The sequence below is a fragment of the Stenotrophomonas sp. TWI1151 genome (assembly GCF_039673135.1).
Taxonomy (GTDB): domain Bacteria; phylum Pseudomonadota; class Gammaproteobacteria; order Xanthomonadales; family Xanthomonadaceae; genus Stenotrophomonas.
Genome location: NZ_JBDJLA010000005.1, coordinates 173,015 through 230,171 on the forward strand (window position 1 = coordinate 173,015; position 57,157 = coordinate 230,171).

Sequence of the window (57,157 nt, forward strand, 5' to 3'; positions counted from 1 at the left end):
TGGCGCGCTGCGTGTCCAGCGTGGAGCTGGCCACCAGCTGCTGGGCAGCGAGTTCGCGCTGGCGCTTGTACAGCTGGTCGGCTTCCAGGAACGTGGCCTGGGCCTGCAGCAGCGCAGCTTCCTGGGCTTGCCCGCGCAGGGTCACCAGCGGCGTGCCGGCACTGACCTGCTGGCCACTTTCGAAGTGCACCGTCTCGATGATTTCGCTGACCTTGGCGGTGACCGTCACCGACTCGCGCGCCTTGGCCGTGCCCAGGGCCTGCAGCGTGTCGCTCCATGCCGAAGCCTTCACCACCTGGGTGGTGACCGGTACGGCGTCTGCCTGCCGGCGAGCGGCCTCGTCTTTGCTGCCACACCCAGCCAAAGCGACCAAGGCGATGCCAGCGGCGAAGCGCGCTGCGATGCGTCCCAACATGTAATGCAATCCCGGTTGTTTCTCGACCGCCGAGTGTATAGAGGGGTCGAGCCGGGGCATATGTGCCAAGCGTTTACTGGCCTCTTCACATCTGCCGGTGACGGGCGAAGGCCTTTCCGTGCTGGGGCCTGCGCAGGATGTATCGCCATGTATCGACGCATGTCGAAGTGCGCGGCACGCGCCGGGGTGTCGGCCCCGGCGGCAGCGGGCGCCGGGCGGGCGAGATGTCCCCCGCCCGGCCAACGTGCTCAGTACCGATAATTCACTTTCAGCCAGGCGGTGCGGCCGGGTTCGTTGATACGCACCGGATCGGCCGGGAAGCCGAAATCGGCGCTGCCGGCCAGGTTCAGATGCTCGCTGTAGGCGCGGTCGAACAGGTTGTCCACGCCTGCACTGACCAGGAGCGCCTCGTTGACCCGGTAGCTGGCATTCACGGCCAGGGTGGCGAAGCCGGCGCTGGGGCCGAGATCGCGGGCGACCACGTTGCCCTGCCCCGCCGCGACCCGGCCCTGACGCGAGACCGCGCGTGCCAGCGCCCCCACGGTCCAGCGCTCGCGTTCCCATACGGTGCTGAGCCGGGCTTCCAGCGGCGGCATCTGCGGCAGCGCGCGGCCATCACTGCGGTTCTCGCCCCAGGCATAGGCCAGCGTGCCGCCGAGTTTCCACTGCTGCGCCAGCTGCCACTCCACGCCCGCCTCGGCGCCGGCAATGCGCGCATCGACATTGCTGGCCTGGCTGGTGCTGCCCATCATGCCGCCGTCGCGGTAGGTGAACAGGATGTAGTCCTGGATGCGCCCGGCATACGCCGAGACCCAGGCGTTGAGGCGATCAGTGCGGTACTGCAGACCCAGATCGAGCTGGGTGGTTTTTTCCGGCTGCACACCGGTGAAGGCGTTGACCGCGCCGGCCGGGCCGAGCGTCGGCGAGAACAGTTCCCAGTAGTCGGGCATGCGCTCGCTATGACCGATACCGGCGTACCAGGTCAGTGCGGGGGCGATATCGCGCTCGAACCGGACAAAACCGCTGCCGAGATTCTCGCGCCGGGTCTGCCCGGCAGTCGGATTCGGCATCGCCATCATGCCGCTGGTGGCGCGCTCGTCCTTCACCTCGGCACGGTCCATGCGCAGGCCACCCACCCAGCGCTGGGCAGTGCCCTCGCCCAGGGTGATCTCCGTGAACGCCCCCAGATTCCCGAAGCGCGCATCGGTGCGCCACGGCTGCTCCCGGTACGTGTTGCGCCCCATGGCATTGCGGCTGCGGTGACGGCTGTCCTGCGCGTCCACGCCGGCCACGATGGCGATGTCCTGCCAGCGCCATTCCGATGCGATGCGGCCCCCGGTGGTGCGACGGTCGACATTGGAGCCCATCGGCATCGGCATGCTGCTGGCCGGGTTCGGCGTGCGCAGCGTGTAGTTGTCCATCACGTGGTCGGCGTCGTTGTAGTACAGGTTCGCCTGCAGCCGGTCCCATGCACCCGGCAGATTGTCCTTTTCGAAGCGCGCAGCGTAGCTGGTGCGCCTGAACGAGGCGCCATCCATGCCGCGACCGGCGTAGCGCGCGATCGCATCGCCGGTGCCGGCCGACAGCTCCAGCACGGTATCGGCATCGGGCGTCCAGCCGACGGCGACATCGCTGTTCCACTTGCGCCACCTGGAGGGCACTACATCCCCGTTGCCGTCCTTGTAGTCCTCCGATTCGGAGCGGTTGCCGTTGACCCGCACATAGCCCGGCGAAGCGCCGGCGGTGAGATCCAGCACCTGGTCGTTGCGGTTGCGCGAGCCGACCAGCGCGCTGGCGTTGATATCCACGCCCGGCTGATCGAAACGCGGGGTATCGCGCTCGAAGCGCACCGTGCCGGCCGAGGCACCGGCACCCCAGCGCACGCTCTGCGGCCCCTTGATGATGGTCAGCCGATCGAAGGTTTCCGGGGCGATGTAGGACAGCGGGTTGTCCATGCGCGAGGGGCAGGCACCGATCAGATTGCCTTCGTTGCTGACGATGTTCAGGCGCGAACCGAACATGCCACGCAGCACCGGATCGCCGTTGGTGCCGCCGTTGCGGATCGCCGAGAAGCCGGGAACCGTCTTCAGATAGTCAGCGCCATCGCTGGCCGGCACCGGCTGCCGCGGCAGGCGCGGATCGGTGACCCAGTGCAGCGGCGAGGAGGGCGCGGTGGCGGTGACCACCAGCGTATCGAGCGTACGGGCGTCGTCGTTGGCGGCATGCAGCGGCAGCGCGACCAGGGCCAGCGACAGGGAAACAGACAGGCGCGTCAGTGCGCCCGCGCTGCGGGAAGAAACAGTCATGGTGGAACTCCAGAAAAGCACGCAGGCACGCGCCGCCATCACGGCGACACGGGCAGAAAGGGCGGTGGTCTCAGGAGAGCGCGGGGGGGCCGCGTGCGGCGTGGGCCGGCCAGCGCAGGCTGCGGGGCGTGGGCACCGCGCGCAGCACCCGCGGGGCAATGACCGGCATCGCCGGCAGCAGCAGGATCAGTACCGCCAGCCACGGCATCAGCCGCGAGGCCATCATGCAGTACTCGCAGGCATCGCCATGCCCGGCATGCTCGCTCATCGGTGGCGACGATGCGGGGGTGTCGTGGGCGCTTGGCAGGGCGTGCATCGGCATGGGCTGCATCGCCATGTCATGGTGCGCCATGTCGTGCTGCTGCATGCCGTGGTGGTGCACGTCGCGCTGCGCGATGTCGTGCTGCATGTCGTGCCCGGCGTGGGCATCGGGCGGCACGGGCATCGCGTGGGTCATGCCGGTCGGCATCAGCATCACCGGCGCCTCGGCATGCGCCTGTTGCCAGCGGCTGACCAGCGGCGCCAGCGCCATCAGCAACGTCGCCACGAAGGCAAGCTGCAGAAAGACGGCATACGGGCGACGGCGGACGTTCACCCTGTCATGGTAGCGCCCGAGCGTTGGCCGGCCGACCCGAAGCCCTGCGACCAACCGTCGCAGCGGCCCTTTCGAAGCGCCCACCGACCCCCTCAACCGCTCTGGAGAAAAGCCCCCTTCTGTTGAAGGGGGCGCGCCAACGGCGCGGGGTAGAGGGGGAATGCGCGGGCAGCCATCACCGTCGCTAGACGGTGATGGTCTGCGTCAGCGATTCCCACGTCGGCGGCAGCGGCCAGTTGGCTTCCTGGTTGCCGTCGATCACCCGGCGCAGGTCGCGGGTATCGATCTGCGGGGCGAGCACGTGCACCAGCTCCAGCGCGTAATCGCGCAGCACGCGGTCACGCGGCAGCACCGCCCAGGCGATGCACTCGTCGATCGGCGTCGGGGCCGGCCAGGACCGCAGGTCTTCATCGCTGGCGTTGACCGCCATTTCGGCCAGCAGGCCCACGCCCAGGCCGGTGCGCACATACGTCTTGATCAGGTCCGCATCGAGGGCGGTCAAGGCGATGTCCGGGGTCAGCCCGGCGCTGGCGAAGGCGCGCTGCAGCGAGGAGCTGCCGCGGGTGGAGGATTCGTAGCTGATCAGCGGGTGGCTGGCGAGCGCCTGCAGGTCCGGCGCGGCGCCCGGGCGGTCCAGCGCGTGCCCGCGCGGCACCAGCACCAGCCGACGCCAGCGGTACAGCGGAATGGCCAGGCCGGCAGTGGGTTCACCGCCGGCGGTGCTGATGATGGCGATGTCCGCGTCGCCCTGGCTGAGCAGGTCCAGCGCGTCGCTTTCAGCAGCCTGCTGCAGATGCACGCTGACCTGCGGGTAGGCCTGCTTGATCCGCGCCACCGCCGGCGGCAGCACGAAGCGCGCCTGGGTATGGGTGGTGGTGAGCACCAGCTGGCCCTGGCTTTCACGGCGCTGGTTGGCGGCATACGTGCGGATGTTGTTGGCCTCGCCAAGCACGGCGCGGGCGCGGCCGATCACTTCCACGCCGGCCGGGGTCACCGCTTCCAGGCTGCGACCCTTACGCACGAACAGGAGAAAGCCGAGTTCATCCTCCAGCTGCTTGAGCTGCTTGGACAGGCCGGGCTGGGTGGCGTGCACACGGGACGCCGCCAGCGTGATGTTCAGCTCGGCGTCGGCGATGGCGACCAGGTAGCGAAGTTGGGTCAGCGTCATGGGCGGGCGATACGGCGCATGGAGAGGGGGCCATCCGACTGTAGGGCAAATGCCGTCACCAGCTTATAACCAAACGTTGTTTAAGAAGGTAATCAGGTCATTTCGCGCGGTCATATGCCAGCGGTACGGTCTGACCGACCCCGGCCCGGCCGCGCGCGGGCGCCTTGCGCCGCCACCGGCCCGACCCTTTCCCCCTGCCGCACGGCCCCCGGGCGGCAACGACTTCTCCGGAGCATCCCCATGGCCCTGTACGACTCCATCCTGGACACCATCGGCAACACCCCGGTGGTGCGCCTGCACCGTCTCGCCCCCGAGCACGTCACCCTGTATGCCAAGGTCGAGTCGTTCAACCCCGGCGGCTCGGTCAAGGACCGACTGGCGCTGGCGATCATTCTCGACGCCGAAGCCAAGGGCCTGCTCAAGCCCGGCGATACCATCGTGGAAGCGACCTCGGGCAACACCGGCGTGGCGCTGGCGATGGTGGCCGCCGCGCGCGGCTACAAGTTCGTGGCCACGATGGTGGAGACCTTCTCGATCGAGCGCCGCAAGCTCATGCGCGCCTATGGCGCCAAGGTGATCCTGACCCCGGCCGCCGAGCGCGGCTCGGGCATGGTGCGCCGGGCGAAGGAACTGGCCGAGGAACATGGCTGGTTCCTGGCCAGCCAGTTCGCGAACCCGGCCAATCCTGCGTATCACCGCAACACCACCGCACCGGAAATCCTGCGCGACTTCGCCGGCAAGCGGCTGGACTACTTCGTCACGGGCTGGGGCACCGGCGGCACCCTGACCGGCGTCGGCGAGGTGCTCAAGGTGGCCCGCCCGGAGACGCGCATCGTTGCCACCGAGCCGGAAGGCGCCGCCCTGCTCAAAGGCGATGAGTGGAAGCCGCACAAGATCCAGGGCTGGACCCCGGACTTCGTGCCGGAGGTCCTCAACCGCGGTGTCTACGATGAACTGCTGACCATCGACGACGCCCGCGCGATCGAGACCTCGCGCCGGCTGGCGGCCGAGGAAGGCATCTTCGTCGGCATCTCGGCCGGTGCCACGGTCGCCAGCGCGCTGGACATCGCCGCCAAGGCCGCACCCGGCGCGGTGATCCTGGCGATGCTGCCCGACACCGGCGAGCGCTACTTCTCCACCCCGCTGTTTGCCGATATCAACGAAGGCTCCGACGACGACTGGCTGGCCGGTCTGCCCTGATCTGCCCGTTGGTCCGTAGGAACGAAGCGCCCGCCCACATCGGCGGGCGTTTTGCATGGGGCGCTTCATCTGCGGTGAAGCGATCCGGCGGCATCGTGTGAAGGTCAGCCAGCGCTCGGGCGGGTCGCACTGCCTGAGACGACGATGACGCAGCCTAGATGTCCTGCCGGGTAACGTGCAGGTCAGGCACGTCATTCCGTTGTATGGACCCGGTAACAGTCAGTAAGGAGCGGTACGCATGAAGATCGAAGTGTGGCAGGGCGACATCACGACCCTGGCGGTGGATGCGATCGTCAATGCGGCCAACGAATCCCTGCTCGGCGGTGGTGGCGTGGACGGCGCGATCCATCGTGCGGCCGGCCCTCAGCTGCTGGAGGCCTGTAGCGCCCTGCCGGAGATCCGCCCGGGCATGCGCTGCCCGACCGGCGAAGTGCGCGAGACGCCAGCGTTCGAGCTGCCGGCGAAGCATGTGTTCCACACCGTCGGCCCGGTCTGGCAGGACGGTCTGCGCGACGAGCCGGCGCTGCTGGCCAACTGCTACTGGAAATCGCTGCAACTGGCCGAAAAACTGGATCTGGAATCGATCGCCTTCCCGGCGATCAGCTGCGGCGTGTTCGGCTATCCGCTGCACCAGGCCGCGCACATCGCCGCCACCGAGACCCTGACGTGGCAGCGCTCGCATCGCCAGCCGCGCCGGATCATCCTGGTGGCGTACAACGCGGCGACGTACAAGGCCTACCAGTCGGCGCTGGCCGCGCTGGGGCAGCCGGTCGAGCCGTCAACCTCGGCGATCTTCGCGCCGCTGGCGCTCGGGTTGCCGCCGGCGGCGGCGCACTGAGCAAACCACCGCGCAAACAAAAACGCCGGCACAAGGCCGGCGTTTTCGTTGAGGCTGGTCAGGCGTGAATCAGCCGTTCCACTTGCCCAGGGCAGCCTGGCCGTTTTCCTTGGCGCGATCGAAGATCGTCTGCTGCGCCTTGGCAACGTTCGCCTTGGTGTCCTTGGCCCACAGCTTCAACGCAGCCTGCTGCATGGCGCGGCCGTAGGAGAAGCTCAGCGGCCACGGCAGGTTGCCCATCTGGTTCATGGCATTCAGATGCGCGGTGGACTGCTCATCGCTCTGGCCACCGGACAGGAACACCACGCCCGGCAGGATCGCCGGCACGGTGCTCTTGAGGCACATCACGGTCGACTCGGCCACTTCCTCGACGTCGGCCTGCTCTTCGCAGCCCTTGCCGGAGATGACCATCGAGGCCTTCAGGATGGTGCCTTCCAGCAGCACGTTCTGCTGGTACAGCGCGTCGAACAGCGAACGCAGGGTGGCTTCGGTGACTTCGTAGCAGGTCTCGATGTCGTGGTCGCCGTCCATGATCACTTCCGGCTCGACCATCGGCACCAGGCCGCATTCCTGGCACAGCGCCGCATAACGGGCCAGCGCGTGGGCGTTGGACTCGATGCAGGTGCCCGACGGGATGCTTTCACCGATGTTGATGACTGCACGCCACTTGGCGAAGCGCGCACCCAGCTTGTAGTACTCCTGCAGGCGCTCGCGCAGGCCATCCAGGCCTTCGGTGACCAGCTCGCCCGGGCAGCCGGCCAGGGCATGGGCGCCCTTGTCGACCTTGATGCCCGGGATGATGCCCTGGGCCGCCATGTACTTGGCGAACGGGACGCCATCCTTGGTGGACTGACGGATGGTCTCGTCGTACAGGATCGCGCCGGAGATGTGCTCGTTCAGCTTGGGCGTGGTGAGCAGCAGTTCGCGGTAGGCGCGACGGTTCTCCTCGGTGTTCTCCAGGCCCACGCTGGCGAAGCGCTTGCCGATGGTGCCGGTGGATTCGTCGATCGCGATGATGCCCTTGCCCGGGGCGACCATGGCCTGTGCGGTTTCAGCCAGCTGTTCGATGCTCATGTACTTCCTGTGGCGGGTGCGGGAAAACCCCAATTATAGACCCCGCCTCCCGTGAACTGACCGTCCACGGAATCTGGAAACGATTCCATCTGAAACGACGAACCCGCGCGGCCGTGAGGCCACGCGGGTCCGGGTCTTGCGGGGTGGGTCGGTTAGAGTTCGCCCAGGCCGCTCGCACGGCCGTCTTCGCCCACTTCCAGCAGGCGCAGCGTGTTGGTGGCGCCATGGGTTTCCATGTGCTCACCGCTGGTGAAGACGACGCGGTCGCCGCTCTGCAGCTGGTTCGCTTCGAACAGCAGGCGGATGCTGCCGCGCGCGGCTTCGCGTGGGGTCAGGCCGCGGCTGTCGAAGTTGATCGGGAACACATCGCGCATCAGCGCCATCTGGCGGCGGGCGCCGTCATGGCGGGTCACCGCGAACACCGGTGCCGAGGCACGGAAGCGCGACAGGTAACGCGCGGTGCCACCGGATTCGGTCATCGCCACGATCGCGCGCACGCCCACGTGCTGGGACAGGAACATGGTGGCCATGGCGATCGCCTGGTCGGCACGTTCCAGGTTGCGCGGCGAGGCGCCGAAGTCGGTCTCGGTCTGGAACTGGCGTTCGGCACCGAGGCAGATACGCGCCATCGCTTCGACCGCCTTGACCGGGTACATGCCAGCGGCGGTTTCGGCCGAGAGCATCACCGCATCGGTACCGTCGATGACCGAGTTGGCCACGTCCAGCACTTCGGCGCGGGTCGGGATCGGGCTTTCGACCATCGACTGCAGCATCTGGGTGGCGGTGATCACCACCTTGTTCTGCGCCAGCGAGGCCTTGATGATCTTCTTCTGCAGGCCCGGCAGTTCGGCATCGCCGATTTCCACGCCCAGATCGCCACGCGCGACCATGACCACGTCACTGGCGTCGACGATCTCTTCGAGGTTCTCGATCGCTTCGGTGCGCTCGATCTTGGAGACCAGCGCGGCGTAGCAGCCGTGCGACTCGGCGATCTCGCGCGCGTCGTTCATGTCCTGCGCGTTGCGGCAGAAGGAGACGGCGATGAAATCCACGCCGATCTTGGCCACGATGCCGATCAGTTCTTTGTCGCGCTCGGTCAGCGCGCCCAGCGACAGGCCACCGCCCTGCTTGTTCAGGCCCTTGCGGTCGGACAGCACGCCATCGTTGAGCACCGTGTTGATGATGCGCTCGCCCTGCACTTCGATCACCTGCAGCTGCATCAGGCCATCGTCGAGCAGCAGCACGTCACCGGCCACCACGTCCTGCGGCAGACCGAGGTAGCTCACGCCGACCTGGGTGGTGTCCCCCGGCGGCGGGGTGGCCGAGGCGACCAGGTCGAAGCGGTCGCCCGCCTTGAGCTTGATCTTGCCTTCGGCGAAACGCTCGATACGGATCTTCGGGCCCGGCAGATCGGCCAGGATGCCCACTTCCACGCCCACGCGGGCGGCGGCGGCGCGCACATCGGCAGCGCGCTTGGCCTGGCCAGAGGGGTCACCGTGACTGAAGTTGAGGCGAACCACGTTCACGCCGGCGCGGAAGAGATCCTCCAGCACGCCCGGCGGGTCGGTCGCCGGTCCGAGGGTGGCAAGGATCTTGGTGCGACGCTGACGCTCAATCATGGTTAATGGGCTCCCGTTAAAGGAGTGAAATTAGCACACCCATCACGTCCCATGAATACGATTACACCGCTGGCACGCTTGGGTTTCGCCGTTGTCCTGCAGACAGCCCGAGACGACCGCGCGGACAGTCGTTTGACCGCCCGGCGGCCAGCGCCAATCGCGGCGGGGCTTTGCGCAGGACATGCGGCGGCGTACGGATCGCCGCCGCGCCCCTCAATCGATCAGGGTGAGCAGGTCGTCCGGTGCCTGCGCGAGGTGCGCCGCCCCGGCCGCCGTGAGCTCTTCGGCACCGCCGAAGCCCCACAACACGCCGATATTGCGCAGTCCGTGATGACGCGCCCCTTCGATATCCATGCGCCGGTCGCCGATCATCCAGCACTGCGCCGGGGTCAGCGACAGCCGGCGCAGGGCCTCGGCCACCAGCTGCGGCTTCTCGCTGCGGCTGCCATCCGGGGTGGCCCCGATCACGTCCTCGAAGCAGTCGCCGAACGGCAGGTGCTCGACGATGCGACGCGCGTGCGGCTCGTTCTTGGCGGTGACGATCGCCAGCCGATGGCCGCGATCCTTCAAGGTCTGCACGACCTGGCCGATCCGCGGGTAGACCTCATGCTCGCGCCAGCCGATCACGTCGAAGCGCTCGCGGTAATACGTCACCGCCTGTTCGACGTCGGCTGGATCGTTGAACAACGGCGCGAAACTGGTGCGCAGCGACGGCCCGATCCAGCGCCGCAGCTCGGCCTGCGGCGGGACCGGTTGGCCCATCTGCGTGAGCGCATGCGCCACGCACCCGGTGATCCCGACGGCCGAATCGATCAGCGTGCCGTCGAGATCGAAGAACAGCACATCGCGGCTCACGAGCCGCGGGCCTCCAGCGCGGCGACGGCCGGCAGGGTCTTGCCTTCCAGGAACTCCAGGAACGCGCCGCCACCGGTGGAGATGTAGCTCACCTGGCCCGCGATGTCGTACTTGTCGACCGCGGCCAGGGTGTCGCCGCCCCCGGCGATCGAGAACGCCGGCGAGGCCGCGATGGCACGGGCCAGCGCTTCGGTGCCATGGCTGAAGGCTTCGAATTCGAACACGCCGACCGGGCCGTTCCAGACCACGGTGCCGGCCTTGGCGATCAGGCCAGCGTAGTGCTGGGCCGTCTCCGGGCCGATATCCAGGATCAGGTCATCCTCGGCCACGTCGGCGACAGCCTTCACCGTGGCTTCGGCGTCCGGCAGGAACTGCTTGGCCACGACCACGTCGGTCGGCAGCGGGATGTCCGCGCCACGCGCCTTGGCATCGGCCACGATCTTCTTCGCGGTGTCCAGCAGGTCCGGCTCATACAGCGACTTGCCGACCGAGTAACCGGCCGCCGCGATGAAGGTGTTGGCGATGCCACCGCCGACGATCAGCTGGTCGACCTTGCCGACCAGGCTGGAGAGCAGTTCGAGCTTGGTGCTGACCTTGCTGCCGGCCACGATCGCCAGCAGCGGCTGGGCGGGCGCGAGCAGCGCCTTGGCCAGCGCGTCCAGTTCGGCCATCAGCAGCGGACCGCCAGCGGCGACCGGAGCGAAGCGGATCACGCCGTGGGTGGAGGCCTGCGCGCGGTGCGCGGTGCCGAAGGCATCCATGACGAACACATCGCACAGCGCGGCGTACTTCTTCGCCAGCGCTTCATCGTCCTTGCCTTCGCCGACATTCATGCGGCAGTTTTCCAGCAGCACGATGGAACCGGGCGCGACGTCCACGCCATCGACCCAATCACGCACCAGCGGCACCTCGACCCCCAGCAGCTGCGACAGGCGCAGCGCCACCGGGGCCAGCGAGTCGGCTTCACTCCACACGCCTTCCTTCGGACGTCCCAGGTGCGAGGTCACCATCACGGCGGCGCCCTTCTCCAGCGCCAGCTTCAGCGTCGGCAGCGAGGCGGTGATGCGCTGCTCGGAGGTGATCTGGCCGTTGTCGATCGGCACGTTCAGATCCTGGCGGATCAGCACGCGCTTGCCGGAGAGATCGAGGTCGGTCATGCGAACGATGGACATAAGCAACTCTTTGGCTCTGAAGAAGGAAGGGCGCCGTGCGGCGCAGACGATCATTGTCCCGGCTGCGCGGGTGCATCGCAAATCCATGACCGGGACGGAGGTAGGCGGCGACCGTTGGTCGTCGCACGCGGACATGCCGTACCGACCAACGGTCGGTACCTACCCGTTCCGGTTTGGCTGACGCAGCAGGCTGACCGCGAACCCGCCGACGATCAGCACGCCGATCACCAGCAGCGCCCACAGCAGCCACTGTTTCCAGTCGCGCTGCGGGGCCACTGCGGCATCGCCGGCGAGCACTTCCGGTGCACCCTGCACGGTGGCCTGTGCCGGCTGCCACTGCGCGCCATGCTGTTCGCGCAGTTGGGCGATCACGGTGGCGACCGGCGCGTCCTGGCGCTCGGCGCGCACGCTGCCGGCGGCCACCGCATACGGCGGCTCGCCCTGGCTGAGGAACACCAGCGTTTCGGGCTGGTAACCGAGCTTGAGCGTTGGCGCCGGCATCGACTGCGGCTGGCCCGCGATCAGTTTCCAGTAACGGTCGCGCGTGCTGCGCGTCAGCGGCTGGGTCTGCGATTGGCGACGGTCGGCGGCGTCCTGCAGCTGGTAGGCCACCCACGGGCCGGCGCGCACCTGCCACGGCTGATCGGCATCGTCGCGGCTCAACAGCGTCCACTGCACCACGCTGTTGTCGGCGGTGGCGATATCGGCCTGCGCGATCGGGAAGCGCCCGTCCAGCTGATACTCGAATTCACCGGGCTTGCCAGCGGTACCGGTCAGCGACTGCCAGCGCCACGCGATCGCCTGCGCGGTCGGCGCCAGCTCGGCCTGCACCGTGGACAGCGCCGGCAAGGCATCGGCGCCGATCGGCAGAATGCGGAAGTACTTGGCCTGGCGCGCGATCTCGATGCGGCGCTGCTGCAGCCGGCGACCTTCGTGCTGCAGATCCACCAGCGGCACGTCGTCGGCGATGCGCAGCCAATCGCGCAGATCGTTGCTCATCTCCACGCGCACGCGCGCCTGCAGTGGCGACTGTGTCTGCCAGTCCAGGCGCAGCGCCTGCACGCCGGTGTTCAGCGCGCTGGCGTCGATCAGCCAGCCGGCCGGTTGCCCGGCCGCGCCACCGCGCCCCAGCCGCGCTTCCACCCGGCGCACGCTGCCGTCGGTATTGCGCTCGGTCAGCAGCTGCAGATCGTCGCCAGAGGTGCCGGCCATCGGCGGCAATGGGAACCATGACAGCGTCTGCCATTGCGGGGCCTGCGCCAGTGGCTGGTCGGCCGCCAGCAGGGCCGAGGGCAGTGCCTGACCTTGTGCATTGAACACCTGCACATCGCCCAGGCGTGGCGACACCGCGGTGCGGTAGACGCCATCGTCGAGCGTCAGCCGGTAGGCACCGGCCTGTGGCTGCGCGAGCTGCAGCGGCCACTGCTGGCGATAGGCCTGGCGGTCATCGGCGGCCTGGGCCTGGGCCAGCGCTGGAAGCGCCAGCGCGGTGAGGAGGATCAGCGGGCGAAAGGTCGTCAAGACTGCGGCTCCACGGCGGGGTCCGGCGCGCGCGGCGGCGCCGGTGCCAGATAGCCCACGACCGTGCACAGCAGGCCGTAAGCAATGAAAGAAGAAATGCCCAGCAGGTTGCCCAGGTGCTGGCGGTCGATCAGCACCAGCTTGGCCAGCACCACGCCCATCAACACCGCACCGACCAGCCACAGCACGCGTTGCCCGCGGCGCGAGCCCCACACCCAGCTGATCACGCCGAGCACGCTCCACACCACGGTCAGGCTGGTCTGGGCCAAGGTCGAGGACCACAAGTGTTCGTTCCACGGCACCCCGCCCCAGTGATGCACGGCGTGCAGGGTGATGCTGGTCAGGGCGACAAAGCCGGCAATCGCCAGCACCGGTATGCGCATCGCACGCAGGCCCTCCGGCGCCTGCGTGGACCACAGCCAGCGCGCGGCGAGTACCAGAACAGCGAGCTGCGCCAGTTCCACGGGGTTGAGCAGCGGCAGCCACGGCAGCGGTGCAGCGCCGGCCGGGGCCAGCAACAGGCCCGCCCAGCTCACGCCAAGCACCGCGAACAACGTGCCCTGCAGCGGCGTACGCATCGGATCGAAACGTTCGCCGAGCGGCACCGTCAGCCAGCGCCAGCGCAACAGCGCCACCGCGGTGACGAGCAGCCACGGCAGCAGCATCAGGGCCAGGCCCCACCCCTGTGCCAGCGCGAAACGGTCGGCCAGCCACAGGCAGGCCAGCGACACCACGCACGGCCACAGCAACCACCACAGGAACTGCGCCGCCAGCGACGTGCGGTCGTCGCCCGCGCGCAGACACCACAGGCTGCGCACGCCCAGCAGCGCGAACACCGCCCAGGCCAGCGCGCCATACCCGGCGAACGGTTGGTCGTGCACGTCCGCCTGCCACAGCGCCAACGGGAACGCGGCCAGCACCATCGCCAGCGTGGTGAGCACCAGGGCGCGTGCCGGCCAGCGTCGATGCATCTCGGCGGCCAGCCAACCGGTGACGGCCGCGGCGATCAGCAGTGCATCCGGTTCGCTGCGGTGCGCGACGAAGCGCAGGATCTCGTGGGTGCCACTGCCCAGCCACCACAGCAGGCCCCACAGGTAGTAGACGATGGCCGGTGCGTCGCGCTGCGCACGGCGATAGCTGAAGGCCGCGGCGAAACCGGCCAGCGCCAGCAGCAGGCCGCTCATGAAGGTCGGGTTGGCGATGGCCGTGGCATCGAGATGCCAGTAGTCCGCGCCGACCACGAAGCCGAACGCGGCGCCCAGGGTCAGCAGCGCACCGGCGATCTGCGGCAGCCAGCGCTGCTGGCGCAGGCCCAGCCAGGCCAAGGCGGCCCCTTCCAGCGCGAACACGCTGGCGGTGGCCCGTGCGGACAGCGCCAGCGGCACCGCCAACGTGGCAAAGCCCACTGCGAGCACCGCATGCGACTGGCCCAGCGCGGCATAGCGCTCGCGCTTGATCAGCACCCACGCCAGCCCCGCATACAACGCGGCCAGTGCCAGCGAGCACAACGCCAGCAGCAGGCGGTCGTCCTGCAGCAGGCCGGCCTGCAGTGAGAACGCGATCAGCGGCGTGCCGAACACCAGGCTGCCATCGATCAGGTCCCGCTTGCCCGCGCTCTGCCGACGCGCATAGAGGATCGGAATCAGCAGGTAGAAGGCGAAGAACAGCAGCAGGAACGGCTCGGTGCTGGCGAACTTGTCCGCGCTGTACTGGAGCACGCCCCAGGCCGTACCGATGCCGAAGGTGAAGGCAAAGCCGAGCAGGTTCAGCGCGCGCCACGGTCGCCACCAGGCAATCGCCAGGATCGCCGCATTGAGCACCGCGTAATACGAGAACAGCGCGACATGGTTGCCGCTGCCGGTGGACAGCCATATCGGCGCCATGAAGCCGGCCAGGATGCCGAGCACGGCCAACGTGCGCGAGTTCTGCACCACCGCCAGCACGCCCATGCCGGCGATCAGCAGCACGCTGAGCGCGAACGCCGGCACGGCGGGAATCAGGTCGTAGCGCTTGAACGCGGCGAAGATGGTCAGCAGCAGGACGCCGATCGCCCCGCCCTGCAGCGCCAGCGCGAACAGGCGCCGGGTATCGCGCTGCACCCAGCCGAACACCAGCCCGGCCAGCGCCGCCAGCGCGATGGCGGCCAGGCGCAGCTCGATCGGGGCGTTCAACCAGCCCTGGTCGCTGGCGTACTTGAGCAGCGCGGCCACACCGGCCAGCAGCACCAGCATGCCGATCTTGACGGGCACGTTGCCTTCGGTGAACCACTGTTTGAGGGTGCCGACGATGCGCTCGCCGATACCCGGGCCCTGCGGTTCAACCGGCACCACCGGCGGCGCGGGCCTGGGGGGAATCGACGCCGAGGACGGCAGCGGGGGCGGCATGGCGGCCGCCGCTGCGGGTGCAGCCGTGGTATCCGCGGTCTCGACCGGCGGTTTAACCCCGGACTGCATGCCGACGTCCAGCGGCGCGGCCACGGTGTCGACGGATTGGATATCCGTCCAGCGCAGCGGCCGTTCGGGTTCGGCTGGCACCGGCGTGGCGTCCCAGGCCGAACCTGCCGCGCGTTGCTCCAGCGCGGCCACGCGGCGGCGCAGGCCGGCGATCATCACCAGCGCCACGATCAGCAGCAGCGGGATCGCCAGCAGTACCAGCACCAGCAGGACAATCAGAGCTTCCATTCCAGGCCATCCTCAAGAGGTCGCCCCGGCTGCACCCGGCAGGCGCAGTGCCGGGGCACGCGGGCCATGCTAAAGGATCGGCGGCACACGCGGGATCAAGGCCTGGCGGGCGCCCCTGAAACGACAGACCCCGGCACGGGGCCGGGGTCTGTGGAATGACGCAGGGGCAGCGCTGGCTTACGCCGCGACGACCTTGACCATTTCCAGGCACTTGTTGGAGTAGCCCCATTCGTTGTCGTACCACGACACCAGCTTGACGAAGGTGCTGTCCAGCGCGATGCCGGCATCGGCGTCGAACACCGAGGTGTGGGTTTCACCGCGGAAATCGGTCGCCACGACCTTGTCTTCGGTGTAGCCCAGGATGCCCTTAAGCGCGCCTTCGCTCTGCGCCTTCACTTCAGCGCAGATCTCGGCGTAGGTGGCTTCCTTTTCCAGCTCGACGGTCAGATCGACCACCGACACGTCCGAGGTCGGCACGCGGAAGCTCATGCCGGTCAGCTTCTTGTTCAATTCCGGGATCACCACGCCGACGGCCTTGGCCGCACCGGTGGAGGACGGAATGATGTTTTCCAGGATGCCACGGCCACCGCGCCAATCCTTGTTGGACGGGCCATCGACGGTCTTCTGGGTGGCGGTCGCGGCGTGCACGGTGGTCATCAGGCCACGCTTGATGCCCCACTTGTCGTTGATGACCTTGGCCAGCGGGGCCAGGCAATTGGTGGTGCACGACGCGTTGGAGACGATCGCCTGGCCGGCGTAGGTCTTGTCGTTCACGCCGAACACGAACATCGGGGTGTCGTCCTTCGACGGTGCCGACAGGATCACCTTCTTGGCGCCCGCGTCGATGTGCTTCTGCGCGGTTTCCTTGGTCAGGAACAGGCCGGTGGATTCGATGACGACGTCCACGCCGACCTCGTCCCACTTCAGGTTGGCCGGATCGCGTTCCTGGGTCAGGCGGATCTTCTTGCCGTTGACCAGCAGGTCGTTGCCGGAGACTTCCACGTCGGCCTTGAAGCGGCCATGCACGGAGTCGTACTTCAGCATGTACGCCAGGTAGTCCGGCTCCAGCAGATCGTTGATGGCGACGATTTCGATGTCATTGCCGAAGTTCAGCACGGCCGAGCGCAGCACGTTGCGCCCGATGCGACCGAAACCGTTGATGCCAACCTTGATTGCCATGTTCACAAGCTCCTGCAGCCGCGACGGTGCGGCGCCGATGGAAAGGGGTGTTCATTCTAGCAGGGCCGGAACCGGCCCGGCCCGGGGAAGACGAATGGGAACCGGTTACAACGGTAAATACCCGGATTGATCCGGATCAAGGCGCACAGCGGCGCAGGCGGGAAAACTGGCGCCATTCCCACCCGCCACGAGACCGTCTCATGCGCAAGACCTCCCCCCTCCTGCTCTCCAGCCTGGCCGCCGCCCTGGCGCTGGCCGCCGCCCCCGCCATGGCCCAGTCCAAGGGTGACTGGACGATCGGTGCCGGCGTGCACCAGGTCGCCCCGAAGTCCAACAACGGCTCGCTGGCCGGCGGCACGCTGAAGGTCGATGTCGACAACGACATCAAGCCGACCATCACCGGGGAGTACTTCATCGCCGACAACCTGGGCATCGAGCTGCTGGCCGCGCTGCCGTTCAAGCACGACATCAACATCGCCGGCCTGGGCAACGTGGGCAGCACCAAGCACCTGCCGCCGGTGGTGTCGCTGCAGTATCACTTCAACAGCAAGGGCAAGGTGTCCCCGTTCCTGGGCGCCGGCATCAACTACACCACCTTCTTCAGCGAGAAGACCGGCGGCGCGCTGGCCGGCAGCAAGCTGAAGATGGAAGACTCCTGGGGCCTGGCCGCCCATGCGGGCCTGGATTTCGCGATCAACGACAAGGGCTCGCTGCGCGTTGATGTGCGCTGGATGGACATCGACAGCAAGGTCAAGCTCGATGGCGAAAAGATCGGCACCGTCAATATCGACCCGCTCGCCTACGGCGTGTCCTACGTGTTCAAGTTCTGATCGGCGGATCAGGACTGACAAGCGCAACACCCCTCGCAGCAAGACAGTTTCCCCGGCTTCGGCCGGGGTTTTTTTTGGGGCTCATTCGGCCAACAGATGCCGCCCCGCTGCCTGCGCATGCAGCGTCGTCGTATCGAACACCGGCACCGTTGCATCCTGCGCGCCGACCAGCAGCATGATCTCCGTACAGCCCAGGATGATGCCCTGTGCACCGCGGTCCACCAGTCGCTGCATCGCCGCCCGGTAGGTCTCGCGCGACGCCGGCAGCACCTGCCCCTGCACCAGCTCGTCATAGATGATCCGATGCACCGCCGCGCGGTCATCGGCCTCGGGAATCAGCACCTGCAGGCCATGCGCCTGGGTGAGCCGGCCCGTGTAGAAATCCTGCTCCATGGTGAACGCGGTGCCCAGCAACCCCACCCGTTGCAGCCCGGCGGCCTTGATCGCCGCTGCCGTGGGATCGGCAATGTGCAGCAGCGGAATCGCGATCGCCGCCTGCACCGCGTCGGCCAGGCGGTGCATCGTGTTGGTGCAGATCACGATGGCCGTCGCACCCGCACCCTGCAGGCGCTGGGCCGCATCGATCATCCGCTCGGTGGCGGTGTCCCAGTCGCCGGCATGCTGCAGCGCCTCGATCTCAGCGAAATCGAACGACCACAGCAGGATCCGGCCCGAGTGCAGGCCGCCCAAGGTGTCGCGCACCTGCGCGTTGATCAGCCGGTAGTAGTGGGCCGAGCTTTCCCAGCTCATGCCGCCGATCAGGCCAACGATGTGGGCCATGGGAACCTCCGGATTCCGCCCGATGCGGGCACCCGGCGAGACTAGCCCACGCCGCCGGATGCTGCAGCCGGCCAGATCCCGGCAAGCCCGCGCGCGGCCAGCCCGCTAGAATGCCGCGGATGAAAATGCCTTCCCTGCTCCCGGCCACCGCCCTCGCGCTGGCCCTCACCTTCGTTTCCACCGATGCCCTGGCCTGGGGCGCACAGGGCCACCGCCTGGTGGCGCGGATCGCCGAGACCCGGCTGACCCCGCAGACCCAGGCCGAGGTTGACCGTCTGCTCGCCGCCGAGCCGGACCCGACACTGCACGCCATCGCCCCTTGGGCCGATCAGCTGCGCGCCAAGGATCCGGACCTGGGCAAGCGCTCGGCCGGCTGGCACTACGTCAACATCGGCGAAGACGATTGCCACTATGAAGTCCAGAAGCACTGCAAGAACGGCAACTGCGTGGTCGAGGCGCTGAAGGCGCAGACCGCGATCCTTGGCGACCGCAGCAAGTCCGATGCAGAGCGCGCGCAGGCGCTGAAGTTCGTGGTGCATTTCGCCGGCGACATCCACCAGCCGATGCATGCCGGCTACGGCCACGACAAGGGTGGCAACGATTTCCAGGTGCAGTTCAACAACCGCGGTACCAACCTGCACTCGCTGTGGGACAGCGGCATGCTGAATGAGCAGACGCTGGATGACGACCAGTACCTCAAGCGCCTCCTCGCCCTGCCCAAGCCCGCATTCGGCAAGCGCTCCAACATCACTGTCGACGCCGCGCAGTGGGCCGAAGCCAGCTGCCGGATCGCCATTGCACCTGGCGTTTACCCGGACAAGCGTACGCTGGGCCCCAGCTATGCGGCGACCTACCGCCCGGTCGCCGAGCGCGAGCTGCGCCTGGCCGGCGAACGCCTGGCGGTGCTGCTCAACGACACCCTGGGCAAGCGCTGAGGTCAGTACCATGTCATTGCACGTCGCCAGTTTCTTCCACCCGGACAGCCACACCTTCAGCTACGTGGTGCATGACCCGGCGACGTTGCAGGCGGCGGTGATCGATCCCGTGCTGGATTACGACCCGGACACCGATGCCCTCGGCGCCGGGCCGCTGCAGCCGTTGCTTGCGCATGTGCGCGGGCACGGCCTGCAGGTGCGTTGGCTGCTGGACACCCATGCCCACGCCGACCATGTCAGTGCCGGGCGCTGGCTGAAATCCCAGTGGCCGGACGCGACGCTGGCGATGGGCCAGGGCATCGTGCAGGTGCAGCGCACCTTCGCACCGCGTTACGCGCTGGATGTGCCGACCGACGGGTCGCAGTTCGATCATCTGTTCGCCGATGGCGAGCGCTTCACGCTCGGTGATATCGACGCCGAAGTGATCGCAGTGCCGGGCCACACCAGCGACAGCGTCGCCTATCGGATCGGCGATGCGCTGTTCACCGGCGACTCGCTGTTCATGCCCGACGGCGGCACCGCACGCTGCGACTTCCCGGGCGGTGACGCGGCGCAGCTGTACCGTTCGATCCAGCGGCTGCTTTCGTTGCCCGATGCAACCCGTGTGTTCATCTGTCACGACTACGGCCCCGGTGGCCGCAAGATCGCCAACCAGACCACGATCGGCGAGCAGCGCGCGCACAACATCCACCTGCATGACGGCATCAGCGAAGCCGAGTTCGTCGCCACGCGCCAAGCGCGCGATGCCACGCTGGCCGAACCGACGCTGATGGAGCCTTCGGTGAAGGCGAACATACAGGGCGGCCCCGCTCGCGGCGGATAGGCATCGCGCCGCGTGGTGAGGCGCACTGCTTCCCTACCTCGCCCGCGTCCCGCTGTGCACGGTCGCCTTGCCTTTCACGATTTCGAAGGTGAAGGCATACAGCAGGCTGACCGGGACAGGCTCGATGCGCGTGGCATCCTTGCAATCGCCCCGATTGGCTGGAATCTTCTCCTCCGCGAAGTGACACACGGCTGCGGGTACGTACTGCCAGACCGCCACCGCATCCTGCGCGGACTGCAACAACGGCGCATTCTCAGGGGCATTGCCAGCGGCGCATTCGTCACGGTCCTGCACCGGCAGACTTCGCTCCACGCGGCCCTGCGCATCGATGACCAACTGCAGACAGACCGTCGTGGGCGCAAGCTCACTGCGCGGATCGCGATCGCCCAGCACGGGGTCCGGGCCGGCATTGAGTTGCGGCATCCGGTAGCCTTCGGCAGCCTTCAGCTGGTAGCTCGCCACCTGCGCAGTCCCCGTGCCGTTGGCCGGATCCAAGCGCTGATGGCCCACATTCTCCGCCCGCGTGTCCACTGACGTAAGCGTCTCATGGGTGGCACAGCCGGCCATCAACAGCGCCGCCAGTGCGGGGACGTAAGGCTGCCTCATGGTGTTGGCACCTCGTCATCCATGGCGTAGGTGACCGGAATCTTCAGCGCCGAGGCCACGGCCTTGCCGTTTCTGATCGCCGGTTCGAAGGTCCATTGCTTCGCCGCAGCCACCGTCGCCTCATCGAACACACCGGCCGGAGTCGCCTCCAGCACGCGTACGTTGGTCGCCTTGCCTTCGGCGTCGACGTCCACCCGCACCACGACCTTGCCGACGATGCTCTGCTCGAAGGCGATCTTCGGGTATGACGGCGGCGGCATCTTGTGGGCGATGGCATTGCGATCGGCCAGCACTGCGCCCTGGCCGATCCCGCTGGCGGGGACGCCGCCACTGCCCTGACTCGCCCACGCCACCGTGCAAAGCCCGACACACAGCCCGACCACCAGCACCTGCCCGGTCATCCACGGCAATGCCTTCCGCTTGTGTTCCTTCAACATGGCAATACGCTCCTTCAACATCGGTTGGCTGCGCCAGTGGCAGGCCATCGGGGCAACCGGGTGGACCAACTGCGCCTTGAGCAGCGCGTTGGCGTAGAGCCGGCGCAGCGCCGGATGCGGATCGACCGTGCGCGCGTCGCAGGCCAGTTCCTGGTCACGCAGGAAGCGGCGCGCCGCCCACGGCAGCAACGGGTGGAACCAGAACACGCAGCGCAGCAGGGCCAACGCAGCGTTTGCCCAGGGATCGCCATGACGGCGATGGCTGTGTTCGTGACGCAGGATCAGGTCCTGCTCGGCGGGGCTGAAGCGCTGCTCGAAGTCCGGGCCCACCACGATCCGCGGCCGCCACAACCCGACCAGCGCCGGCAGACCCGGATCGCCACTGGCCTGCCAGCTGCCATCCTGCCGCGGCTGCAGGGCGCCCAGGGCCTGCGCGAAGCGGCGCTGCGCGCGCCAACTGATGCCGGCCATCGCCACCGCGCCCAGCAGCCACACCGTCAACAGCAGCAGTGGCCACTGCGAGGCATCGTGAGGCACGGCAGGCGCGCGCAGCGCCGAGGCCATGACCATCACCGGGGCGGTCTCGGTGATCGTCAGCGGCGGCACCGGCAGGGACGGGACAACCAGCATCAGCGGCAGCAACCACCAGCTGCGGTAGGCCAGCGCTGCGCCCCCCAGCCGCAGCAGCAGAGGCCTGGCGGCGGCCAATACCAGCGTCGCCACCGACAGCCATACGCTGGCCTGCAGCAGCCCATCGAGCAGGTCAGTCATGGTCCAGCGCCTGGATGAGTTGCTTCAGTTCGGCGATGTCCTGCGCGCTGAGCTCCCCGCGCTGGCTGAAATGCGCCACCAGCGGCGCGACGCGGCCGTCGAACACGCGCTCCAGGAAGCCCTCGCTCTGCTCGGCCACCCAGGCCTGCCGTTGCAGCACGGGCGAGTACAGATAGCGACGCCCCTCGCGGCTGGCACTGACCGCCCCCTTGGTCAGCAGCCGGTTGAGCAGGGTCTTGATGGTGGGCTCGGCCCAGTCACGGCTGGCCAGCGCGGCCACCACATCATCAGCGCCCAGCGGATGGTGGCGCCACAGCACCTCCATCACCACGGCTTCGGCTTCACTGATCTGGCTCATCATTTACATCCGTAATCGACGATTCGATTACGCCCGTAATCAGCACGGGTGTCAACCCTTCGACAGCCGGTTCATGCAGCCACTGCCAGCATCGGCGCATGCCCCGCGGAGCCCTCGATGAGACGCTACCGAAAATTCGATTACCCAGTGGACGATGTGCGCCGCTTCCTGGAACCCGGCCCGGTCGTGCTGATCAGCTCGGCCTGGAAAGGCCAGCGCAACATCATGACGCTGGGCTGGCACATGGTGCTGGAGTTCACGCCCTCGCGCCTGGCGACCATGATTTCCACCGGCAACCACAGTTTCGAGCTGATCCGCCGCAGTGGCGAATGCGTCATCAATGTACCCACCGCAGAGATGCTCGATACGGTGATCGGCATCGGCAACAGCAGCGGCGTGGAGATCGACAAGTTCGCGCATTTCGGCCTGGACGCAGTGGCCGCCAGCGAGGTTGCCGCCCCCTTGATCGCCCAGTGCCACGCCAGTTTCGAATGCCGGCTGGCCGACCGCAGCCAGATCAAGAAGCACGGTCTCTTCATCTGGGAGGTGGTCAAAGCACATGTCGCACGCGCCCCGAAACTGCCGCGCACGGTGCATTACCGGGGCGATGGCCAGTTCATGCTTTCCGGCGATGAAGTCTCGCGTCGCCGTCTGTTCAAACCGGAAATGCTGTAATGACCCGCATGATTTCGCAGGATAGCGCCGCATGACCGAACACCTGACCGACCTGGACGCCGCCGTCGACTGGCTGCTGCAGCGGGTCGATGGCCCCCTGCGCATTGGCGCCCCGCTCGCCTTGGGCAAGCCGCACCGGCTGCTCAACGCGCTGTATGCCCGTGTGGAAAACGACGCCTCGCGGCCGCTGCAGCTTTACACCGCACTGTCACTGAACCCACCACGCGGCGGTGCCGGGCTGGAAGCACGCTTCATGAAACCGTTCGCCGAGCGTCATTTCGGTGAGGACTTTCCGCGGCTGGCCTACGCCGATGCAATGGTGCGCGACCAGCTGCCGGGGCATGTGCAGGTGGAAGAGTTCTACATGCAGTCCGGCGCATTGTTGAATTCCTCGCAGGCCCAGCGCAGCTACACCAGCCTCAACTACACGCACGCCGCCGATGCGGTGGCCCAGCGCGCGCCGCATGCGATCGTGCAGAAAGTGGCGATGCGCGCGAATGATCGGCGCCTGTCGCTGTCATGCAACAACGACATCACCCAGGACACGCTGGATGCGATGGTCGCGCGCGGGCTGCCACGCCCGCTGATGATCGCCGAGATCGATCCGCAGCTGCCCTATCTGGCCGGCTCGGCCACGGTGGATGTGTCGTTCTTCGATCTGGTGATCACGCCGCCGGGGCCGTACCCGGCGCTGTTCGGCCTGCCACGCCAACCGGTCAGCGATGCCGATTACGCCATCGGCCTGTACGCCAGCACGCTGGTGCGCGATGGCGGCACGCTGCAGATCGGCATCGGCACGCTGGCCGATGCGCTCAGCCATGCACTGGTGCTGCGGCATACCGACAACGCCCGCTACCGGCAGATCCTGCAGGCGCTGGATCCCGGCCTGGCCAGCCACCCGACCGTGCTGGAGTGCGGTGGCCTGGAGCCGTTCGAGATCGGTCTGTACGGCTGCAGCGAAATGCTCAACGAAGGCTTCCGCCGTCTGGTCCAGACCGGGGTGATCCGGCGCAAGGTGCATGACGATCTGGCCTTGTTGCAGCGGATCGAGAACGGCACCGCGTGGACCACCGACTACGCCACGCTCGAGGCCGAGGGCGAGTACCTGCACGGCGCGTTCTATCTGGGCTCGCCGGAGTTCTACCAGTGGCTGCGCGACCTGCCCGATGAGGAGCGCAGCGCGATCGGCATGCGCCGCATCAGTGAGATCAACCAGCTCTACGGCGGCGATGAAACGCTGGAGCGGATGCAGCGCCGCGATGCGCGCTTCTTCAACTCCTGCATGATGGCCACCGCGCTCGGCGCTGCGGTTTCCGATGCGCTGGAAGACGGCCGTGTGGTCTCCGGCGTGGGCGGCCAGTACAACTTCGTGGCGATGGCGCATGCCCTGCCCGGCGCCCGCAGCGCGCTGATCTTCCGCGCCACCCGCGAGGACAGGGGCGTCCTGCACTCCAACGTGCGCTGGAACTACGGCCACACCACGATCCCGCGGCACCTGCGCGATCTCTACATCAACGAGTACGGCATCGCCGACCTGCGCAACATGACCGACGAGGACTGCGTGATCGCGATGGCTGCGATCACCGATGCACAGTTCCAGGCCGCGTTGCTGGACAAGGCGAAGGCCTCGAAGAAACTGGCGACCGGCTTCACTCCGTCCGCCGATGGACAGCGCAACACGGCTGCGGCGGTCAGTGCGTCGCTGGCGCCGTTCCGCCAGTCCGGGCTGCTGCCGGATTATCCGCTGGGCAGCGATTTCACCGAGGTCGAGCAGCACCTGGTCAAGGCGCTGGGCTGGCTGAAGCAGAACACGCAGACGCCGATGGCCAAGCTGCGCACGGTGCTGTCAGCGGTAACGCAACCGGCCGGCGATGGGGATCAGGCCTATCTGCAGCGGATGGGGCTCGAAGCGCCGAAGACGTTCGGCGAACGCATCGAGGCGCGGCTGGTGAGGTTGGGATTGGCGCGCACTGCAGCCGGGTGATGTAGATCCACGCCATGCGTGGATGCGTGTTGATCACGCGTCAGCAATGGTCGAGGGGTACGCCAACAGCATCCACGCATGGCGTGGATCTACCCTCGATCAAGGATGCCGTGGTGTTTGCCCTTCAACAAACGAAAAGGCCGGCTTTCGCCGGCCTTCCGCTTGATGGCGCCGAGCATGGCTCGACGCTATCCAGCCGTCATCAGTTCGCCAGCTGCGCCTTGGCCGCAGCCACGACGTGCTCGGCGGTGATGCCGAAGTGCTTGTACAGCGCCTCCGCCGGGGCCGACGCACCGAAGGTGTCGATACCCACCACCGCACCGTCCAGGCCCACGTACTGGCGCCAGAAACCGGTGACACCGGCTTCCACGGCCACGCGGTTGCGCACGGCGTTGGGCAGCACGGACTCACGGTACGCCGCGTCCTGACGCTCGAAGACGTCGGTCGACGGCATCGACACCACGCGGGTCTTGATGCCGGCGGCATCCAGCTCCGCCTTGGCGGTCACGGCCAGGCCCACTTCCGAACCGGTGCCGATCAGGATCACGTCCGGCACGCCGCCTTCCGCATCGGCCAGCACATACCCACCGCGCGCGATCTGTGCGACCTGCTCGGTGCTGCGCGGCTGGTGCGGCAGGTTCTGGCGGCTGAACACCAGGCAGCTCGGGCCGTCGGTGCGGGTGATCGCCGACTTCCAGCTGACCGCCGATTCAACCGCATCGCACGGGCGCCACACATCGTTGTTCGGGATGTAGCGCAGCGAGGCCAGATGCTCCACCGGCTGGTGGGTCGGGCCGTCTTCGCCGAGGCCGATCGAATCGTGCGTGTACACGTGGATCGCGTGGGCCGGGATCAGCGCGCTCATGCGCACGCCGTTGCGGGCGTAATCGCTGAACACCAGGAAGGTGGCGTCGAACGGAATGAACCCGCCATGCAGGGCCAGGCCGTTGGCGATCGCGGTCATGCCGAACTCGCGCACGCCGTAGTACACGTAGTTGGCGTTCGGGTCATCGGTGGCGACCGACTTGCTGGCCTTCCACAGGGTCAGGTTGGAGTGCGCCAGATCGGCCGAACCGCCCACCAGTTCCGGCAGCAGCGGCGCGAACGCTTCGATCGCCAGCTGCGAGGCCTTGCGCGAGGCGATGGTCTGGCCATCGGCCTGGACCTGGGCGATGTAGGCATCGGCCTTGGCGATGAAGTCGGCCGGCAGCTCGCCGTGCGAACGACGGATCAGCTCCTCGGCTTCGGCCGGGAACTGCGCGGCGTACTTGTCGAACTGCTGTTCCCACTCGGCCTGGCGCAGGGTGCCGGTACCGCCGGCACGCCAGCCGGCGTAGATTTCCTCCGGAATCTCGAACGGGCCGTACGGCCAGCCCAGCTGCTTGCGGGTCGCGTCCAGCTCATCCTTGCCCAGCGGGGCGCCGTGGCTGGATTCCTTGCCGGCCTTGTTCGGCGAGCCGAAGCCGATGGTGGTGCGGCAGCAGATCAGGGTCGGCTTGTCGAACTGCGACAGCGCGCTGTCGATGGCGGCCTTGATGCTGTCCGGATCGTGGCCATCGACGCCGCGCACCACGTTCCAGCCATAGGCTTCGAAACGCTCGGGGGTGTTGTCGGTGAACCAGCCATCGGTGTTGCCATCGATGGAGATGTGGTTGTCATCCCAGAAGCAGACCAGCTTGGACAGGCCCCAGGTGCCGGCCAGCGAGGCGGCTTCATGCGAGATCCCTTCCATCAGGCAGCCATCGCCCAGGAACACCCAGGTGCGGTGGTCGACGATCTCGTGTTCCGGGCGGTTGTAGCGCTGAGCCAGCAGCTTCTCGGCCAGGGCGAAGCCCACGGCGTTGGCCAGACCCTGACCCAGCGGACCGGTGGTCGTCTCCACGCCGGGGGTTTCATGGTGTTCCGGGTGGCCGGCGGTCTTGCTGCCCAGCTGGCGGAACTGCTTGAGCTGCTCGATCGGCAGGTCGTAGCCGCTCAGGTGCAGCAGCGCGTACTGCAGCATCGAGCCGTGGCCGTTGGACAGCACGAAGCGGTCGCGGTTGAACCACTTGGGATTCTTGGGGTTGTGACGGAGATAGTCGTTCCAGAGCACTTCGGCGATGTCGGCCATGCCCATCGGCATGCCGGGATGACCGGACTTGGCGGTTTCGACCGCATCAGCGGCAAGGAAGCGGATGGCATTGGCCAACTGGCGGCGGGTAGGCTGCGTCATGGTTCTGTCGGAGTCGGGAGGCTCCCGCGGAGCTGCGGGCAGCCCATTGTCCCACAGGTGATCGGCGGGGTCAGGCCGGAGACAGGCCAGGCCCTTAACGACAACGCCCCGCACAAGGCGGGGCGTCGGGAACCCACAGCCTGCGCAGGCTCAGTCGCGCGGGGCCGGTGCCGGGGCCGGGGCCACCGCGGCCACGACCGGACCATCGTCCACTTCGCCCTTGGCCACCAGGGTGGTCAGGGCCAGATCGCCGGTGACGTTCAGCGCGGTACGGCACATGTCCAGGAAGTGGTTCACGCCCAGGATCAGGCCGATGCCCAGCGGGTTCACGCCGACCATGGCGCAGATCATGGCCACCACCGGCAGCGAGCCGGAGGGCACGCCGGCGGTGCCGATGCCGCCCAGGATGCAGACCGCCATGACCATGAACTGCTGGCCGATGCTCAGGTCCACGCCGAAGAACTGCGCCAGGAAGATCACCGTCACGCCCTCGAACAGCGCGGTGCCGTTCTGGTTGGCGGTGGCGCCAACGGTCAGCACGAAGCGCGAGACCTTCTGCGGCAGGCCCATCTGGTCGGCCACGCGCAGCGCGGTCGGCAGGGTGGCGTTGCTGGAGGCGGTGGAGAAGGCCATCACGGTGGCCTCCTGGGTGTCGCGGAAGAACGCCAGCGGCGAGCGCCCGGACAGCCACACGGCCACGCCGTAGGTCACCACCATATGCAGGCCGAGCGCCAGCACCACCACGCCCACGTAGGCACCCAGGCGGATGATCAGCTCGAAGCCGAACAGGGCGGCCAGGTTGAACATGAAGCAGGCCACCGCGTACGGGGCCAGGCGGATGACCAGGTTGATCAGGGTCATCGAGACTTCGAAGATGCCTTCGATGGCACGACGCAGCGGCGCCACCTTCTCTTCCGGCGAAAGCACCATGCCGATGCCGAACATCAGCGCGAAGAACATCAGCGACAGGATCGCGCTGTTGCTGGACGCGGCCTCGACCACATTGCCCGGCACGATCGACAGCAGCATGTCCATGCCCTTCGGCGTGCCATGGATACCGGCGACGATTTCCTTGCTGCGTTCGGCGTTCTCGGCCAGCATCTGCGCGGCCACGACCGGGTCCACGCCCACGCCGGGCTTGAGCACGTTGACCAGCACCAGGCCGATGCCCACGGCGATGCCGGACAGCACGATGGTGTAGGCCAGCGTCTTCCAGCCGATGCGGCCAAGGGCGCGGATGTCGCCCATCTCCGACACGCCCATGATCAGCGCCGAGAAGATCAGCGGCACGATCAGCATGAAGATCAGATTGAGGAACAGGCCCGAGGCCGGGGTGGTGATGTAATCCATCACCCACTTGGCACCGGTATGCAGGCCGTCGATGCTGCCACCGAGGGCATGGACGGTCAGCCCGAGGACCAGGCCGATGATGAAGCCAATGCCCATTTTCCAATGCAAAGGCAGTTTCTGCCGGGTCGTTGCGGCCTCAGTCATGGAGCGGCGTTCCTCGAAAAAATGAAATCAGCTTAGCAAAGCCGGCCGCCCTGACCGACACGCCTTTTTATGAATGCGCGGATGGGTACAACGGCGCGAGGCCATTGTTCTGCGCGGCCGCACGGGCCCGCCAGTGCGGTCCGTCATGGAAGGCGCGCCGCAGCGCCTGCCGTGCCTGGCCCACATCACCGCCCTGCCCGCCCCAGCGGACCGCCTGCATCTGGAGCAACGTGTCGCGCTGCTGGGGGTTGTCGAGGCGCTCCAGCACCTGCTCCAAGGTCTGCACGCCGCCCATGCCAGCCAGCACGGCGATGATCTCGTCCAGCCCACCCGCTTCCATCGCGCGGCGCAGGTCGGCACGCGTGTACGGGCTCCCGGACGGAGCGACCGGCACACCCGCTTCGGCACCGGGCACGGCGACAGGACGACCGCGTCGGCGCCAGCCCCAGACCAGGGTCAGCAGCCACAGCAGGGCCAGGCCCGCCGACAGCGCGATCCAGCCCCACGGCCGCGGCGTGCCCTGCGCCGGCGCCAGCTGCAGATCGGAGGAGGCCGCCGCCGGTTCGCCCGGCAGCGCCGAGGTGGTGTCCACCGGCAGCGCCGGCGCGGTACTGCCGGCCACCCCGGCAGCGATGTCCAGTGGCAGGTCCGGCAGGCTGGCACTGCGCGGCTGCCCGGCGGCCACATCCCACCACGCCATGCGCAGCCCCGGCACGGTCAGCGGCCCGGCCTGGCGCGGCACGATCGCAAAACGCCGGGTCAGCTTGAGCTGCGGGGTGTTGCCGTTGAAGGTTTCATCGAACTGCGGCGGCTCGGCGAACACCTGCGCGCCGGGGCCGACATCGGGCACGGGCAGCTCAGGGAACTGCGCCCTGGTCGCGCCGTCGGCCACGGCCTCCACCACGATCGTGGCCGCCTCACCGGCACGGCCGGTGGTGGGCGCTGCGGTGTAGCGCAGGCGCAGCCCGTGCAGCGGCAGCCACGGCTGCGGTGCAGAGGCGGGTTGCGCCTGGACCTGCAGCGTGCGCTCGGCCGATGCGGCACGCAGGCGGCCATCGCCGCCGAACATGTCATTGAAGAAGCCGCCCGCGCTGCGCCCGTTGAACTGCGCCGCCGGCAGCACCAGCGGCCCGCTGCGCTCGGGAATCAGCAGGAAGCGCCGTTCCACCACGTTGTAGCGGCGCCCATTGACCTCGCGCACCAGGGTGCGGTCATCGCCCACCCGCTGCAGCGAGGCGCCGGGCGGTGTATCGAGCACCAGTTCGCCACTGAGCAGTTGCGCGGCGTAGAACAGGCGCACCACCACGCCGACACTCTGCTGCACATAGGGCGTGGGATCGTCGACCTCGGTTTCGAGGAAGGCCGCGGCATCACCACGGGCGGCCGCGGGGGCGGACGCGCTGCCGGCGCCGACCTGCAGGGTCAGCGGCTGGGTGCGGCTGGTGCCCACCTGCAGCGCAGGAATCTGCAGGGTGCCGGTGCGCTTCGGGCTGAGCGCGACGGCATACAGCGCGCGCGAGGTCATCGCGCCGTTGCTCCACTGCACCTGGCGGCTGCTGGTCTGGCTGCTGAGATCGAAGTCGGCCCGCAGCGGGCCATAGTCCGGCGCGCCGCCGCCCGCATCGGATTCGATGTTGAGGGTGACGGTATCGCTGTCGGTGATCTGCTCGCGGTCGAGCCAGGCGCGGGTCTGCGCGTGCGCGGCCATGCTCGCGCACAGCAGCAGGGCAAGCCCGGCGCGCAACCAGCGCTGTATCGTGGAATGTGTCATCGCCCTTCCCGTTTCCTGCGTTCGTTTTCCAGCTGGAACTTGGCCCGCAGCAGGCTGCCGGGGTCATCCGGTACCCGCCGCATCCACGCCTCGACCGCCTGCTGCTGCTCACGCTGCTGCGGGGTGCCGCTGACCTGACCCTGCGCCTTGTCGTTGCCGTCGTTCTGCCCCTGGCGCTGCATCGCCTGCTGCATGCGCTCGCGCTGGGCCGCGTCAGCCTCGGCCTGCGCCTGGCTGTCGGCGGCCTGTGGCGACTTCCCGCCCTCGGATTGGCCATCCTTTGGATCACCGGATGCCGGCGGCGGTGACTGCCCCTGTTCGCCCTTGTCCTGCGGCGGCGAGGACTGACCGTCTTTACCCTGACCCGGGTTCTTGCCGGGATCGGGCGGGTCGGAGGGCGGCTTTTTCCCGTCCTTCTGATCGTTGTTCTGATCGTTGTTCTGTGGCGGCTTGCGCTTGCGGGCGGCATCGACGGCGGCGCGGTTGGCGACCGCATCGGCCATGCCCGGATGCTGCTTCAGCGCACGGTCGTAGGCCTCGATGGCGGCGTCGTACTGGCCCTGTCGCGCCAGCGCGTTGCCCAGGTTGTACCAGCCGGCATCCGTATCGATGCCCTCGAACTGCTGCTGCGCCGCCTTGAAGTCACCCTTGCGGTACGCATCCACACCGGTGGACAGGCGTTGCTGATCGACCTGGTCGGCGCGTTGCCACCACGTTCCCTCGGCGGCATGTGCCGTCGTCGGCAGCGCCATCGGCAGCGCCGCCATCATCACCAGCACGGCCAGCGCGCCGCGCCGCCGGAAGGCGAACAGGGCCAGCAGCATCAGCGGTGGCAACAGCCAGAACCCTTCATCGCGCCACGTGCGGCCCTGCCCTTCGCGGCTGTCATCGGCACTGACCCGCGGGGTCAATACGTCCAGCGCCGCGAGATCCTTGTCATCGGAGGCGATACGCGCATAGCGGCCGCCGCCACGGCTGGCGACACCCCGCAGCGTGCCCTCCTCCAGCCGCGCCGGCACGATCTGACCCTCGCCGTTGCGGTAGGCCGCGCCCTCCGGCGTACCCAGCCCGAGCACGGAGACCACGAAGCCCTGCGCGCGTGCCGAGGCAGCGGCCTGTTCGGCATCCGCATCGGCGCGATCGGTGAGCAGGAGAATGTCGCCACCGCGTGCGCCGGATTGCTGCAGCAGCTTCACCGCCGTCTCCAGCGCACGGTCGGCACGCTGGCCATCGCGCGGCATCACGTCCGGCGCCAGCGCATCCAGATACAGCGCGACATTGGCCATGTCGTCGGTCAGCGGCGCCACGGTGTAGGCATCGTCGGCGTAGACGAGCAGCGCGACTTCGCCGCCCTGGCGCTCGCGCAGCAGCGTGGCCAGCTTGGCGCGCGCCTGCAGCAGGCGCGACGGTGGCAGATCGGTCGCGGTCACCCGCGAAGAGAGATCCAGCGCGACCACCAGCGGCGACGGCGTCTGCCACAACGGCTGTGCGACCTGTCGCCATGAAGGGCCGGCCAGCGCCACGATGGCGGTCGCCGTGCCAAGCAGCAGCAGGATCAACCCGCCCCAGGCGCGACGGTCGCGGCCGACCAGCAGATGGCGCAGCAGATGCGCATCCACCGTCTGACGCCAGACATTGGCGCGACGGCGACGCAGCCACCAGATCGCGACCAGCAGCGGCAGCACGAGCAGCGCCCACAAGGCATCGGGGCGGACAAAATGCAGGGCGTTCCAGCTCGCGCTCATGTCCAGCGCCTCGGCAACAACCCCGCCAAGCCGGCCAGCAGCAACGCCAGTGCCAGCGGCGGGGCGTAGCGTTCGATCCGCGGCCGCACCGCCGGGCCCGCCGATTTGACCGGCTCCAGCCGTTCCAGCTCGGCATAGATGCCGGCCAGCTCATCGGTATTGCGCGCACGGAACGAGCGGCCGCCGGTGAGCTCGGCAATCTTGTTCAGGGTTGCTTCGTCGACCGGGTCTTCGCCGGGAGCGATCTGCACGCCAAACAGGCTGATGCCCCCGTCGCCGCCGAAGGCCACTGTATAGACGCGCACACCTTCGGCCTGGGCCAGCTCGGCCGCGCGCAGCGGTTCAAGCACGCCGGCATTGCTGACCCCGTCGGTGAGCAGGATCAGCACGCGCTGCCCTTCCGGCTGTTCGCGCAGGCGTTTGACCGCCAGCGCGATCGCATCGCCGATCGCGGTCTCGCGCCCGGCCAGGCCGACCACGCTGTCGCGCAGCTGGTCACGCACGCTGGTGAGGTCGGCCGTCAACGGGGTCAGCGTGTAGGCACGCTCACCGAAGATCAGCAGGCCGACACGATCGCCCACACGGCGATCGAGGAAATCGGCGAGCACGGCCTTGGCCGCGGTCAGCCGCTCGACCACCTGATTGCCAAGCATCATGTCCGCTTCGCTCATGCTGCCGGAGACGTCCACCGCCAGCATCATCTGCCGGCCCTGCTGTGGCGGCGTCACCGCTTCGCCCAGCTGCTGCGGTCGCGCGGCGGCCACGCACAGGCAGGCCCACGCCAGCCATAGCAGCGCGCGCCCCAGTCGTGGCCCGGCACCGCCCGAGGCAGCCCCGAGCGACTGCAGCTGATCGGCCGCATACGGCACCCGCAACGCGGCCCCCGCCCCGGGCCGCGATGGCCACCAGTGCATCAGGATCGGCAAGGGCAGCGCCCACAACATCCACGGCCACGCCAGGCTGTCCACCCAGGTCAACCACGTGGGCATCGTCATCGCGATCATCGGCGCCGCTCCGTCAGCAACGACAGATAACGGCGGCGGGCCAGCACGCGCAGCCGCTGCACCGCCTCGGCATCCACGCTCGGTCGATAGCCACCATCGAGCAGCAGCGCACCATCGCCCTCGGAAAACGCCCGGCTGTTCTTCTCATCCAGGAACGCGAGCCACGCGTCGCCCTGCAGACGTTCCGCCCCGGGCTGGGACTGACGTGCCGCGCGGCGCAACAGCTCGGCGATCGCCGCCACCTCCAGCACCGGCGAACCGGCCTGGGCCACCTGTGCATCGAACAGCGCCAGCCAGCGCTGGCGCGCGCGCCGTTGGCGCCAGTGCCAGACCCAGATTCCCGCCACCACCAGCACGATCGCGCCGAACACCAGCCACCAGCCCGGCGCGGGCGGCCACCAGGGCGGTGACGGCGGCAGCTGCACATCGCGCAACGGCAGCGATGCGGCGGCGCTCATGCCACCACCGCCGTCGGCAAGGGGCTGAGCCAGCTGTCGCTGGCATCGTCGGTGGCCACCACATGCACCTGGATGCGCCGAGCCGCCAAGCGGTTCTGCAGCGCTTCCGGAGGCGCAACGAAGCGTTCGCGCCAGTGCTCACGCACCGCGGCGCTACCCAGATCCAGCAGCACGCGACGCCCCTGCGAAAGAAACGGCAGCGCATCGGCCGGCGGTGCCAGCTCCAGCGGATCGACCAGCAGCATCACCACCACCTCGTGGTGCATGGCCAATGCGGCCCAGCGTGCGCTGCTGATGGTGGCGGCGCGCGCCGGATCGGCCAGCACCACCACACGGGCACCGGGGCGCAGCAGACGTGCCGCCTGCTCCAGCGCCCGATCCAGGCCGGCGTCCTCGGCAGGCGGTTCGGCATACCAGCGGGTCAGGGCGTCAAGCACGCGCAATACACCGCGGGTGCCGCCGGCCGGTGCGATCGGCGGCTCCTGGGTGCTGCCACGCACCGCAGCCAGGCGGTCGCCCTGGCGCTGCGCCAACCACGCCGCAACCGCACCGACGCGCGCGGCCTGCACGGATTTGAAGCGGACCCGGGTGCCGAAATACAGCACCGGATCGGTATCGGCGACCAGCAGCGTCAAGCGTTCGCGCTCGGCCTGAAAGAGTTTGGTATGCGCGCGCCCGGTACGCGCGGTGACGCGCCAGTCGATATGCCGCGCGTCATCGCCCGGCACATAGTCGCGAGACTCGGCGTATTCCATCCCACGCCCGCGCGCGGGCGACGGCGCACTGCCGGCGTGACCCAGACGGCCACGCCGCGCCGGCGGCGCGCGGTGCGCACTGCGGCGCAATGCCACCAGCTCGGCCAGACGCGGCCGCAGGCCATCGCCTTCAAGCGGCGTGGCCGTATGCACGGGCGTATCCATCGCGCTCAGGGCGCCGGCACGCGGGCCAGCAGCTCGGCGACCAGGCGCTCGCCATCCCAGCCTTCGGCGGTGGCTTCATAGCTGGGCAGCACGCGGTGCCGCAGCACGTCGGGCGCAACGTTGCGCACGTCTTCCGGGGTGACGAAGTCGCGGCCGGCCAACCAGGCCCGGGCGCGGGCGCAGCGCTCCAGCGCGATCGAGCCACGGGGGCTCGCGCCCCACGCGATGCGCCGGGCCAGCGCCGGGTCGTAACGCGCGGCATCGCGCGAGGCCAGCACGATCTCGATGAGATAGCGCTCCAGCGCGGGCGCGACATGCAACGAGAGCACGGCCTTGCGAGCGGCGAACACATCGCTCAACGGCATGCGGGCGGGCGCGGCGGCCGGGGTGGACAGCGCTTCGCGCGCACGCTCGCGGGCCAGGCGCAGGATTTCGGTTTCCGCCTCCGAATCCGGATAACCGATCCTTACATGCATCAGGAAGCGGTCGAGCTGGGCTTCGGGCAGCGGGAAGGTGCCCTCCTGCTCGATCGGGTTCTGCGTGGCCATCACCAGGAACAGCGACGGCAGCGGATAGGTATGGCGGCCGACGGTGACCTGGCGTTCGCCCATCGCTTCAAGCAGCGCGGACTGCACCTTGGCCGGGGCACGGTTGATTTCGTCGGCAAGCAGGATCGGATGGAAGATCGGACCGGGCACGAATTCGAAGCGGCCTTCCTGCGAGCGCCAGATCTCGGTACCGGTCAGATCGGCCGGGAGCAGATCCGGGGTGAACTGCACGCGTGAGAAATCCGCATCGAGCCGGGCGGCCAGCGCACGGATCGCGGTGGTCTTGGCCAGGCCGGGGGCACCCTCGACCAGCAGGTGACCATCGGCCAGCAATGCGGTCAGCAGGCGCTCGACGAGCGCGCTCTGGCCGACGATCTCGGAGGACAGGCCGTCGCGCAGCGCGCGGAAGGCCTCATGCAGGCGGTCGTGCTCCACCGGAGCGGGCGTGGGGGTATCGGGCATGGGGGGCGGCAGATTCATGGCATCCATGTGACCTCCACGGTGGGCAGAGGTTCCATCGCCATGATGGCAGGACAGCGCCGGTTACGACATCAAGATTGGCTGAACGCAGAAAGGGCCGCACGGGGCGGCCCTTTCGTCATTGCAGCAGCGGCGCGGCTCAGTTGACGGCCGGATTGGCCTTGGCCACGCGCAGCACCTTCGGGGTCACGAACACCAGCAGTTCGGCCTTGTCCTTGTTGCGGCTGCGCTTCTTGAACAGATTGCCCAGGAACGGCACGTCGCCCAGGAACGGCACCTTGTTGATGCTGGTGCGGTCGGTGAACTCGTACACGCCACCGATCACCACGGTCTGGCCGTCGTCCACCAGCACCGCGGTATTCACTTCGCGGCGGTTGATGGTCGGGACCTGGCCATAGCCTGCCAGCAGGATGTAGCTCTCCACTTCATCCTTCTTGACCGCCATGTTGAGGAACACACGGTTGTCGTTGGTGATGGTCGGGGTGACCTTCAACTCCAGCACCACTTCCTTGAACTGGACGTTGGGCTGGGCCGCGGCGCCGGCCGCACCACCACCGCTGATGGTGACGTAGCCGATTTCCTTACCCTGCTTGATCACCGCTTCGCGCTGGTTGGTGGTCACCACGCGCGGGTTGGAGATGACTTCGCCGCGCGATTCGGCCTGCATCGCCGAGAGCTCCACATCCAGCAGGTAACCGGCATTGAGGATCGACAGCGCCAGCGAACCGGGGTTGTTGATCGCCGCCACCGGCAGGTTCCAGTTCAGGCCTTCGGCGAACTTGGTCGCACCACGCACCGGGATCGCGCCGGTGCGGCCACCGGCCACCCACTCGTTGATCGCCTTCTGGTACTCGGTGTCCTTGGTGCCGCGGTCGTTGATGTTGTTGTGGTTCTGATCGGTGTTGGCCCCGAAGAACACGTCCTGGCGGCTGCCGCTGATGCCGAACTTGGCGCCGAGTTCACGCGCGAAGGTATCGGTGGCGATCACGATCCGGCTTTCGATCAGCACCTGGTCGACCGGACGGTCGATCACGCTGATGAGCTCACGCATGCGCGCGATCTTCTTCGGAATGTCGCTGATCATCAGGGTGTTGGTGCGCTCGTCGGCCACGATACGGCCGCGCGAGGACAGGAACCCGCTGTCTTCCTGCGAGCTGCCACCACTGCCACCGCTGCCGCCGCCGATACCCTTGGCTTCGGTCAGCGCTTTGAAGATCGCCCCGGCGTTGTGGTAGTTGATCTGCACGTAATCGGTGACCAGATCCTCGCGGTTCTCGATCGCGATGCGCGCGTCTTCCTTGTCCTGCTCGAACTTGGCCAGTTCCGGCTGCGGTGCCACCCAGATCACGCCGCCATCGCGACGCTTGTCCAGGCCCTTGGCCCGCAGCACGATGTCCAGCGCCTGGTCCCACGGCACGTTGATCAGGCGCAGGGTCACGTTGCCCTGCACGCTGTCGGAGGCGACCACGTTGAGGTTGGATTCCTCCGCGACCAGCTGCAGCACGGTGCGAACCGGCACGTCCTGGAAGTTGAAGGTGACCGGCTTGCCGCTGTAGCCGCGCTGGCCCAGGGCCGCCGCGGCCTGACTGACCGAGCTGGCAGTGACCGCGCCCGTCGCCGGGGCGGCCTGGCGCGGGCTGATCTCGACCACGTATTCGTTGCCGCTCTGGTAGGCCAGCGACTCGAACGCGGTGTTGGTGTTGAGCACCAGCTGCGTGCCGCCGCCATACGGCTTGGGATCGATGCGCTGCACGGGCGTGGCGAAGTCGGTCACGTTGATCGACTTCTGCAGGTTTTCCGGCAGGCGTGCGTTGCCGACGTCGATCACGACGCTGTTGCCCTGGCTGCGCAGATCCGGGCTCGCGCCCTGGCCATCGAACTGCAGGATCAGCCGGCCGGCGCCATCGTCGCCGCGCTTGAAGTCGATCTTGGACACCGACAGCGAGGCCGGCGCGGTCGCCGGCGCGGTGGTGGCCGCCGGTTTGGGCACTGCGCCGCTGGGCGTGGCCGCCATCAGCGTGCCGTTGGCCACCATGAGCGCGACTCCCAGCGCGCACAGGTGAAGCAACTTCTGGCGCCGGACGGAACGCAGCCGCATGGCGTTGGAAAAGGTCATCGTGCTATCCCCATAATCATTCATTGATCTTCAAGCGCGAGCGTTGCCGGCCGTTCCAGCCAGCCACCCGCGCCATCCGGCACCAGTTCAATCAGCTCAATCCGGTCCTCGAAGACCCCGGTCACCCGCCCGTCGCTCTGCCCCAGATAGACGCCCGGACGCACCCGATAGGTGACTTTGTCCGGTGCCATCACCAGCACGACGAGTCCGCCCCCACGGCCGATCGAACCCACCATGTCCAGGCTGTCCAGCGGGAAATCTTCCAGCGGCTCCTTGCGGCGGTTCGGATCCGGACGCAGCCCCGATCCCCCTTGCGGATTGGTCCAGGCGTCGGTGAACGGGTCGCGCATCCCCTGCGCGGAATATTCAAACGTCTCGAACTGCTGCATCACCGGCAGCGGCTCAAGCGGCGGTGCCGGACGTGCACGCACGTCGGCCACCCACTTCTCCAGGTTCGGTGCATCGCCGGGCGTACTGGTCACGCCGCGTGCGCAGCCGGCCAGCAGTACCACCATCAACAGACCACCTACCCGTGCGGTCGACGTCAGAGGGCTCATTTCCGGCCTCCCTTCGCAGCCGTTTCTTTCTCGGCGGCGGCCTTCTCCTGGGCTTCCATCTCCACGTCATCCAGGTAACGGTAGGTCTTGACCGTTCCGGACAACTCCAGCGCACCGCTGCGGGCGGTGATGCCGGTCTTGGGATCCTTCGGCTTCAGGTTGATGTCGTGCATGGTCAGGATGACCACACGCGGCAACGAGGCCACACCACTGACGAACGCGCCGAACTGGTGGTAACTGCCCACCATGCGCAGGGCGATCGGCTTTTCGGCGTAGAACTCCTTGGGCTGCTCCGCACCGGGCTGGAACAACTCGTTGGACAGGCCGCTGGACAACGCGGTCTGGGAGATGTCGATGATCAGATCAGGCATCTCGGTCTTGCTGGGCAGCTGGCGCAGCATCTGCTGCAGCACCTGCTCCATCTGGGTCAGCTGCTGCTTGAGCGGCTCCAGATTGACCGCGCGGCCCTGTTCCTTTTCGAACTCGGTGCGCAGCTGGGTCTCGGTGCTTTCCAGCGACGCGAGCTCATCGCGCTTGCCGCTGATCAGCAGGAACCAGGCCATGATCACGATGAACAGCGCCAACAGCGCGCAGAACACGACCTTGGCCTTCTGCGGCCAATTGCCGATGTTGTTGAAGTCCAGCTCTTTGAGGTTGATCTTCTGGCTCATGCGGCGGCCCCCTTCTGGGCCGGGGCCGGCGCCGCCGGTTGTGCAGGTTGTGCAGGTTGCGCGGAGGGCGTGGGCGGCACGATGCGGCTGTTGCCGGCCGGCGGGGCCGGATCAGCAGCATCGGGCGAGGCCGGTGCGTTGGGCGCCGGGGCCGGCGACAACGGGGCCACCGGCGGAACCGGGGTAGCGCCCGGCGGTGCCGGATCGGCGGTCGGCTCGATCACGCTGCCATCGGCGGCCAGCTCGGTAACGCTGCTCTGGGCCGGCAGATTGACCTTGACCACGAACATGTACGGCAGCGACTTGATGTCCGCCACCGGGCTGCTGGCGGCACCGGCCCTGTCACGCTCCGGCGCCTTGGCCTCGATGATCGACAGCTCCGGATTGGTCATCCAGCCCGAGCTTTCCAGGTTGCGCATGTAAGCACTGACACGGGCATTGGACTGGGTGCGGCCTTCCAGCGTCAGCACGTCGCCCTCCTGCTTGAGCGTGGTCAGCACCACCCCATCGGGGATGGTCCGGACCAGCGCATCGAACAGGTGCACCATCTGCGAGCGCTTGGCCTGCAGTTCCTCGATCACGGCCTTGCGCGCCAGCAGGCGGTCCTTCTGGCGGTCCAGGCGCTCGATCTCCTTGTTCTGCTCCTTGACCTTCTCGATCTCGGCCTGCAGGAAGGTGTTGCGATCGCTCTGCCCGCTGACCTGACGGTCGTAGTAGAACCAGATCAACAGCGACAGCAGCAACCCACCGATGGCGGCGGCACCGAGCATGGCGTAGAAGTCGCGCTGGCGTTGCTTGCGCCGCTCGGCGCGCCAGGGCAATAAATTGATGCGCGCCATCAGTCAAAGCTCCTCAGCGCCAGACCGGTGGCGATCATCAGCGCCGGAGCATCCTGGGCCAGGGCATGTGCCTGCACCTTCGGGCCGAGCGTCATCTGTGCCAGCGGGTTGGCCACCACGGTGGCCACGCCCAGCTGCTCTTCCACCATGTCCGGCAGGCCGGTCAGGGCTGCGCAGCCCCCGGCGAGCACGATGTGATCGACCCGGTTGAACTCGCTGCCGGCATAGAAGAACTGCAGCAGACGGCTGATCTGCTGGACCGTGGCTTCCTTGAACGGCTCGAGCACTTCCATCTCGTAGCTTTCCGGCAACCCGCCCTGGCGCTTGGCCAGCCCGGCTTCTTCGTAGGTCAGCCCATACCGGCGCATCACTTCGTCGGTCAGCTGCTTGCCGCCGAATACCTGCTCGCGGCTGTACAGGCTGCGGCCACCGCGCAGGACGTTCAGGGTGGTCATGGTGGCGCCGATGTCCACCAGCGCGACCACGCCATCACTGGCCACCGGCAGCTCGCTGGCGACCAGGGCAAAGGCGTTCTCGACCGCGAAGGCCTCCACGTCCATGACCCGTGCCACCAGCCCGCCCAGTTCCAGCGCGGACTGGCGCAGCTCGACGTTCTCTGAACGCGAGGCGGCCAACAGCACCTGGACCATTTCCGGGTTGTTCGGAATCGCACCCAGCACTTCGAAATCGAGGTTCACTTCCTCGATCGGGTACGGGATGTAGTTGACCGCTTCGAGCTCGACCTGGGCTTCCATGTCGTTCTCGTCCAGATCGGCAGGCATCGGGATCAGCTTGGTGATCACGGCCGAGCCGGCCACGGCGGCGGCGGCGTGCCGTGCCTTGGTTCCAGAGCGGTTCACGGCGCGTCGAATGGCCTCCCCGACCGCTTCGACCTCCACGATGTTCTTTTCCACGACCGCATTCGGCGGAAGTGGTTCCACGGCGTAATGTTCCACGCGGAAACGATTGCCGCTGCGGGATAACTGCAACAGCTTTACTGCAGTCGAGCTGATATCGACGCCGATAAGAGGCGACTGGCTTTTTGGGATAAGCCCCACGGTTTCTCCCCTGCCGATGGGCACTTGGACGCAGAACCTGCGACCGCGCATTAATAACGTTTTTTTTGCAAATCGCAACCGTCAAGCTGTAAAACGAGCACTACGGCTCGTTTCACGCGTCCCCAGACGGTGATCGACTGCTCTCCCCGGGAACACCCCCAGCCGTTCCCTTGCGTAATCTATACTCTGCGACCACGAAATTCGCAATCGGAATCTGTCACTGATGACACGTCTTCGCCGTTGGCTGCGCTGGATGCTGGTCGCGTTCCTGGTCCTGGCATTGATCGGCGCCGCGGTTGCCGGTGGCCTGTATTACGCCGTCTCCTCCAAGCTCCCGGACGTGCAGACCCTGCGCGACGTGGAGATGCAGGAGCCCATGTACGTCTATGCCAGCGATGGCAAGTTGATGGCGGTGTTCGGGGAAACCCGGCGCACCCCCATCACCATGAAGGACGTCCCCGAGCGCCTCAAGCAGGCGTTCCTCGCCACCGAGGATGCCCGCTTCTACGAGCATGGCGGCGTGGACTACAAGGGCATCGGCCGCGCGGTCTGGCTGCTGGCCACCACCAATGACAGGCGCGTGCCCGGTGGCTCGACCATCACCCAGCAGGTCGCCCGCCAGTTCTTCCTGAGCTCGGAATACAGCTACACCCGCAAGCTGGCCGAGATCCTGCTGGCACGCAAGATCGAGAGCGAGCTGAGCAAGGACGAGATCTTCGAGCTGTACCTGAACAAGAGTTTCTTCGGCAACCGCGCCTACGGCGTGGCCGCCGCGGCCGAGTTCTATTACGGCAAGAAGCTGGGGGAGCTGGACCTGGATGAGATGGCCTCGCTGGCCGGCATCCCCAAGTTCCCCTCCTCGGGCAACCCGATCAGCAATCCCGAACGTGCCCGCGAGCGCCGTGACTTCTATGTGCTGCAGCGCATGGCCAGCCTGGGCTTCGTCTCCCAGGCCGAGGCCGACGCGGCCAAGGCCGTGCCGATGCATGCCACCGCGCACGAGCCGCCGGTGCAGGTCGAAGCGCCCTACGTGGCCGAGCTGGTGCGCCAGGAAATGATCGCCCGCTTCGGCGGCGACGTGGTCAACAAGGGTTACCACGTGACCACCACGATCAACGCCGAGCTGCAGACCGCGGCCAACCTGTCGGTGCGCGATGGCCTGCTGGCCTACGACCACCGCCACGGCTGGCACGGCGTGGAGCAGCACGTGGAGGTGCCGGCCGATGCCGATGCCGCCGCGCTGGCCACCAAGCTGTCCGGCATTCCGGCACAGACCGGCCTGCTGCCGGCGATCGTGGCAGCCACCGCTGCCGATGGCAGCGCGACCGTGGTGCTGGGCAACCGCAGCGAAGTGGTGCTGCCGGCCAGCGCCGCCCGCTGGACCAACAAGACGCCGGCCAAGCTGGTCACCCGCGGCGACATCGTGCGCGTGCGCGCCGGCGAGAAGGAAGGCGAGTGGCTGCTCGACCAGATCCCGCGCGGCCAGGCCGCGCTGGTCTCGCTGGACGCTGAAAACGGCGCACTGAAGGCACTGGTGGGCGGCTTCAGCTTCTCCGGCAACAAGTTCAACCGTGCCACCCAGGCGCGTCGCCAGCCGGGCTCGAGTTTCAAGCCCTTCATCTACGCGGCCGCCTTCGACAAGGGCTTCAACCCGGCCTCGATCGTGCTCGATGCGCCGGTCGTGTTCCGCGACCGCCGCGGCAAGACCTGGTCGCCGCAGAACGACGGCGGCGGTTTCCGCGGCCCGATGCGCCTGCGTGAAGCGCTGGTGCAGTCGCGCAACCTGGTCTCGGTGCGGCTGCTCGATGGCATGGGCGTGGATTACGCGCGCAAGTACATCAGCGAGTTCGGCTTCGCCGAGGCCGAGCTGCCGCCGAACCTGTCGATGTCGCTGGGCACCGCATCGCTGACGCCGCTCTCGGTGGCCCGCGGTTACGCGGTGTTCGCCAACGGCGGCTCGCGCGTGGACACCTGGCTGATCGACCGGGTGACCGACCGCGACGGCGTGGAAGTCTTCAAGGAAAACCCGGCCATCGCCTGCCGCGACTGCGCCGGCACCAGCGGGGTGCCGGTCAGCCAGGTGGTGGATGGCTTCAACTTCGGCTCCGCGCCGGCGGCCAATGCCGCGCCGGCCAAGCCGCAGCAGGCTACGTCCACCGCCGCCACCGAAACGCCGGTGCCGGTGAACCCGGATGCCAAGGTCGCCCCGCGCGCGATCGATGCGCGTACCGCATACCAGCTCAACTCGATGATGCGCGACGTGGTCCAGCGCGGCACCGGCACCGCGGCCAAGGTGCTCGGCCGCGAGGACGTCGGCGGCAAGACCGGCTCGACCAACGATCACCGTGATGCGTGGTTCTCCGGTTTCGGTGGCCCCTACGCGACCACGGTGTGGGTCGGCCGCGACGACTTCCGCTCGCTCGGCTACCGCGAGTACGGCGGCCGCGCCGCCCTGCCGATCTGGATCGAGTACATGCGCGTTGCGCTCAAGGACACCCCGATCGCGCAGAACGAGCCGCCCTCGGGCATGGTCCAGGCCACCCTCAACGGCGCAACCGAGTGGGTCAAGGTGGAGGACATGGAGAAGCTGGAGGAGTACGACTTCAACAGCCATGCGCCGCAGGCCGACGACGCCGCGTTCGATATCTTCTGACCGCATGCGCCGGGTCCGCCCGGCGTCCCATCGCCCCGGTAGAGCCACCCCATGGGTGGCTGCACGCAAGCCCTGATCGCAGGCACAGCCACCCATGGGGTGGCTCTACCCGCCTGTCACATCGCCGGTGTACATTGCCGTGCAGGTCGCCAAGGAGTATCGGTCATGCATCGAGCCCGCCAGCATGCAGCCACGCAGACCCGTGAGCGCCGCCACCAGCTGGCGCACGAAGCCGCCCGGCTGATGGCCGAGGGCGGCATCCGCGACTATCACCAGGCCAAGCTCAAGGCCGCCACCCGGCTCGGCATCCACGATGATGCCTCCCTGCCCCGCAACACCGAGATCGAAGATGCCCTGCGCGAGTACCAGCGCCTGTTCGCCGGTGCCGACCATGGCGCGCAGTTGCGCCAGCGCCGCGAGGCCGCCCTGCGGGCGATGGACTTTCTGCAGGGTTTCTCACCCCGCCTGTGTGGCCCGGTACTGGAAGGCACCGCAGACGCCAACAGCCCCGTGCAGCTGCAGGTGCACAGCGACGATGCCGATGCCGTGCAGCGCTATCTCGATGAGCACGGCATTCCGGCCGAATCACGGACGCGCCGGCTGCGGCTGGACCGCGAGCGCAGCCTGGATGCGCCGGTCTGGGTGTTCAGCGCCGAAGACCTGACCTTCGACATCGCCGTGCTGCCGTATGACGGCCTGCGCCAGCCGCCACTGTCGGCGATCGACGAGAAGCCGATGCGGCGCGCGTCGGCCACGCAGCTGCGTGAGCTGCTGGCGGACGGCGAGATCGAGGGTTATCTGGGCGGTCGCTGAAACGACGCCCGGCCTCCTTCAGGCCTCGGCGAACTTGACCAGAAAGCGCTCGATCGCCGCGACCAGGGCCAGCGGCGTTTCGTTCATCGGGTAGTGACCCGCATTCTCCAGCACCTCCAGGGTCGCCTGCCGATAGCGGTGCAGGTAGGTCCTGTCCATGAGGGCCGCGTTGAACACGGGATCATGCTCACCGATCAGCACCTTCACCGGATGTCGGCCGATGATCTCCATGCTGAAGTCCGTGTCCGCCCAGGCCGGGAGGTACGCCGCGAATGCCTCCGGCGACGCGTGCGCCATCGAGTACTGCGCCTTCCAGTCCAGCCACGCGGCGGGCAACCGCCCTCCGGTGCTGCGATCGATGATGCCCCGACGGATGCTCACGCTGCCTGCGGCCGCTTCAAGCACCTGCCGCGCGGGCGAATCGTAGGCGATGCCACCGCACGGCACGGGTGCCACGGCGACCAGCGCGCGCACGCGATCCGGGGCGAGCACCGCGATCCGCTCGATGGCCATGCCACCCATCGAATGCCCGACCAGGCTGAAGGTCGGGATGCCCAGCGTGTCGGCCAAGGTCAGCGCGTCATTGGCGATCTCGTCGATCGTGTAGTCACCGGGCACCCCGCGCATGCCACCGTAGCCGCGGCAATCCATGAAGAGGTAGCTGAACGCCTCGCCGGACAGCCATGGCTCGATCGGTTCGAAGGCGTGGGCGTCACCAAACCAGCCATGCAGGACCAGGACAGGATGGGCGCCAGTGCCGACGCGATGAAAGGTAGTAGTGGGCATGGCTGCACCGTGCGGACGTGAGGTCGGGCCGCGATGTTAGGTCGACTGCGCGTGGCCCGCCGTCGATATCAGGCCGATGGCGATAGAATCCGGGCCATGCGCAATACCCTGCTCGATCCCTTTGAAGATCTACCTCGCGCCGTGGTGGTCACCGCCAACGACTACGCCGCCGGATCCGTCTTCCCCGATCACGCGCACCGGCGCGGTCAGTTCGCGTTTGCCTCGCGCGGCACCATCAGCCTCACCACACCCGAGGGACGCTGGCTGGTACCACCGCAGCGTGCCTGCTGGGTGCCCGCAGGCGTCGCCCACGCCATGGCGATGCGTGGCCCGGTCACGATGCTCAATGTGTTCGTGGCAGCGGACGAAGTGGCGGCGGTCCGGTTGCCTGCGCGCTGCGGCGTGTATGCCGTATCGGCGCTGCTGCGGCACCTGATGGACGATGCGGTCGACCTGCCGGCGATGTACGACCTGGACGGTCGCGGCGGTCGGCTGATGCAGCTGCTGGTCGCGGAGATCGCCGCGATGCCACGCCTGTCACTGCATGCACCGCTGCCCCGCGACCCGCGCCTTGTGCGCACCTGCCAGCAGCTGTTCGATGCGCCCTCGATCGCCGCCTCGCTCGATGAGGTCGCCGCCGAGGCGGGCATGAGCCGGCGCACGTTCACCCGCCAGTTCCGCGCGGACACCGGGGTGGGCTTTGCCGAATGGCGCCAGCAGGTCTGCCTGCTCGCCGCGATCGAACGCCTGGGTGCCGGGCAGCCGGTTACGCGGATCGCACTGGATCTGGGATACGCCAGCCCAAGCGCGTTTTCGTCGGCGTTCCGCCGCGTGCTGGGGGAGTCGCCCAGCCGTTACGCGGAAGCACGCTGACGATCACCATGCGCTGAACGCCAAACGCCCCGCAATGCGGGGCATCCGACGGTGCAGGAAAATCAGCGCGTGCCGATGATCCGCACATGCTCCACATCGATATCGGTGGGCTTGAAGCGATGCGTATCGACTTCTCCCTGCAGCTCCACCACGGTCGTCGCGCTGACGGGCTGCCGGTCGGGCAGATCCTTGTCATCGATCTCGACGTCGATCTCGCCGGTGGCATCCTTGAAGCGATAGCGTTCGTGGCCGATCTTGGCGATCAGCGTGCCCTGCAGTACGACGGGCTGGTCATCGCGCTGGTCGCGGGCTTCAGCGACGGTTGTGACCGCGCTGGTCGCGCCAGGGCCGGTGTACTGGGCATGTGCGCCGGCGCTGACCACGCTCAGCGGTGCGGCGATGAGGACTACGGCGATCAGACGATTCATGAGGGACTCCATGGGCGTGAGGATGACCGCCAAGGTTGTACCTCGATCGAAGTGAGGCCCATGCAAGAAGTACGAAAAGAGGTGACCGGCGGCGCCCAAAAAAAACGCCCCGCAGTGCGGGGCGTTTTCATCACAACCTGCCGGGGCGATCAGCCCTGGTAGTCGCGCACGTCGCTGCCGGTGTAGACCTGGCGCGGACGGCCGATCTTCATTTCCGGATCGACCTGCTGTTCCAGCCAATGGGCCACCCAGCCGGAGGTACGGCCGAGGGCGAACATGACGGTGAACATTTCGGTCGGGATCTGCAGCGCCTTGTAGATGATGCCGCTGTAGAAATCGACGTTCGGGTACAGCTTGCGGGCGACGAAGTAGTCATCCTGCAGCGCGGCCTGCTCCAGCTTGACGGCCACGTCCAGCAGCGGATCCTGCACGCCCAGCTGTTCCAGCACCTTGCCGGTCATCACACCGATGACCTTGGCGCGCGGGTCGAAGTTCTTGTACACGCGGTGGCCAAAGCCCATCAGGCGGAAGCCGGAGGTCTTGTCCTTGGCCTTGAGCACGGCGGACTCGACGTTGTCGGCCGAACCGATCTCTTCGAGCATCTTCAGCACGGCTTCGTTGGCACCGCCGTGGGCCGGACCCCACAGCGCGGTGACGCCAGCAGCGACCGACGCGTACGGGTTGGCACCGGTCGAACCGACCAGACGCACGGTCGAGGTCGAGGCGTTCTGCTCATGATCGGCGTGCAGGATGAACAGCAGATCCAGCGCCTTGACCACGTCCTGGTTCAGCTCGTACTGGCCATCGGCCGACTCGAAGGTCTGCTTCAGGAAGCGGCTGACGTAATCCAGCGAGGTGTCCGGCTTGTTGGCCGGCAGGCCCTTGCCGTGGCGGTAGATCAGGGCCGACAGGGTCGGCACCTTGGCGATCAGGCGCACCGCGGCATGACGACGCTGTTCGGCGTCGGACAGGTCCAGCGAGGCGTGGTAGATGCCCGACAGCTGCGCGATGGCGGCGGTCAGGATGGCCATCGGATGGGCATCCTTGGCGAAGCTGCCGATCAGCGTGTTGATCGACGGATCCACATCGGCTTCGGCCGCCAGCTCGTCGGTGAAGGCCTTCAACTGCTCGGCGCTCGGACGCTCGCCGTTGATCAGCAGGTAGGCCACTTCGACGTAGCTCGACTTTTCCGAGAGCTGCTCGATGGGATAGCCGCGATACAGCAGCACGCCCTGGTCACCGTCGATATAGGTGATGGCGGACTTGCAGCTGGCGGTGGCGGTGAAGCCGGAGTCGTACGTGAAGAGACCGGTTTCCTTGGTCAGCTTCGAGATATCGACGCAATCGTTGCCGAGCGTGGGTTTGATGACTGGCAGAACAACCGACGTGTCGCCGGCGTTGAGCGTGACCTGATCAAGATCGGACACTGTGTGCGCTCCTCGAGGGAAGGCGCCCGCCCAAGCGCATGGGTCAGGCACGTGAAGGAAGTCCACGATCGTTATCGTGGATCCCGCCATTATCGCACAGCAACATTTTCGACGCCCTAGGACGGAAGTCGTAGACGCAGGTTCCTGACCGCGCCGCAGGCGCTATCCCAGCGTGCGCAAGGGCGCGCGCCAACGCACGGACACAGCGTTCCGTCGGCGGGGCATGTGGGCCTCACCTGGCGTTCAGCAAACCGGGAACAACAAAAAACAACGGCCGCCAAGGCGACCGTTGTTTTCAAGCAGCTGCGTCGACAGATCAGGCCGCGGTCGGCGCCGGCTTGCCGAAACGCTTCTGGAACTTGTCGATACGGCCGCTGGTGTCGATCACCTTGTGCTTGCCCGTGTAGAACGGATGCGAAGCCGAGGAGATTTCAACCTTGACGAGCGGATACTCGTTGCCGTCTTCCCACTTGATCGTGTCCTTGGTGGACATGGTCGAACGGGTCAGGATCTTGAAATCAGAGGTAACGTCGTGGAAAACCACGTCGCGGTAAGCAGGATGAATATCGGCCTTCATGGGCGCGCACCGTAATAAGGGCTGGTGGTCAAGAGCGGCATTATAGTCTCGGCCGCCGCAAAGGGCAAGCCGGGTCCATCAACCGTGCGAAAGGTCCGCCGCAGCGGCGTCATCAGACGCCGAGTGCCGCCCTCACCTGGGCCTCGAAGCGACCCTGGTCGTAGGCCATCAGCAGCTGAGTGTTGTCAGGCTGCCCGGTCTGGCGGTTCCAGTCGACAATGGTAGCACCCCGGCTGTGCACACCGGCCAGTTCCACGTTCAGCGGACGGGATTCGACCCGCAACGCGCCTTCCGGCTGCAGCGCCCAGGCCATCGCCAGGGCATCGGCGGCGTACCAGCGCTCGCCACGGCTGTCTTCGGACCACAGGCGGGTCTGGCGCGAGATCAGCTCGTAGAAACGGGCCTTGTCGCTATCGGCCGCCAGCCACTGCTCGACGTCGGCATGCAGCAGGCCGTGGGCGACGGTGGCCTCCCAATCGGCCACTTCGATGTGCGGGAAGCCGGTGAACACGATGTGCGCCGCCTCCGGATCGAAGGCGATGTTGAACTCGGCGGCCGGGGTGATGTTGCCGTGGCAGGTCACCGCCCCGCCCATGACCAGGAAGCGCTTCACGCGCTGCGGCAGGGTCGGGTCGAGCTTCAGGGCCAGCGCCAGGTTGGTCAGCGGGCCGAGTGCAACCAGGAACAGCTCACCGGCGTATTCGTGCGACAGGCGCAGGATCGCCAGCGCGGCGTGCTCGGCCTCGGCCTGGCGCTTGGCAGCCGGCAGGTTCACATCGCCAAAGCCATCGGCGCCGTGCACATGGGCGGCATCGACGGAGGGGTGCAGCAGCGGGTCGGCGGTACCGGCGTAGACCGGCACGTCGTCACGGCCAGCCACTTCGCACAGCTTCAGGGCATTGCGGACCGTGTGGTCCAGGCCTACGTTGCCGGCGGCGATGGTCAGGCCAACGATATCGTGGCGCTCATCGGCAAAGGCCATCAACAGGGCCAGGGCATCATCGACACCGGGGTCGGTGTCGATCAACAGCGGAATCTTCTTGCTCATCGTTGCCGTCTTGATAATCGGCAAGGGACTTTCGCACCCTGTCATGACAAATACAAGGCGGTGCCCGCCTGCTCCTCATGGTAGCCAGAAGGCTTATCGGCAGCAGATGTGCGTGGCTGCTGCTTCGCTTGGTTTCCTCGCAGTCGGATGGGCCACTCCGCGGCCGGCAGGCCTGTCTGCGAATGCCCCCCGGTATCCGCCTGGCGGCGGACTATGCCGACGCGTACCGCACGGCCGTGCCGATCCAGCGCCGCACGACCTGGTCGGCCACGTCCGGCGCCTCCGCCAGCAGCCGCTCGGCAAGCGCGTGCACGCCGGGCAACAGATCCGCATCGCGGGCCAGATCGGCCATCCTGAAGCCGGCCAGGCCGGTCTGTCGTGTGCCCAGCAGTTCGCCCGGGCCGCGCAGCTCCAGATCCTTCTCGGCGATCAGGAAGCCATCGTTGGTCTGCCGCATCGTTTCCAGCCGCTCGCGCGCCATGGTCGACAACGGCGCCTGATACAGCAGCACGCACCGCGAGACCGCCGAGCCGCGCCCTACCCGGCCGCGCAGCTGGTGCAGCTGGGCCAGGCCGAGACGCTCGGCGTTCTCGATGATCATCAACGAGGCATTGGGCACGTCCACGCCGACCTCGATCACCGTGGTGGCCACCAGCAGATCGATTTGGCCGGCCTTGAAGGCGACCATCGTGGCAAGTTTCTCACTCGCCTTCAGCCGCCCGTGCACCAGCCCCACGCGCACGCCCGGCAGCAGCGCCTGCAGCGATTCGAACGTGGCCTGCGCCGGCGTGGCATCGAGCTCTTCGCTTTCCTCGATCAGCGTGCAGACCCAGTACACCTGCTGACCTTCGCGGCACGCGACCGCGATGCGCTCGATCAACTCCGGCCGGCGATCATTGTTGAGTGCCACGGTCTGCACCGGCGTGCGTCCTGGCGGCAGTTCGTCGATCGCCGAGACATCCAGATCGGCGTATTCGGACATCGCCAAGGTGCGCGGAATCGGTGTCGCGGTCATCACCAGCTGGTGCGGCACGCTGCGCCCATCCGCCCCCTTGTCGCGCAGCGCCAGCCGCTGGTGCACACCGAAGCGGTGCTGCTCATCGACGATGGCCAATGCCAGGTCCTTGAACACCACACTGTCCTGCATCAGCGCGTGCGTACCGACCACCACCTGCGCCTCGCCCGAGGCGACCTCGGCCAATACCTTGGTGCGCGCCTTGCCGGTGACCTTGCCGGCCAGCCATGCGGTGCGCACGCCCAGCGGCTCCAGCCAGGCGCGCAGATTGTTCATGTGCTGCTCGGCGAGCAGCTCGGTGGGTGCGGCCAATGCGACCTGCTTACCCCGCTCCACCGCCAGCATCGCCGCCAACGCAGCCACCACGGTCTTGCCCGAGCCGACATCGCCCTGCACCAGCCGCAGCATCGGATGCGCCTTGGCCAGGTCCTTGCGGATCTGCTCGAACACGCGCTGCTGCGCACCGGTCAGCTGGAACGGCAGGCTGTCGCGCAACTGCGCCACCAAGGCACCCTGCCCGCGCAGCGATGGCGCGTGATGCGCCTGCAACGCCATGCGCTGACGGCGCAGACTCAAGTGGTGCGCCAGCAGTTCTTCGAGGGCCAACCGGCGTTGCGCCGGATGTCGGCCCGCGGCCAGCGCCACCAGATCGGCGTCCGGCGGTGGCCGGTGCACGGTCAACAGCGCACTGCGCAGCGAGGGCAACCCCAGCCCCGACAACCAACCGGCTGGCAGCAGTTCCAGCGTGGATTCTTCCGGCAGCCTGTCCAGCGCCAGGCCGATGAACTTACGCATCGTCGCCGGCCCGACCCCCTCGACTGCCGGATAGACCGGATCGAGGCTGTCGCCCAGCTCGTCATCCTCATTGCCGCCCATCACCCGGTAACTGGGATGGACGATCTCCAGCCCGTGATGGCCAGGCTTGGCGGTGCCGTAGCAGCGGATGCGCGTGCCCACGGCAAACTGCGCGACCTGCTGGGCACGGAAATGGAAGAAACGCAGCACCAGCGTGCCGTACGAATCATCCTCGATCGCGACCTTGAGCACCGGCCGATAGCGGAACCCGCGCTCCACCGCACTCACCCGCCCCTCCACCTGCGCCGCCAGCCCCGGCTGCAACTGGGCAATGGTGGTCAGCCGGGTACGGTCTTCATAGCGCAGTGGCAGATGCAACCACAGATCCTGCAGCGACGACAGGCCACGGGCGGCCAGCTTGATCGCCACCGCCGGCCCGATACCGGAGAGCATCGACAACGATGCCTCCCCGGCCGCGGCCAGCGCCGGTGCAGGAGCCCGTGACCGCGCCACGTCAGGCCTGGTCGAGCACCATCACCGCATCGACTTCAAAGTTGGCGGCCTTCGGCAGACCCGCCACTTCGATGGTCGAACGTGCCGGGAACGGCGCCTTGAAGTAATCCTGCATGACCGCATTGACCTTGGCGAATTCGCCCAGATCGGTCAGGTACAGGCCCAGGCGCACGATCTGATCCAACGAGCCACCGGCCTCTTCGGCCACGGCCTTCAGGTTGTCGAACGCACGACGCGCCTGCGCCTCGATATCGCCGGCACCGACGATGTCACCGGTAGCCGGGTCCAGCGGAATCTGGCCCGAGAAATACACGGTATTGCCCGCGCGCACAGCCTGCGAATACGGACCGATGGCCGCCGGGGCCTTGGCACTGGTAATGATCTGACGGGACATGGAAGCTCCAGGGGGACAAAAATGGGCCCACCATTGTACCGCCGGACTCGCCCTCCCCGAGAAGCATCCGAAGCCGCAATCGAAGCCGCAATCTCTGGTAGAGCCGACCGTTGGTCGGCTGGCCGGAGAATGACGAAGACGATTGGTCGGCTGGCCGGAAAATGACGAAGACGATTGGTCGGCTGGCCGGAGAATGACGAAGACCGTTGGTCGGCTGGCCGACCATATCGATCATCGCCGCGCGGTGGGCGAGCAGCCGACCAACGGTCGGCTCTACCCCGGGGTGTGCCCATTGCCCGGCGATGAGGCATTGGAGCCGATCATCGCCGCGCGGTGCACGGTAGCCGACCATCGCCGCACGGTGCACGGCAGCCGACCAACGGTCGGCTCTACCCCGCGGTGGTGTGCCCATTGCCCGGCGAAGAGGCGTTCGAGCCGGCCATCGCCGCACGGTGCACGGTAGCCGACCAACGGTCGGCTCTACCCCGGTGGTGCGCCAAGCGCGCCGGGGCCCATCATCGCCGCGCGGAACGCGGTTTATTGCCGGCGAACCGACTGCACCACCGACAACCGCCGCAGACGCCGCATCACTTCCGCCAGATGGTTCCGATCACGCACCTGGATATTGAACGCCAGCACCGCCGCGTTGAAATCGCGGTCCAGATAATCCACCCGCTCGATGTTGGAATGGCTCTGCGCGATCGCCGCCGCCAACTGCGCCAGCACGCCGGTCCCGTTCTCCACCTCCACGATCAACGACGTGTCGTAATCCCCCGACACCGTCGTATCCCATCCGATCGGCACCCAGCGCTCCGGCGACTTGCGCAGCTCGGCCAGGTTCGGGCAGTCCAGACGGTGCACCACGATGCCCTTGCCGGCCGTGTGGTAGCCCATGATGTCGTCGCCCGGAATCGGCTGGCAACAGTTCGCGAAGCTCACCACCCCGCGCTCGCTGCCGTTGATCAGGATCTTTTCCTGCGAATGCTTCGAATGCGCCCCACCGCGCAGCTCCGCATACGCCATCAGCGCCTGTGCGGCCTGGTTGGGCATCCAGTTGCCCAGCGCCACTTCGGCCAGAAGGGCCTCCAGGCGCGGATACCGGTGCTCGGCCAGGAACGCATCCAGGCGGCCCTTCGGCAGCCGCTCCAGCGAGCTGTCCATCGCCTCCAGCGCGCGGTCCAGCATTCGATGGCCCAACTGCACCGCGTCCTCGTGCTCCAGCTGCTTGAGCTGATGGCGGATGGCGGTGCGTGCCTTGGAACTGACCACGAACTCCAGCCACTGCGGCTTGGGCGTGGCCGAACGCGCGGTGATCACTTCCACCGTCTGCCCACTGACCAGCTTGGTGCGCAGCGGCACCAGCTTTTTGTCCACGCGCGAGGCCACGGCCATGTTGCCCACGTCGGTGTGCACCGCGTAGGCGAAATCGAGCGCGGTGGAATTGCGCGGCAGCGCCAGGATCTTGCCCTTGGGCGTGAACAGATAGACCTCGTCCGGGAACAGATCCACCTTGACGTTGTCCAGGAATTCCAGCGACGAGCCGGCGGCACGCTGCGAATCGATCAACTCCACGATCCACGCATGCGCACGGCTCTGCGCGCTGTTGGGCGAGTCGCCCCCGAACTTGTAGGTCCAGTGCGCGGCCACGCCGCGCTCGGCGATCAGGTCCATTTCCTCGGTGCGGATCTGCACCTCGATCGGCGAGCCATACGGCCCGAACAGCACCGTGTGCAGCGACTGGTAACCGTTGGCCTTGGGGATCGCGATGAAATCGCGGAAGCGCCCGTCCAGCGGCTTGAAGGTGGCATGCACCGCGCCGAGCGCGTGGTAGGCGCTGGGCACGTTGCGCACGACCAGGCGGAAGCCGAACACATCCATCACCTGGTCGAAGGATTTGTTCTCGTCGTGCATCTTGTTGTAGATGCTCCACGGGGTCTTGATGCGGCTGACCAGCCGGTGCTCCAGCCCTTCCTTGGCCAGCCGCTGGGACAGCTGCACCTCCACCTGCGCCATCGCCTCCCGGCGCACCACCGGCTGGCTGCGGATGTGCTTTTCCAGGATGGCGTGGCGCCACGGGTACAGCGCCTTGAAGCCCAGGTTCTGCAGCTCGCTTTTGACCAGGCTCATGCCCAGGCGCTGCGCGATGGGGGCGTAGATTTCCAGCGTTTCGCGGGCGATGCGGCCGCGCGCTTCGCGGCTTTGCGCACCCAGCGTACGCATGTTGTGCAGGCGGTCGGCCAGCTTGATCATGATCACGCGCAGGTCGCGCGACATCGCCAGCAGCATCTTGCGGAAACTCTCCGCCGCCGCCTCCTGGCGGTCGCGGAACTTCAGCTTGTCCAGCTTGGTGACGCCATCGACCAGTTCGGCCACGGCTTCGCCGAACTCGGCGGCCAGCTCCTCGCGGGTCAGCGGCGTGTCTTCGATGGTGTCGTGCAGGATCGCGGCGATCAGCGCCTCCACGTCCAGTCCGAGCTCGGCCAGCACCTGCGCCACGGCGACCGGATGGGTGATGTAGGGCTCGCCCGACTTGCGGGTCTGGCCGGCATGCGCGGCGGCGCCTACTTCCCAGGCGCGGCGCAGCAGTGGCAGTTGGTCGGGCGGCAGATAGTGCGCTGCGCGCTCAAGCTGGAGGACATAGTCGGGTACGGCCGCGCCGGCGGGCGTGGCGACCTTGGCAGTGGGGCCTGGGTTCATGCTCAAAGACTATGCCAGCGGCGTGATATCGGCAAATCCTGAACAGGGAGTTTCACCTGCAACAACACGGCCCCGCCGCGGCCACTGGCGGCACAAACGAAACAGCCCGCCAAAAGGCGGGCTGTTCGCAGCAACAACAACGGACGCGCGAGGCGATCAGTCGTCGTTCTTGGACATGTCTTCGTCGGCGACGACTTCGGCAGCGGCCCATTCCAGTGCTTCACGCTCGGCACGCTCGCGCTCGGCCTTCTCGACTTCGTCGATCAGGGCGTTGTCGATCTTGCGGGCGGCAATTTCGCGCAGCGCCAGCACGGTCGGCTTGTCTTCGGTTTCGCTGTTGTCCAGGGTGGCCTGGACGCCATTGGCCAGCTGACGGGCGCGCTTGGACGCCATCATGACCAGTTCGAAACGGTTGTTCACGACTTCCAGACAATCTTCTACGGTGATGCGGGCCATGCGGGCTCCCGGCAGCCGGTGAGGGCTGCTCAATCGAATGAGGGAAAGGGGACGGATTGTACCGGCCAGGGCTGGACAAAATCAAGCCAACCGGCTAGCACCCCGTTGAGAATCAGTCAGTTGTGGCCGGATCCTGGGTCAGCAGGGCCTGGATGAGGCCCGCGTGGCGGACCTTCTGGGCTTCCCGGCGCAGGCGGCTGGCCGTGAAGATGGCACACAGCTCGTCCACCGCGGTCTCGAAGACCTCGTTGACGATCACGTAGTCGAAGTCGTTGAAGTGCAGCATCTCTTCACGCGCGGCGGCCAGGCGCTGGGCGATCACCGCCTCGCTGTCCTGCCCGCGCTTGCGCATCCGGTCCTGCAGCGCCTGCTTGGACGGCGGCAGGATGAACACGGTGACCGTGCCTGGCACCAGCTGGCGGACCTGCTGGGCGCCCTGCCAGTCGATCTCCAGCAGCACGTCCTGGCCGGCCGACAGCTGCGGCTCGACCGACTGCCGCGCGGTGCCCTTCCAGTCGCCATGCACCCAGGCATGTTCGAAGAAGTCGCCGGCGGCGATCATCCGCTCGAATTCCTCGGCGCTGACGAAGTGGTAGTGCTCACCATTGATTTCACCCGGGCGCGTGGCGCGCGAGGTGAACGAGATCGACAGGGCGATCTGCGGGTCGCGGGCCAGGGTGGCGTTGACGATGCTGCTTTTGCCGGCCCCGGAAGGCGCGGCCACGATGTACAGGGTGCCGCGCGCAGGCGCGCCGACGGGCGGGATCGGGCTGCTCATTCGATGTTCTGCACCTGTTCGCGGATCTGGTCGATCAGCACCTTCAGCTCGACGGCGGCATTGGAGGTGCGGCTGTCCACCGATTTGGAGCCCAGCGTATTGGCCTCGCGGTTGAACTCCTGCAGCAGGAAGTCCAGGCGGCGACCGACCGGCTCACGCTGCTTGAAGACGCGGCGGATCTCGGCGATGTGGCTGCCCAGGCGGTCCAGCTCCTCATCCACGTCCAGCTTCTGCAGCCACATCACCAGTTCCTGTTCGGCACGACCGGGATCGACCGGGTGCGGCAGGTCGGCCAGGCGGGCCGCCAGCTTGGTGCGCTGGCCTTCGCGGATCAGCGGGATCAGGGTGGTGACCTCGGCGGCAATGCGCTCGATGCTGTCCACGCGCTCCTGGATCGCGGTGGCCAGCTTGTCGCCTTCACGCTCACGCGCGGCAACGAAGCCGTCCAGCGCCGTATCCAGCAGCGCCAGGGCTTCGGCATGCAGCGCGGCGGCATCGACCGCCTCGCCCTGCATGACACCCGGCATCTGCAGCAGTTCGGTGAAGCTCACCTGCAGGCTCGGGAAGCTCGAGGACAGCCGGGTCGCCAGCTCGCCGAGCTGGCCCAGCAGCGCATCGTTGACCACAAGTGCACCGGTGACCTCCGGCGCGCGCAGGCGAATGACCAGATCGATCTTGCCGCGGCTGCAGCGGGAAGCGACGCGCTCGCGCAGGTGCGGCTCCAACGCACGCAGTTCTTCGGGCAGGCGGACGCCGACCTCCAGGAACCGGTGGTTGACCGAGCGCAGCTCACAGGCCAGCGTGCCCCAGCGGGTGGCGCGCTCGCCGTTGGCATAGGCGGTCATGCTTCGAATCATGCGGGTTTCCGGTGCTCTCAAAGTGCAAATGGTACCCTAGCGGTCTCCTTAGAGCCTCCTCGCCCGCCGGTCCCCGGCCCGGGCGTGGCCCCGCATCCCCCGTCTTACCGGAACTTGAGCATGACTGATTCCCGTCCCAGTGGCCGCCAGGCCGACCAGCTGCGCGAAGTGCGCATCGAGCGCGCCTTCACCCGTCACGCCGAGGGCTCGGTGCTGATCAGCTTCGGCGAGACCCGCGTGCTGTGCACGGCCAGCGTGGAAAACCGCGTGCCGGGCTTCCTGCGTGGCAAGGGCGAAGGCTGGGTGACCGCCGAGTACGGCATGCTGCCGCGTTCGACCCACACCCGTAACG

The 57,157-nt window shown here is 67.5% G+C and carries 50 protein-coding genes (2 of these 50 cut by a window edge); 11 read left to right on the forward strand and 39 right to left on the reverse strand.

Annotated features, from left to right (window positions below):
* The 4 genes from ABE422_RS08825 to ABE422_RS08840 form a co-directional block, all read right to left on the reverse strand.
* Positions 1 to 415 carry the start of an efflux RND transporter periplasmic adaptor subunit gene (locus tag ABE422_RS08825; RefSeq protein WP_313219693.1) on the reverse strand. The gene continues 674 nt to the left of window position 1, outside the view, so the window shows 415 of its 1,089 coding nt (coding positions 1-415); the start codon lies at positions 413 to 415; its stop codon lies beyond the left edge, outside the window.
* A gap of 248 nt (positions 416 to 663) precedes the next feature.
* The gene (locus ABE422_RS08830) at positions 664 to 2,721 is read right to left on the reverse strand and encodes a TonB-dependent copper receptor (RefSeq protein WP_346482826.1); all 2,058 of its coding nucleotides are present in this window, start codon (positions 2,719 to 2,721) and stop codon (positions 664 to 666) included.
* A gap of 70 nt (positions 2,722 to 2,791) precedes the next feature.
* Positions 2,792 to 3,316: a hypothetical protein gene (locus tag ABE422_RS08835; protein WP_346482827.1), complete on the reverse strand. Its 525-nt coding sequence runs from the start codon at positions 3,314 to 3,316 to the stop codon at positions 2,792 to 2,794.
* 184 nt (positions 3,317 to 3,500) lie between these two features.
* Positions 3,501 to 4,484, reverse strand: coding sequence for a LysR family transcriptional regulator (locus tag ABE422_RS08840; protein ID WP_313219690.1), 984 nt, complete (start codon positions 4,482 to 4,484; stop codon positions 3,501 to 3,503).
* A 240-nt stretch (positions 4,485 to 4,724) separates the two neighbouring features.
* On the opposite strand from ABE422_RS08840, the gene cysK reads away from it, so the two are divergent.
* Both cysK and ABE422_RS08850 read left to right on the forward strand, forming a co-directional pair.
* Entirely contained in the window at positions 4,725 to 5,684 is a 960-nt protein-coding gene (gene cysK, locus ABE422_RS08845; RefSeq protein WP_121039348.1) for a cysteine synthase A, read from the forward strand.
* A gap of 238 nt (positions 5,685 to 5,922) precedes the next feature.
* Complete coding sequence (locus ABE422_RS08850) at positions 5,923 to 6,522, forward strand: O-acetyl-ADP-ribose deacetylase (protein ID WP_346482828.1); 600 nt, start codon at positions 5,923 to 5,925, stop codon at positions 6,520 to 6,522.
* A 69-nt stretch (positions 6,523 to 6,591) separates the two neighbouring features.
* On the opposite strand, the gene ABE422_RS08855 is transcribed toward ABE422_RS08850, so the two are convergent.
* From ABE422_RS08855 to gap, 7 genes are all read right to left on the reverse strand, one after another.
* Positions 6,592 to 7,596, reverse strand: coding sequence for a class I fructose-bisphosphate aldolase (locus ABE422_RS08855; RefSeq protein ID WP_121039354.1), 1,005 nt, complete (start codon positions 7,594 to 7,596; stop codon positions 6,592 to 6,594).
* Positions 7,597 to 7,748: 152 nt separating this feature from the next.
* A complete protein-coding gene (pyk, locus tag ABE422_RS08860; RefSeq protein ID WP_123730337.1) occupies positions 7,749 to 9,215 on the reverse strand; it encodes a pyruvate kinase in 1,467 nt (488 codons plus the stop codon).
* Positions 9,216 to 9,428: 213 nt separating this feature from the next.
* The gene (locus ABE422_RS08865; RefSeq protein ID WP_313210033.1) at positions 9,429 to 10,070 is read right to left on the reverse strand and encodes an HAD-IA family hydrolase; all 642 of its coding nucleotides are present in this window, start codon (positions 10,068 to 10,070) and stop codon (positions 9,429 to 9,431) included.
* Positions 10,067 to 11,242, reverse strand: a complete 1,176-nt coding sequence (locus tag ABE422_RS08870) for a phosphoglycerate kinase (protein ID WP_313210031.1) — start codon at positions 11,240 to 11,242, stop codon at positions 10,067 to 10,069. Before ABE422_RS08870 ends, ABE422_RS08865 begins: the two co-directional genes overlap by 4 nt.
* A gap of 159 nt (positions 11,243 to 11,401) precedes the next feature.
* Complete coding sequence (locus ABE422_RS08875) at positions 11,402 to 12,763, reverse strand: DUF3999 domain-containing protein (RefSeq protein ID WP_346482829.1); 1,362 nt, start codon at positions 12,761 to 12,763, stop codon at positions 11,402 to 11,404.
* Complete coding sequence (locus tag ABE422_RS08880; RefSeq protein WP_346482830.1) at positions 12,760 to 15,444, reverse strand: DUF2339 domain-containing protein; 2,685 nt, start codon at positions 15,442 to 15,444, stop codon at positions 12,760 to 12,762. Before ABE422_RS08880 ends, ABE422_RS08875 begins: the two co-directional genes overlap by 4 nt.
* Positions 15,445 to 15,621: 177 nt before the next feature.
* Positions 15,622 to 16,623: a type I glyceraldehyde-3-phosphate dehydrogenase gene (gap, locus tag ABE422_RS08885; protein ID WP_121039371.1), complete on the reverse strand. Its 1,002-nt coding sequence runs from the start codon at positions 16,621 to 16,623 to the stop codon at positions 15,622 to 15,624.
* A 200-nt stretch (positions 16,624 to 16,823) separates the two neighbouring features.
* Between gap and ABE422_RS08890 the strand changes: the two genes are divergently transcribed.
* Positions 16,824 to 17,453, forward strand: coding sequence for an OmpW family outer membrane protein (locus tag ABE422_RS08890; RefSeq protein ID WP_265309077.1), 630 nt, complete (start codon positions 16,824 to 16,826; stop codon positions 17,451 to 17,453).
* An 81-nt stretch (positions 17,454 to 17,534) separates the two neighbouring features.
* Here the strand turns inward: ABE422_RS08890 and ABE422_RS08895 are convergent, their stop codons facing one another.
* Positions 17,535 to 18,233: an aspartate/glutamate racemase family protein gene (locus tag ABE422_RS08895; protein ID WP_346482831.1), complete on the reverse strand. Its 699-nt coding sequence runs from the start codon at positions 18,231 to 18,233 to the stop codon at positions 17,535 to 17,537.
* A 119-nt stretch (positions 18,234 to 18,352) separates the two neighbouring features.
* Here ABE422_RS08895 and ABE422_RS08900 point away from each other — a divergent pair, with 119 nt between their 5' ends.
* Together ABE422_RS08900 and ABE422_RS08905 are read left to right on the forward strand one after the other, a co-directional pair.
* Entirely contained in the window at positions 18,353 to 19,168 is an 816-nt protein-coding gene (locus ABE422_RS08900) for a S1/P1 nuclease (protein WP_346482832.1), read from the forward strand.
* Positions 19,169 to 19,178: 10 nt separating this feature from the next.
* On the forward strand, positions 19,179 to 19,991 hold the full coding sequence (locus ABE422_RS08905) for an MBL fold metallo-hydrolase (RefSeq protein ID WP_346482833.1): 813 nt from the start codon (positions 19,179 to 19,181) through the stop codon (positions 19,989 to 19,991).
* A 33-nt stretch (positions 19,992 to 20,024) separates the two neighbouring features.
* On the opposite strand, the gene ABE422_RS08910 is transcribed toward ABE422_RS08905, so the two are convergent.
* The 3 genes from ABE422_RS08910 to ABE422_RS08920 are packed head-to-tail and all read right to left on the reverse strand — an operon-like array spanning position 20,025 to position 22,163.
* A complete protein-coding gene (locus tag ABE422_RS08910; protein WP_346482834.1) occupies positions 20,025 to 20,597 on the reverse strand; it encodes a hypothetical protein in 573 nt (190 codons plus the stop codon).
* Entirely contained in the window at positions 20,594 to 21,805 is a 1,212-nt protein-coding gene (locus tag ABE422_RS08915) for a TonB family protein (RefSeq protein ID WP_346482835.1), read from the reverse strand. Before ABE422_RS08915 ends, ABE422_RS08910 begins: the two co-directional genes overlap by 4 nt.
* A complete protein-coding gene (locus tag ABE422_RS08920) occupies positions 21,798 to 22,163 on the reverse strand; it encodes a BlaI/MecI/CopY family transcriptional regulator (protein WP_313210006.1) in 366 nt (121 codons plus the stop codon). The genes ABE422_RS08915 and ABE422_RS08920 overlap by 8 nt, the downstream gene beginning before the upstream one ends.
* A gap of 117 nt (positions 22,164 to 22,280) precedes the next feature.
* Here ABE422_RS08920 and ABE422_RS08925 point away from each other — a divergent pair, with 117 nt between their 5' ends.
* Positions 22,281 to 22,838, forward strand: a complete 558-nt coding sequence (locus ABE422_RS08925; RefSeq protein WP_313210003.1) for a flavin reductase family protein — start codon at positions 22,281 to 22,283, stop codon at positions 22,836 to 22,838.
* Between the two features lie 31 nt (positions 22,839 to 22,869).
* Positions 22,870 to 24,822, forward strand: coding sequence for an acetyl-CoA hydrolase/transferase C-terminal domain-containing protein (locus ABE422_RS08930; protein WP_346482836.1), 1,953 nt, complete (start codon positions 22,870 to 22,872; stop codon positions 24,820 to 24,822).
* Positions 24,823 to 25,024: 202 nt separating this feature from the next.
* On the opposite strand, the gene tkt is transcribed toward ABE422_RS08930, so the two are convergent.
* The 13 genes from tkt to ABE422_RS08995 form a co-directional block, all read right to left on the reverse strand.
* Positions 25,025 to 27,034, reverse strand: a complete 2,010-nt coding sequence (gene tkt / locus ABE422_RS08935) for a transketolase (RefSeq protein WP_313209998.1) — start codon at positions 27,032 to 27,034, stop codon at positions 25,025 to 25,027.
* 150 nt (positions 27,035 to 27,184) lie between these two features.
* Positions 27,185 to 28,528 carry a dicarboxylate/amino acid:cation symporter gene (locus tag ABE422_RS08940; protein WP_152152534.1) on the reverse strand — a complete coding sequence of 448 codons (1,344 nt, stop codon included), beginning with the start codon at positions 28,526 to 28,528 and terminating at the stop codon, positions 27,185 to 27,187.
* A 67-nt stretch (positions 28,529 to 28,595) separates the two neighbouring features.
* A complete protein-coding gene (locus ABE422_RS08945; protein WP_346482837.1) occupies positions 28,596 to 30,299 on the reverse strand; it encodes a BatD family protein in 1,704 nt (567 codons plus the stop codon).
* Positions 30,296 to 32,044, reverse strand: a complete 1,749-nt coding sequence (locus ABE422_RS08950) for a VWA domain-containing protein (protein WP_346482838.1) — start codon at positions 32,042 to 32,044, stop codon at positions 30,296 to 30,298. The genes ABE422_RS08945 and ABE422_RS08950 overlap by 4 nt, the downstream gene beginning before the upstream one ends.
* Complete coding sequence (locus tag ABE422_RS08955) at positions 32,041 to 33,039, reverse strand: VWA domain-containing protein (RefSeq protein WP_346464016.1); 999 nt, start codon at positions 33,037 to 33,039, stop codon at positions 32,041 to 32,043. Before ABE422_RS08955 ends, ABE422_RS08950 begins: the two co-directional genes overlap by 4 nt.
* A 5-nt stretch (positions 33,040 to 33,044) precedes the next feature.
* Entirely contained in the window at positions 33,045 to 33,506 is a 462-nt protein-coding gene (locus ABE422_RS08960; RefSeq protein WP_346482839.1) for a DUF4381 domain-containing protein, read from the reverse strand.
* Positions 33,503 to 34,426, reverse strand: coding sequence for a DUF58 domain-containing protein (locus ABE422_RS08965; protein WP_346482840.1), 924 nt, complete (start codon positions 34,424 to 34,426; stop codon positions 33,503 to 33,505). The genes ABE422_RS08960 and ABE422_RS08965 overlap by 4 nt, the downstream gene beginning before the upstream one ends.
* Before the next feature lie 5 nt (positions 34,427 to 34,431).
* Positions 34,432 to 35,454, reverse strand: a complete 1,023-nt coding sequence (locus tag ABE422_RS08970) for a MoxR family ATPase (RefSeq protein WP_346482841.1) — start codon at positions 35,452 to 35,454, stop codon at positions 34,432 to 34,434.
* Positions 35,455 to 35,593: 139 nt separating this feature from the next.
* Complete coding sequence (locus tag ABE422_RS08975; protein ID WP_346482842.1) at positions 35,594 to 37,570, reverse strand: type IV pilus secretin PilQ family protein; 1,977 nt, start codon at positions 37,568 to 37,570, stop codon at positions 35,594 to 35,596.
* 20 nt (positions 37,571 to 37,590) lie between these two features.
* On the reverse strand, positions 37,591 to 38,085 hold the full coding sequence (locus tag ABE422_RS08980; RefSeq protein ID WP_226956626.1) for a pilus assembly protein PilP: 495 nt from the start codon (positions 38,083 to 38,085) through the stop codon (positions 37,591 to 37,593).
* A gap of 38 nt (positions 38,086 to 38,123) precedes the next feature.
* Positions 38,124 to 38,798: a type 4a pilus biogenesis protein PilO gene (locus ABE422_RS08985; protein ID WP_346482843.1), complete on the reverse strand. Its 675-nt coding sequence runs from the start codon at positions 38,796 to 38,798 to the stop codon at positions 38,124 to 38,126.
* On the reverse strand, positions 38,795 to 39,637 hold the full coding sequence (locus tag ABE422_RS08990; protein WP_346482844.1) for a PilN domain-containing protein: 843 nt from the start codon (positions 39,635 to 39,637) through the stop codon (positions 38,795 to 38,797). The genes ABE422_RS08985 and ABE422_RS08990 overlap by 4 nt, the downstream gene beginning before the upstream one ends.
* On the reverse strand, positions 39,637 to 40,695 hold the full coding sequence (locus tag ABE422_RS08995; protein WP_019183880.1) for a pilus assembly protein PilM: 1,059 nt from the start codon (positions 40,693 to 40,695) through the stop codon (positions 39,637 to 39,639). The genes ABE422_RS08990 and ABE422_RS08995 overlap by 1 nt, the downstream gene beginning before the upstream one ends.
* 223 nt (positions 40,696 to 40,918) lie before the next feature.
* Here ABE422_RS08995 and ABE422_RS09000 point away from each other — a divergent pair, with 223 nt between their 5' ends.
* Both ABE422_RS09000 and ABE422_RS09005 read left to right on the forward strand, forming a co-directional pair.
* The gene (locus ABE422_RS09000; protein WP_346482845.1) at positions 40,919 to 43,348 is read left to right on the forward strand and encodes a penicillin-binding protein 1A; all 2,430 of its coding nucleotides are present in this window, start codon (positions 40,919 to 40,921) and stop codon (positions 43,346 to 43,348) included.
* A gap of 165 nt (positions 43,349 to 43,513) precedes the next feature.
* On the forward strand, positions 43,514 to 44,161 hold the full coding sequence (locus ABE422_RS09005) for a hypothetical protein (RefSeq protein WP_313209970.1): 648 nt from the start codon (positions 43,514 to 43,516) through the stop codon (positions 44,159 to 44,161).
* 18 nt (positions 44,162 to 44,179) lie between these two features.
* On the opposite strand, the gene ABE422_RS09010 is transcribed toward ABE422_RS09005, so the two are convergent.
* On the reverse strand, positions 44,180 to 44,947 hold the full coding sequence (locus ABE422_RS09010; protein ID WP_346482846.1) for an alpha/beta hydrolase: 768 nt from the start codon (positions 44,945 to 44,947) through the stop codon (positions 44,180 to 44,182).
* Between the two features lie 96 nt (positions 44,948 to 45,043).
* Between ABE422_RS09010 and ABE422_RS09015 the strand changes: the two genes are divergently transcribed.
* Positions 45,044 to 45,820: a helix-turn-helix transcriptional regulator gene (locus ABE422_RS09015; RefSeq protein WP_070471149.1), complete on the forward strand. Its 777-nt coding sequence runs from the start codon at positions 45,044 to 45,046 to the stop codon at positions 45,818 to 45,820.
* 62 nt (positions 45,821 to 45,882) lie between these two features.
* Here ABE422_RS09015 and ABE422_RS09020 read toward each other — a convergent pair whose 3' ends face one another.
* The 10 genes from ABE422_RS09020 to ABE422_RS09065 form a co-directional block, all read right to left on the reverse strand.
* On the reverse strand, positions 45,883 to 46,248 hold the full coding sequence (locus ABE422_RS09020; RefSeq protein WP_070471146.1) for a NirD/YgiW/YdeI family stress tolerance protein: 366 nt from the start codon (positions 46,246 to 46,248) through the stop codon (positions 45,883 to 45,885).
* A gap of 149 nt (positions 46,249 to 46,397) precedes the next feature.
* Complete coding sequence (locus ABE422_RS09025) at positions 46,398 to 47,675, reverse strand: citrate synthase (RefSeq protein ID WP_313209963.1); 1,278 nt, start codon at positions 47,673 to 47,675, stop codon at positions 46,398 to 46,400.
* 316 nt (positions 47,676 to 47,991) lie between these two features.
* On the reverse strand, positions 47,992 to 48,252 hold the full coding sequence (locus ABE422_RS09030) for a type B 50S ribosomal protein L31 (protein ID WP_019183873.1): 261 nt from the start codon (positions 48,250 to 48,252) through the stop codon (positions 47,992 to 47,994).
* Between the two features lie 112 nt (positions 48,253 to 48,364).
* The gene (locus ABE422_RS09035; RefSeq protein WP_088432679.1) at positions 48,365 to 49,300 is read right to left on the reverse strand and encodes a nucleoside hydrolase; all 936 of its coding nucleotides are present in this window, start codon (positions 49,298 to 49,300) and stop codon (positions 48,365 to 48,367) included.
* Between the two features lie 211 nt (positions 49,301 to 49,511).
* Positions 49,512 to 51,623, reverse strand: a complete 2,112-nt coding sequence (gene recG / locus ABE422_RS09040) for an ATP-dependent DNA helicase RecG (protein WP_313209955.1) — start codon at positions 51,621 to 51,623, stop codon at positions 49,512 to 49,514.
* A gap of 1 nt (position 51,624) precedes the next feature.
* Positions 51,625 to 52,017: a RidA family protein gene (locus tag ABE422_RS09045; RefSeq protein ID WP_102788192.1), complete on the reverse strand. Its 393-nt coding sequence runs from the start codon at positions 52,015 to 52,017 to the stop codon at positions 51,625 to 51,627.
* 537 nt (positions 52,018 to 52,554) lie between these two features.
* A complete protein-coding gene (locus ABE422_RS09050; RefSeq protein ID WP_121039451.1) occupies positions 52,555 to 54,714 on the reverse strand; it encodes a bifunctional (p)ppGpp synthetase/guanosine-3',5'-bis(diphosphate) 3'-pyrophosphohydrolase in 2,160 nt (719 codons plus the stop codon).
* A 156-nt stretch (positions 54,715 to 54,870) separates the two neighbouring features.
* A complete protein-coding gene (gene rpoZ, locus ABE422_RS09055) occupies positions 54,871 to 55,170 on the reverse strand; it encodes a DNA-directed RNA polymerase subunit omega (RefSeq protein WP_005410877.1) in 300 nt (99 codons plus the stop codon).
* A 112-nt stretch (positions 55,171 to 55,282) separates the two neighbouring features.
* Positions 55,283 to 55,948: a guanylate kinase gene (gmk, locus tag ABE422_RS09060; protein ID WP_313209951.1), complete on the reverse strand. Its 666-nt coding sequence runs from the start codon at positions 55,946 to 55,948 to the stop codon at positions 55,283 to 55,285.
* The gene (locus tag ABE422_RS09065) at positions 55,945 to 56,805 is read right to left on the reverse strand and encodes a YicC/YloC family endoribonuclease (RefSeq protein ID WP_313209949.1); all 861 of its coding nucleotides are present in this window, start codon (positions 56,803 to 56,805) and stop codon (positions 55,945 to 55,947) included. The genes gmk and ABE422_RS09065 overlap by 4 nt, the downstream gene beginning before the upstream one ends.
* 120 nt (positions 56,806 to 56,925) lie before the next feature.
* Here ABE422_RS09065 and rph point away from each other — a divergent pair, with 120 nt between their 5' ends.
* Positions 56,926 to 57,157: the 5' end (the start) of a ribonuclease PH gene (gene rph / locus ABE422_RS09070; RefSeq protein ID WP_313209947.1), read on the forward strand. It continues 497 nt past the right edge of the window; 232 of the gene's 729 nt are visible here — the first part of the coding sequence; it begins with the start codon at positions 56,926 to 56,928; the stop codon falls past the right edge of the window.

Bases quoted from the DNA above. Each gene is read 5' to 3' on its own strand.
- ABE422_RS08830 (WP_346482826.1), bottom strand. From the start codon at position 2,721: ATGACTGTTTCTTCCCGCAGCGCGGGCGCACTGACGCGCCTGTCTGTT.
- ABE422_RS08840 (WP_313219690.1), bottom strand. From the start codon at position 4,484: ATGACGCTGACCCAACTTCGCTACCTGGTCGCCATCGCCGACGCCGAG.
- cysK (WP_121039348.1), top strand. From the start codon at position 4,725: ATGGCCCTGTACGACTCCATCCTGGACACCATCGGCAACACCCCGGTG.
- ABE422_RS08850 (WP_346482828.1), top strand. From the start codon at position 5,923: ATGAAGATCGAAGTGTGGCAGGGCGACATCACGACCCTGGCGGTGGAT.
- ABE422_RS08855 (WP_121039354.1), bottom strand. From the start codon at position 7,596: ATGAGCATCGAACAGCTGGCTGAAACCGCACAGGCCATGGTCGCCCCG.
- pyk (WP_123730337.1), bottom strand. From the start codon at position 9,215: ATGATTGAGCGTCAGCGTCGCACCAAGATCCTTGCCACCCTCGGACCG.
- ABE422_RS08870 (WP_313210031.1), bottom strand. From the start codon at position 11,242: ATGTCCATCGTTCGCATGACCGACCTCGATCTCTCCGGCAAGCGCGTG.
- ABE422_RS08880 (WP_346482830.1), bottom strand. From the start codon at position 15,444: ATGGAAGCTCTGATTGTCCTGCTGGTGCTGGTACTGCTGGCGATCCCG.
- gap (WP_121039371.1), bottom strand. From the start codon at position 16,623: ATGGCAATCAAGGTTGGCATCAACGGTTTCGGTCGCATCGGGCGCAAC.
- ABE422_RS08890 (WP_265309077.1), top strand. From the start codon at position 16,824: ATGCGCAAGACCTCCCCCCTCCTGCTCTCCAGCCTGGCCGCCGCCCTG.
- ABE422_RS08895 (WP_346482831.1), bottom strand. From the start codon at position 18,233: ATGGCCCACATCGTTGGCCTGATCGGCGGCATGAGCTGGGAAAGCTCG.
- ABE422_RS08900 (WP_346482832.1), top strand. From the start codon at position 18,353: ATGAAAATGCCTTCCCTGCTCCCGGCCACCGCCCTCGCGCTGGCCCTC.
- ABE422_RS08905 (WP_346482833.1), top strand. From the start codon at position 19,179: ATGTCATTGCACGTCGCCAGTTTCTTCCACCCGGACAGCCACACCTTC.
- ABE422_RS08910 (WP_346482834.1), bottom strand. From the start codon at position 20,597: ATGAGGCAGCCTTACGTCCCCGCACTGGCGGCGCTGTTGATGGCCGGC.
- ABE422_RS08915 (WP_346482835.1), bottom strand. From the start codon at position 21,805: ATGACTGACCTGCTCGATGGGCTGCTGCAGGCCAGCGTATGGCTGTCG.
- ABE422_RS08920 (WP_313210006.1), bottom strand. From the start codon at position 22,163: ATGAGCCAGATCAGTGAAGCCGAAGCCGTGGTGATGGAGGTGCTGTGG.
- ABE422_RS08925 (WP_313210003.1), top strand. From the start codon at position 22,281: ATGAGACGCTACCGAAAATTCGATTACCCAGTGGACGATGTGCGCCGC.
- ABE422_RS08930 (WP_346482836.1), top strand. From the start codon at position 22,870: ATGACCGAACACCTGACCGACCTGGACGCCGCCGTCGACTGGCTGCTG.
- tkt (WP_313209998.1), bottom strand. From the start codon at position 27,034: ATGACGCAGCCTACCCGCCGCCAGTTGGCCAATGCCATCCGCTTCCTT.
- ABE422_RS08940 (WP_152152534.1), bottom strand. From the start codon at position 28,528: ATGACTGAGGCCGCAACGACCCGGCAGAAACTGCCTTTGCATTGGAAA.
- ABE422_RS08945 (WP_346482837.1), bottom strand. From the start codon at position 30,299: ATGACACATTCCACGATACAGCGCTGGTTGCGCGCCGGGCTTGCCCTG.
- ABE422_RS08950 (WP_346482838.1), bottom strand. From the start codon at position 32,044: ATGAGCGCGAGCTGGAACGCCCTGCATTTTGTCCGCCCCGATGCCTTG.
- ABE422_RS08955 (WP_346464016.1), bottom strand. From the start codon at position 33,039: ATGACGATGCCCACGTGGTTGACCTGGGTGGACAGCCTGGCGTGGCCG.
- ABE422_RS08960 (WP_346482839.1), bottom strand. From the start codon at position 33,506: ATGAGCGCCGCCGCATCGCTGCCGTTGCGCGATGTGCAGCTGCCGCCG.
- ABE422_RS08965 (WP_346482840.1), bottom strand. From the start codon at position 34,426: ATGGATACGCCCGTGCATACGGCCACGCCGCTTGAAGGCGATGGCCTG.
- ABE422_RS08970 (WP_346482841.1), bottom strand. From the start codon at position 35,454: ATGAATCTGCCGCCCCCCATGCCCGATACCCCCACGCCCGCTCCGGTG.
- ABE422_RS08975 (WP_346482842.1), bottom strand. From the start codon at position 37,570: ATGACCTTTTCCAACGCCATGCGGCTGCGTTCCGTCCGGCGCCAGAAG.
- ABE422_RS08980 (WP_226956626.1), bottom strand. From the start codon at position 38,085: ATGGTGGTACTGCTGGCCGGCTGCGCACGCGGCGTGACCAGTACGCCC.
- ABE422_RS08985 (WP_346482843.1), bottom strand. From the start codon at position 38,798: ATGAGCCAGAAGATCAACCTCAAAGAGCTGGACTTCAACAACATCGGC.
- ABE422_RS08990 (WP_346482844.1), bottom strand. From the start codon at position 39,637: ATGGCGCGCATCAATTTATTGCCCTGGCGCGCCGAGCGGCGCAAGCAA.
- ABE422_RS09000 (WP_346482845.1), top strand. From the start codon at position 40,919: ATGACACGTCTTCGCCGTTGGCTGCGCTGGATGCTGGTCGCGTTCCTG.
- ABE422_RS09005 (WP_313209970.1), top strand. From the start codon at position 43,514: ATGCATCGAGCCCGCCAGCATGCAGCCACGCAGACCCGTGAGCGCCGC.
- ABE422_RS09010 (WP_346482846.1), bottom strand. From the start codon at position 44,947: ATGCCCACTACTACCTTTCATCGCGTCGGCACTGGCGCCCATCCTGTC.
- ABE422_RS09015 (WP_070471149.1), top strand. From the start codon at position 45,044: ATGCGCAATACCCTGCTCGATCCCTTTGAAGATCTACCTCGCGCCGTG.
- ABE422_RS09020 (WP_070471146.1), bottom strand. From the start codon at position 46,248: ATGAATCGTCTGATCGCCGTAGTCCTCATCGCCGCACCGCTGAGCGTG.
- ABE422_RS09030 (WP_019183873.1), bottom strand. From the start codon at position 48,252: ATGAAGGCCGATATTCATCCTGCTTACCGCGACGTGGTTTTCCACGAC.
- ABE422_RS09035 (WP_088432679.1), bottom strand. From the start codon at position 49,300: ATGAGCAAGAAGATTCCGCTGTTGATCGACACCGACCCCGGTGTCGAT.
- ABE422_RS09045 (WP_102788192.1), bottom strand. From the start codon at position 52,017: ATGTCCCGTCAGATCATTACCAGTGCCAAGGCCCCGGCGGCCATCGGT.
- ABE422_RS09050 (WP_121039451.1), bottom strand. From the start codon at position 54,714: ATGAACCCAGGCCCCACTGCCAAGGTCGCCACGCCCGCCGGCGCGGCC.
- rpoZ (WP_005410877.1), bottom strand. From the start codon at position 55,170: ATGGCCCGCATCACCGTAGAAGATTGTCTGGAAGTCGTGAACAACCGT.
- gmk (WP_313209951.1), bottom strand. From the start codon at position 55,948: ATGAGCAGCCCGATCCCGCCCGTCGGCGCGCCTGCGCGCGGCACCCTG.
- ABE422_RS09065 (WP_313209949.1), bottom strand. From the start codon at position 56,805: ATGATTCGAAGCATGACCGCCTATGCCAACGGCGAGCGCGCCACCCGC.